The sequence below is a fragment of the Sphingomonas sp. LC-1 genome (genome assembly GCF_025371035.1).
GTDB classification, from domain to species: domain Bacteria; phylum Pseudomonadota; class Alphaproteobacteria; order Sphingomonadales; family Sphingomonadaceae; genus Sphingomonas; species Sphingomonas sanguinis_E.
This window is the reverse complement of sequence record NZ_JANZXB010000005.1, coordinates 57,672-115,342: the sequence shown is the minus strand read 5'-3', so window position 1 is coordinate 115,342 and position 57,671 is coordinate 57,672. Positions and strand designations below refer to the sequence as shown.

The following is a 57,671-nucleotide window of genomic DNA, read 5'->3' as shown; positions in this document are numbered from 1 at the left end:
TCGCCCGTGAACTCGGCATAGGGCGTCTCCCCGAACACGACGATCGCCGCATCCGGCCTGGCGGTATAACGGCCATCGGCCGCCAGGGTCGCCTTGCCGCCGCCTGCTCGCACCGCGTCGTCGATGCCGGACCAGATGGATTGTCCGTTGGGGAAATTCGCGTTCGTCACGCCCGTACCCTGCCAGGTGATCGACCAGCCACCGGCCTGCTGACCGATATTGTCGGCACCGCGCCCCGCCACCAGAATATTCGCGCCGGGTTTCAGGGGAAGAAGGCCGCCATTGTTCTTCAACAGGACCAGTGACTCCCGCACCGCCTGACGTGCAATCGCGCGATGCTCGGGCGCGCCGATCAGCTTGAACTGGCCGCTGATCGGACGCGACGACGGACGACCGGCATCAAAGGATCCCGCCAGCATCTTCACCCGCAAGATGCGCCGCACCGCATCGTCCAGCCGCGCGGCAGGGATCGTGCCGTCCTTGGCCTCGCGCAGGGTGTTGGCGTAAAGCTGCTTCCAACCGGGCCCGGAATACATGAACATGTCGAGCCCGGCATTGATCGCCACGGCGCAATCCTCGTTGCTGCAACCCGGCACCTGGCCATGGGCATTCCAGTCGCCGATGGTGAAGCCGTCAAAGCCCAGCCGATCCTTGAGCACACCGGTCAACAGGCTTTTGTTGCCCGTCATCTTGGTACCGTTCCAACTCGAAAAACTGGGCATCACCGTCAATGCGCCCGCGACGAGACCGCTGCGATAGCCCGCGGCATGGACGTCGCGCAGCACCTCTTCCGAAACGCGCGTATCTCCCTGATCGCGGCCACCCGTTCCGCCATCGCCCAAGAAATGCTTGATCGACGAGATGACATGGCCTGGCTTCATGAAGTCGCCACCGACCCGGCCCTGAATCCCCTCGACCATCTGTCCGGCATAGGCCTCGACGATGGCCGGGTCCTCCGAATAGCTTTCATATGTCCGGCCCCAGCGATCGTCCTGCACCACCGCAACGGTGGGCGCGAAGCTCCAGTCGATGCCGGTCGCGGCCGTCTCTGCCGCCGTCGCCGCGCCGATCCGGCGGATGAGTTCGGGGTCGCGCGCCGCGCCCAAGCCGATATTGTGCGGGAACAGCGTCGCACCGACGATATTGTTCGCGCCGTGAACCGCATCGGTGCCCCAGATTAGCGGCACCTTGGGGCGGCCATCGCTCCGCTTCATCGCGGCATCCCAAAAGGCATCGAACAGCTTCAACCATTCGGGCGCCGGTGCGAATTCGTCATTGTTCGGGGCGGAATTCCCGCCGTTCAGGATCGAACCGAGCTTGTAGGTTTCCAGATCCTTGGGCGTGATCGAGGCAATGTCGACCTGGATCAATTGGCCGACCTTGTCCTCGACACTCATCTGCGACAGGATCTTGTCGACGCGTGCCTCGACCCTGGGATCGCGGTGCCGCTTGAGCGGCAATTGGGGCCACAGCTCGGGATGGGCTACGGCACTGGCGTCGGGTGTGGGCGCCAGATCCTGCTGTGCGATCGCGCCGCTGCTCAGGGCGGTTGCGGCCACGATCATGGCCAGGCTGCGGGTAAACGCCATCGTCACATCTCTCCTGTTCGTTTTCCCAGCCGTGCCGGTTTCATGACGAAACTGTCAATAACACTTATCCGAATTCGCAAGGCCGGACTTGTCCCGTATGATCGCCCATTGGCGAGACGCTTTTTCGTTGCGCCGGTTCACGAGCAAGCTAGCTATCCCATTCCGCGATAGGGCATTTGCCGCCCCGACCAGGAGAGACGATGCTTCGCGCCTTCATCCCCGCCGCCCTGTTGCTGCTCACGGCGTCGCCTTACGTGCTTCCCGCTCGAACGGGCTCGTCACAAGTGATCCGTTCCTTGGGCGCGCGGGCGTCGACCGGGAGGCCGTTGCCTCTCCACGTCGGCGGACGCGTGGTCCATTTAAAGGGCTATGTCCGGCAATGGCCCGGTACCTATTGGGAAGCGGCTTTTCGCGGTCCGGCCGTAGACCTCAGTATCGGAGCAGGGGCCGTCTCGCTTCGGATCAGGGTCGATGGCGACGCGCCCCTTTCGCTCGTCCGTCCCACTCCGGGCGTTTATCGCGTGGCCGCCCATGGGCCCGGCAAGCATCGCATCCGCGTCGATGTGGTAAGCGAGAGCCAAGCCGGTCCGACCGCATTCCATGGCATATTCGCGCCACGGGGTACGACGCCCCTCCCCGCCCCGCAGCCACGAATGCGGCAGATCGAGTTCATCGGGGATTCGCACACGGTCGGTTATGGAAACACGTCGTCGACGCGAGTGTGCAGCCAGGATGCCATCTGGCAGACGACCAATACGTTGCTCGGACTGGCTGGCGTCACCGCAGCGCATTATGACGCCGATTATCAGGTCAATGCGATCTCGGGGCGCGGTGTCGTCCGCAACTATGGAGGCTTCGCCGCCCCGACGCTGCCTCAAGCCTATCCCTTTGCCCTGCTAAACTCCCAAATCTTGGCAGCACGGCCGGATTGGCATCCGCAGATCATCGTCATCGCTCTGGGCACCAACGATTTTTCAACACCGCTGAAGACTGGGGAACGCTGGCCCGATCGCGAGGCGCTCCATCGGGATTTCGAAGGGCGGTATGTCGCGTTCGTGCAGACGCTCCGCCAGAAGAATCCGAACGCCTATTTTATCCTTTGGGCGACCGATCTGGCTGATGGCGAAATTGCGCAAGAAGTCTCCAAGGTCGTCCAGCGACTGAGCGACAGCGGAGAAAAACGGGTCCGTTTCGTTCCCGTGAACGGCCTGTCCTTCCAGGGATGCGACGCGCATCCCGACGCCAAGGACGACCGCGCCATCGCCGAAGCGATCGCTCATGCCATCGATAGCGTCCCCGGCATCTGGACTCGGTGATGCGATAGACAGGGCGGTTCGCAAATGGCCGCGACCCGCCCTAGCCTGCCATGGCACCCGATTTGTCGAGTTGGCGGCGACCGATCAGCAGTCCCCCTTCCAAGCGCACGCACAGAGCCGCGTAATAGTCGGCAAGAAATCCGTCGTCGTCGCCATCATCGGCCAGCCCCGCCTTGCGTCGGATCGTTGCCGCCACCGTGTTGCGGGACAGGGCATCACCGTTCCGGATCACATCCTCCAGCGCATGCAACTCATATACGCCGTACAGCGCAAGCGCGGCGTCTGAAAATACACGCCGCGGGCGATCCGCGCTCACGGTCAGGTCTGCGGCAAGGTTCTGCTTGACCGTCTGAACCACCCAGGTGCCGGCCACCATGTCGCCGATCCGCAGCCGCTCTCGATTGAACAAAGGGAATAGCAGGAAGATACCCGTCCATGACAATGCGAAGATGGTCAGGAACGCGTCCGCCGTGCCCGTCGCCGTCTGCTGCGCCAGAAAGGATAGCGGCAGGAACACCTCGATCTCGCGCATCGCGTTGCGCGCGAGCACCGCGCCTCCGGTCAATCGCGCGCCATCACGAGCGATGACCCGCAAACCCATCAGGCGCTTGCCCGGCGTGGCGCCGCGACCACTCATCTCGAACAGCACGAACCAGCCGTTGCGCAGGCAGAACGCACCGATCAGCCACAATATGGCGGCAAGATCGGCACGGGTCGCCAGACCGAAGGCGAACAAGGCGATCGTCGCCACGATCAGCACGACAAGCATCAGGACGATGTCGATCAGAAATGCGGCGGCCCGCGCCCCTGCGCTCCCGAGTTCCAGTTGCAGATCGACGCCTTCCGGCGTGACGAAACCGCGTCGCAGGGTAAAGGCCGCCTTACTCCGGCGAGCGAAGCGCATGCCGCCTCCCGATGCCGTAATAATAGACCAGCCAAGCCCCCAGTGCGGCCAGGCCGATACCGACCCGCAAACCATCGCTCGTCACCACCTGCCGACCAATCCCTTCCAGGATCGCCGCGACCGCCAGCATCAGCACGACGCCCATGACGGCGATGGCGGATGTCCGGCCCGCCACGACCAGCGCGTCCATGCGGGTGCGTCGTCCCGGAAAGGCGATCGCGGTGCCGATCCGCATCCCGGCCGCTCCGGAGATCATGATCGCGAACAACTCCGTGGTCCCGTGGATCGCCAGCCATGCCAAGAAGTTCGGGCTTAGCCCCTTGTCCGCAAACACGGCGATCATCGCGCCCAGCGTCAGCCCGTTATAGAGAACCAGCAGCGCGGTCGGCACGACAAAGGCAAAGCCCAGCGCGAACGCGAAGATCGCGATCTGGGCGTTATGGCCGAACAGGAAGCTGGCGAAAATGCCCAGTCCGCTCTCCTGACTGCCGTACAAGCTCTGCCGCAGCGTCGCCGCCGAAGCGCCGGGATCGCGTCCCCCGGCCAGCGCTTCCGGAATGAACCCATAGAACCAGCTTGGATCGGCGCGAACCAGCGCATAGGCGGCGAGCGCGCCCGCCAAGGTCAGGAAGGCCATCACCAGCGTCTCGCGCCAAAGCGATGCGACCGCTTTCGGCCAACCCTGCGTGAAAAAACGCGCCAGATCGTGCCATGGCGAGTCCGATACGCCGTAAAGCTGGAAATAGGCGCGCGCGCAAAGCTGCTCGAGATAGGCGATCAACGCTCGGTCGAGAGACGTTTCGCGCGCGACCGACAGCGATGACAGGGTGATACGATACAGCAAGGGCAACGCGAGCAGATCATCCTCGGACAAAACCCGGACGGATCGCTTTTCGATCCGTCGAAGCAGCATATCCAACCGTGTCCAGTCGGCCTCATGCGCCGCGCGAAAGCGGCTGGCATTGACCAGCGGCGGGGCGGCATCGACGAACGCACTCACAACAGGCTCCTGCGTTTGAGATCGACATAGCCTTCGACCAGTCGCTCGGCCACCTGATCATGGGGGCTTTCGATGACATGCACCCCCAGGTGCCGAAGGCGCAGCAGCACCAGCCGCCGATCGCGAAGCAATGCTCCCGCGGTGACGGCACGCGTCACATCGGCGGGCGTGACCGGCGCCGCATCGACAAAAGCTTCCAGTTCGTCGTCACGCAGGACGACGACCAGCACCAGATGCGTCTTAAGCAGGCGGGCCACAGCGCGGACCAGGAAATCGGCGGAGGTCGCGTCGGTGAATTCGGTGAACAGCACGATCATGGATCGCCGCGTCAGCCGTCCGGCCAGCGTTGTCAGGGCGAAGGTGTAATTGGATTCGTCCCCGCTATAGTCGATCTGCGCCGCCAGATGCTGAAGCTGGGGAAAGGCTTTTGCACCACCGATAAAGCCGCTGCCGACGCGTGGGCAAGAGTCGAAGGCGTGGAGCGCGACACGGTCGCCAAGCTTGAGGGCCAGCCAACCGGTCAGCAGCGCCGCCGAAATGGCACGGTCGATGCGCGGGATGCCGCCGACGGGTTCGGACATTTGCCGCCCCGCATCGATCACGAACACGATCTGGCTGTTGCGCTCGGTGCGATATTCCTTGGCGTAGAGCTTGCGGTGGCGTGCCGACTGTTTCCAGTCGATCGCACGTCGGTCCATGCCGGTTCTAAACTCGACCAATGCGTCGAAATCGGTGCCGTCCCCCCGATCGCTCTGAGCGAGTAGCCCCTGGACCGCATGACGCCGAAACACCTCCGCGCCTCGTTCTCGCACCGTCTCCACATCGGGAAGGATCGGCAGCAGACGTTCGTCATCGATCCGCTTTTGCCGCCATACCAGTCCCAGCGGTCCGGCCCAGCGTAGCCATATCGTATCGAACCGTGCCGTGCCCCGCCGCCGGGGTATGATCATGATCGCCGCATTCGCCCTGCCGTCTTCGATCATGAGGCTGACCGGAGTATCGTCGGCAAGGGCTATCAAAGGATCGTTCGACAGGGCCAGTTGCGCCGTCCTTCGCACAGACGGGCCGACGATCGTCACCGCCGCCGTGATCGTCAGTGGAACGCCGACCGATGCCGAACCGGGCAACGCCAGGCGGGCGTCCGCGGCTGCACGGCCAAGCCATGCATCCGCCAAGACAAGTACGAGCACCGCGCCGGGCCAGCCAAGCCCCGCAAACCAGGTCGTCGGAAACAGCACGGCAACCAGCAACGTGATGGGAGCCCCGATCACCGCCGCCAGTACCGCCATGCGGGTGGGATAGATCAACGCGGCGCCTCGATCGTCTCCATGATCTGCGCGACGACATCCTCGATCGCGCGCCCGCCAATCTCGGCCGCCGGTGACAGGATCAAGCGATGACGGAGCAGCGCGGGTGCCAGCGTCTTCACATCGTCCGGAATGACGAAATCGCGTCCGTCGAGTGCGGCCCGCGCCCGCGCCGCTCCCGCCAGCATCGCACCCGCACGCGGCGAGGCACCGCTCTCCAGATCCGCCACGCCGCGCGTTCCGCGGATCAGCGCGACGATATAATCGATCACCTCATCGACCAGCCGGACACCAGCAACGGTTTCCACCGCCGCGTCGATCGTCGCCGCGTCGGCCTTGGCCTCGACTCCCCATTCAGCGGGCGACATGGCGGCTTGGCGGGCGCCGTGGCACGCGACGATCCGGCGCTCTTCATCGGACGTGGGATAGGGCACGATCTGCTTGAACAGGAAACGGTCGAGCTGCGCCTCGGGCAGCGGATAGACGCCCTGCTGCTCGATCGGGTTCTGGGTGGCGACCACGGTAAAACGGCGGCTCAGCGCCAGGCTCTCGCCATCGATGGTCACGGTGCGCTCCTGCATCGCTTCCAGCAAGGCGGCTTGGGTCTTTGGCGAGGTGCGGTTGATCTCGTCGGCCAACAGCAATTCGGTGAAGATCGGCCCACGGGTCAGCGTAAATGTCGAGCTTTGGAAGTTGAACAGATTGGCGCCGATGATGTCCCCCGGCATCAGATCCGGCGTGAACTGGATGCGCCCGAACCCCAGCCCCAAGGTCTGCGCGAAACTATGCGCCAGCAGCGTCTTGGCGGTGCCCGGCGGCCCTTCCAGCAGGACATGTCCCCCGGCGAACAATGCGACCAGCAGCAGGTCGATGGTGGCGTCATGGCCGACCACCGCCTTGCCGATCTCGGCACGGATCGCCTGCCCCAGCGCCTGAACCTCTTCCACCGTCACCGTGTCTTCTCCTGTTGCCATTGGTGCAGCGCCTGCGCGCCGGCGAGCATGTCGTCGCGGTGCCGGGCCCGCGTCGCCTCTGCGGCGAGGGTCGTGAACGTCGTCGATCCCGGCAGGCGATCGAGATAGCGATCCGCCTCCTCGTCGGTCAGTCGTGCCGGCACCCCGAAGATCGCCCTTGCCCTCTCGCGGACCAGCGCGGCGTATCGCGAACCCAGCCCGCCCTCTCGACCCGCCTTGCGGACGATCATCGCGCTGTTGTCGATCAGCGCCGTCTTGCCGAAAGCGATGGCCCGATCGGCGTGCCGTGCCGATCCGAAGCGGAACAGGGCCTGCCACCCGATGAGCGCCAGCGCGACGACCAGGGCCAGTGTCATCGCCAGGAAGGGCGGCTCGACGGCGAGTTTCAACGGGGTTCGCCCACGGCCCAGGCCGTTCAACGTCACGTCGAACGCTACACCCGTTGAGCCGTTGTCCGCGACGAAGTCGAACAGGTCGAGCGCAGCCCGCGCCCGATCGAGCGTCCGAATGCCGTGATTGTTGAGCAGATCGGGATCGGCGAGAATATAGACATTCTGGTCCTTCACCTTCCCCAGCACGATCCCCCCGGCATCGTAGGTCACGAGGGGCGTCAAGGCCGCCGACGACATGACCTGGAGCGGGCGCGGGGCAGCGACATTCATCGACGCCGGCGCCCATCGTACCGCGTGGAGCGCCCGCCCCCGGCTCCGACGCCGGGTCACGGTGATGTCGGTTGCCGGTGCCAGGATACTGGCCGGATCGGACCTTGGCAGCAGGCCGCTGGCATCGACCCAGCCTTTGACCTCGTCATCGGCTTGCGTCGCCCATTTGGGGAGGACGATCAGGGTCGCTCGGCCATGCCGGGCCATCATGAATTTGGTCATGTCCACGTGACCGTGATCGGGCGTGGCGACGACGAGGTCGTCCGTCATCCATCCACCTTCCGCCCGAATGATCCGCGGCTTGTGGCCGGTCGCCTCGGCCAGGCCGAAAATCCCGGCGAAGCCGGTTGCGGCGTTGGACAGGGCGTGGGTTCCGCCGTTCTGCCCGGATCGCAAATCCGGGGCATAGGCCCCCAGCAGCATCGACCCGGCAAAGCCCAGAATGCCGATGACCAGCAGCAGTGTCACCGTCAGCGGCGCAAACAAATGCTCGGCCGCTTTCTCCCCGCTGCGGGAATGGCGGCGCAAAATCCGCCCGCTCATGCGCGCCACCGTTGCGGCAATACCAGTTCGGTATAGGCAGCCCGCGCGGCGTCCCAGTCGGCCTGTTCGACGGGCCGTCCTCCGAAAAGGCTGCGCTCGACCAGTCCCGCAATGCGCGCAAAGAGCGGCCGGACCGAGACGGGCAACAGCGAAGCCGACGCCAATTCGCGGCTGGTCAGCGAAGGCCGTCGCAGTGCGGGGCGGCGGCGCCCGATGTCGTCGATGGAATGAAACAACAGATAATGGATCGCCTCGGCAAATCGCCCGTCTGCGGCGAGCCGGTCTGCCGCACTGAGCCAGGCCCGGGCGGGTTCTTCGCCAGGCGTCCATGGATCGCCTTCCATGTCGGCAATGTCTTCGGGCCCCCGCCGCCGGACCGGCCATCGCCACTCGCCCAACCTGACCCGTTCGACGACCATCCAGATCAGGGCAGCCGCCAAGGCGACGATCACAATCCAAAGCAGGATACGCGCATAAGGGGCATCGGGCATCAGGTTCGTCAGCCAGCGCAGGAAACGTCCGATCGGCCGGAAAAGGTCGACAAGCCAACGCCCCAGCGACTTCAGCCATCCGGGAGGCTCGGGTGGCGTGGGTGCCGCCGTCAAATGGAACTGGATCGACGGATCGGCACGCAGACGAGCATGCGCTGCGGCGAGTTGATCCGCCACAACCGCCGTGTCCTTTGCTGTCGCCGCGATGATCCCCCTCCATCCACGCTGCAATGCCCCGTGGCGGACTGTAGCCGGACCGATTGCAGACGCCAATCCGCTATTCCTGTTTTACATGTCGTCGATCAGGCTGGACAGAGTGGCATCGACTTGACACGATCCTCGGCAAGCATGCTGAGGGGGGAAGCAACATGGCCAGCCAGGCGATCACGCAAACGCGTCATGGACTATCGGTTGGCGCGGTATTCGGACGCAGTATCAATGTGATCAAGGCCAATCCCGTGGCTACGCTGGGCGTGACCTTCGTCCTCGTCGCCTTGCCGCAATTCGGAACCCAGGCACTCCTTGGGAGGGCATCTTTTGCGCGCGAGCTTCAGGATGGGGCTTATCTATTGTTCGGGACCTATGGTCTCGTCGTTGGCTTGCTATGGCTCGTCGCCAGCGGCGCGCTGGTTCATGCAGCGGTCGCGCATGACCAAGGCCGACCCGCGACACTTGGCGAAGTGCTGACCTTGGGCGCTCGTCGCGCATTGCCCTTGTTCGCGGTCAATACCCTGTTCTTCTTCGGCATATGGCTGGGCGCGCTCTTTCTGCTGGTCCCCGGCATCATCTTGGCCGTGATGTGGTCGGTCAGCCTGCCGGCCGTCGTCGCGGAACGAACGGGGGTATTCGGCGCTTTTGGTCGGAGTCGAAGCCTGACCCAGGGTGCACGTTGGCCGATATTCGGCATCGGCCTGCTGGCATGTGCCATCTATCTGGTTGTTTCGGTGGTGATCGGTGCCGCGACCGTGGCGGGTTACGGCAGCTTTGGGGCGCTGACCGGCGGAGGCGCGGTACGGGTTGCCACGACGCCCTCGCTCATGGTCGAGCTGCTGCAATCGATCGTGACGACCGTCATGCTGACATGGTTCACGCTGGTCGGCGCCTCGCTGTTCATCGAATTGCGTCATTGGAAAGACGGCCCCGACGTCGATCGGCTCACCGAGATTTTTGCCTGACGGTGCTTTCCATCGGCTGCATCGCCCATTGCGGCTGATGGCAGGCGGTAGCGGCAGCACTGAACGTCCTCGACTGTTTCAGCGCGGAGTTGCCACCGTGCCGCCATTCATGCGACGGCGCCCCCGTGACGGAAAGAGCGCATATCTTGGTCGATGCGGACGCCTGCCCGGTAAAGGACGAGGTTTATCGCGTCGCTTACCGGCTGGCGGTGCCGGTGACGGTGGTCAGCAACGCGCACCTGCGCATTCCGGACCATCCGCTGATCGCGCGCGTGGTCGTCGGCGACGGTTTCGATGCCGCGGACGACTGGATCGCCGACCACGCGGATGGCGGGACGGTGGTGGTGACGGCTGACATCCTGTTGGCCGATCGATGCCTCAAGGCAGGCGCAGCGGTGATCGCGCCGAACGGCAAGCCGTTCACGACCAGCTCGATCGGCAATGCCGTTGCGGTACGGGCGATCATGAACGACCTGCGGGCCGGAGGTGATCGGATCGGCGGGCCACCGCCATTCGCAAAGGAGGATCGATCCCGCTTCCTGTCGGCATTGGATGCTGCTTTGATGAAAATCATTCGAAACCACCAATGACCGCCCCTTGATCTGTTCGGCGGGGGCCGATTACGGCGGGGATCATGAGATCATACCCCCGCGCCCTGAGCCGCCTTGTCCTTTCCATGTCCGTGCCTTTGCTCGCACTTTGCCCGGCCCATGCTACGACACGGTCGGATAACGGGCCGCGTTCCGCAGCCCTCAAGCCGGTCGCGCCGAATGACACGATCATTCCGCTGCCGTTGACGCCAATCGTTCCCGCCGGACAAAGGCTGTGCGCATCGCGGACCCCTTCCGGCCTGGGCTATTCCATCTTGCGGCCAGCGAACGGCCCCAAGCCCTCGGCAGACGACACGGTGCTCGTCAATTATATCGGCTATCTTAGCGCGACGGGAACAGTCTTCGACCAATCCATGCAGTCCCCCATGCCGGTCGGCGGCGTCATCCCCGGCTTTTCGGAAGGGTTGCAGCTGATAGGTCGCGGCGGCGTGGTACGCCTCTGCGTTCCCTCTGCACTGGGTTATGGCGCACAGGCCTCTGGACCCATTCCAGCCAACTCCGACCTGATCTTCCAAATCGAAATGTTGGATTTCAAGACCGCCGCCGAGATTGCCGAAATGCGGCGGGCCGGAATGCCACAATCGACTACACCGCCAACCCAGCCATGAGATCCGCAAAGGGTGTCGGCGCGTTGATCGGCGATCAAATGCCTTTAACTCATCTAAAAGCCTCAAATCGGACCTAATGTAGGTTATTTTCGAGTGACATAGCCGTAATAAAGCGTTACCGAAAAGACACTCTGCATCACCATTTTAACCCACCTGTCGATGACGCGGTTGTCATCGCGGCTCCATGCGCGTTTTGGTCAAACATAAACCAAAACCCACAGGGAGTTCTTATGAAGCGGATGGCATTCGCCCATGGCGCGGCCGCATTGGCTATTGCGGTTTCCGGCCTTTCCGGTGCGGCTCAGGCGCAGGAAACGGCGCCTGCAACGACGCAGGGCGACAGCAACCTGCCGGGCCAGGACGCACAGCCTGGCGCGGTAGAGGACAGCAGCAATGCGGGGCAGACCGGCGATGTCGTCGTCACCGGCTCGCGTATTCGCCGCCAGGATTTCTCGACGCCCAGTCCGATCGTGACGCTCGACGCCAAAACGTTCGAGGCCCAGGGCACGACGAACGCCACGGACTTCCTCCGCGCTTACCCTGCGCTGGTGGGCTCGGCCGGTTCGTCCAACAACTCGGGTGATCGTGCGGGCATCGGTGAAACCGGCCTGAACACACTCGACTTGCGCAATTTGGGGCGTCAGCGCACCCTGACCCTGGTCGATGGACGTCGGCACGTCTCGGGCATTCCCGGCGAACAGTCGGTCGACATCAACACGATTCCGACCGACCTGATCGAGGGCGTCGACATCCTGACCGGTGGCGCCTCGGCGATCTACGGCGCAGACGGTGTCTCGGGCGTGGTCAATTTCCGTCTGAAGCAGAATTTCCAGGGGCTGACCGTTCGCGGTCAGGCCGGGATTTCCGATCGGGGCGATGCGGGACAGCGTCTGATCGCAGTCACGGCCGGGCGGAATTTTTCGGACGGTCGCGGCAATGTCGCGCTCGCTTATCAATATTCTATGGACGACCGCTTGCAGGCCAAGCAGCGTACCCAGTTCGGTCAGTCTAATTTCCCCGTCTTCGTCCGGAACACCAATGGCACGGTGCCCGCGCGCGTGCCGATCACCGATGCCCGCTATTATGGCAGTTCGCCTGACGGCGCCGTTGACGTGGACGGCGACGGCGTGCCCGATTTCACCGGCACCGGTGCGGTCTATGACAATGGCGTCGCCTATCCCGGCGGCTATTCGGTCGGCGGATCGAGCACGCCGGTCGCGCGCTATCTGAACGATTTGCAGCCGCGGATCGAACGGCATCTCGCCAATTTCCTGGGCCATTACGACATCAGCGACACCGTCACCCTGTTCGGTGAGGCGAAGTATGCGACCACCAAGTCCTTCTCGCTGGCACAACCGACTTTCGACTATAACATCCTGATCGAGGGCGATAACCCCTACCTCCCCGCCAATATCCGGTCGGCAATCGACCCGTCCATCGGCGGGGTGCTGGTCAGCCGCGACAATTTCGATCTGGGCATGAACGGCAATGGCCAGCGCGGCGAGAACATCAAGCGCGACACCTATCGCACGGTGATCGGCCTGCGCGGCGATCTGGAAGACAAGACGCATTACGAAGTGTCTTATGTCTTCGGGCGTACCGATGTGCGTAGCCAATACACGAACGACATCTATTCGGACCGCTTCTTCGCGGCGCTCGACGCTGTGCGTGATCCTGCCACCGGACAGATCACCTGCCGCGCCAACCTGGATCCGAACTGGACGCCGAACCAGCCCTATTCGAGCGGGCGCACCGTTTTGCCGCGGACGACGTTCCAGCCGGGTCAGTGCCGTCCGATCAACATTCTGGGCGAAGGATTGTCCGATCCGTCGGGCATCGCCTTCATCCTGGCGCCGACCACGGACCGTTCGCGCATCGAGCAGCATGTCGTTTCGGCCTCGGTCAGCGGCGATTTCGAAAAGTTCTTCACCTTGCCCGGCGGCCCGCTGGCCTATGCTTTCGGCGCCGAATACCGCAAGGAGATCAGCAGCTTCACGCCCGATCCCATCGAGCAGCAGGGCCTGACCTTCACCAATGCACTCAGCGTGACGCGCGGATCGTTCGACGTCAAGGAAGTCTTTGCCGAACTGAACGCCCCGATCGCCAAGAACATGCGCTTCGCGCATGACCTGGAACTGGGCGCAGCCATCCGCGTGTCGGATTACTCGACGATCGGCCGCGCCACGACGTGGAAGGTCGACGGCATGTATGCGCCGATCCGCGACATCACGTTCCGCGGGACCTACTCGGTCGCCATCCGCGCGCCCAATATCAGCGAGCTGTTCGGCGGCCGGTCGCAAACCTTCGCCTTCTTCACCGAGGATCCCTGCATCCCGGCCAATACCGGCAACGGCACCCAGTATCGCGCCGCAAATTGCCGCACGCTGCTGCAGGGCCTGGGCGCGGACCCGGCGACCTATAATGATAATCGGTCGTTCAACATTTCCGGCACGGCGGGCGGCAACCCGTTGCTTCGCGAGGAAGAGGCCAATACCTGGACGGCAGGCGTCGTTCTGTCGCCGCGCTTCCTGCCAGGCCTGACTCTGTCGGCCGACTGGTATGACATCCGCCTGAAGAACGCGATCAATACGGTCACGCCGATCCAGCTGGCCCAGCTCTGCGTCGACTCCCCGACGCTGAACAACCAGTTCTGCGGCGCGATCACGCGCCAAAATGGTCCCGGCAGCGGTGTTGCGCAGGCGGGCAATGTCACCGGCTTCAGCGTCGCGCCCCAGAACGTCGCGTCGTTCCAGACGGCGGGCCTGGACTTCAACCTGAACTGGCGTCTGCCGACTGCCAATCTGGGTCTGTTCAACCTGCAGGTGAATGGCAACTATCTCGACAAGCTGTTGTTCATTGGCGTGCCGGGCGCCCCTGTGACCGATTATCGCGGAACGATCTTCTCGGTCGCGCCGAAATATCAGGTAACGTCGAATCTTTCCTGGACCAAGGGTGCAGTGACCCTCAACTATGGGCTACAGTGGTTCGACAAGACCCTGCGCTACACCCGCGAAACCTCGGGAAGCAACCCCGACTTCGTGGCGGCGGAGTATTACTACATCAAGCCGCGCTGGCAGCATAACATCTATGCCAGCGTCGATGCGACCGATCGGTTCCAATTCTATGGCGGTGTCAGCAATCTGTTCGATCAGTTGCCCGACTATGGTCAGACCATCCAACCGACGACGGCCGTGGGCCGCTTCATGTTCGTCGGGGCGCGGGTGAAGATGTAACAATGCCTGTCGATCGGGCCCTGTCGTCGACGATGGGGTCCGATCGATCCATCGATTGAGCCATGAACGCGAAAGGCGTTCGCCCACGAAGCTCAATGCGTATTTGACTGGGGCAACGATCCGTATCCGGCCCGCCATTTGTGAACCTCGGGCGCAATAACCGCCGACGACGAGCACATCCCAGCATCCAATCATAACCCGTGTATCCGGGGTCGATTCCCGCAGACATCGGCTTATCGACTTGACGCCATCAAAAATCGTCCGGTTTTGAACGGAGTGTCCAAGGCCGTCACACCAGTCTCTGGTGACCCGCCAGAAAAACGCTCTCTCATAACATGTTAGCCTTTTTTCGAGTGGGCGGTGACATTTGTCGCAATGAGACAGAAGTCGCCCCCCTCGCGCATACCGCTGCGCGTCCCGTCAGGAGCCCGCGCATGAACAGCTTCGCCTTCACCGCCTTCTATCGGTCCCTGACACGCCACAAGCTCTTTGCTGCGCTCAACATCGGGGGGCTTGCCGTCGGGATCGCGGTGTTTTTCGTCCTCGCCCTCTATGTCCGCTTCGAGACCAGCTTCGAAAAGTGGCTGCCGCACCATGACGGGATATATCTCGTCCAGACCGACTAGAAACGCGCCGATGGTCCGTTCGCCGGAACCTATCCGTTTACCATGGGAGGGTTGCTCGACGAATTGCGGCAGGACTTTCCCGACCTGGTCGGCACCCGCATCATGGGCGGCGCTAATATGGACGGCAAGGACGGGGGCAGCATAGTCCGCAACGGCATCGCGACATTCGATGACATAGCGCAAGTCGATGCAAGCTTCCTGCAGGTGTTCGACCTGCCATGGGTCGCGGGCGACAAGGCAAGCGCGCTGGCAGACCCGACAAGCGTGATCATCAGCCAGTCCGCGGCGCGGAAATATTTCGGTTATGCCAATCCGATCGGCGAGACGATGACGCTGGCACTCGACAAGACCGCGCCGCACCGGGTCACGGGCGTGTTCAGGGATTTGCCCAAGACGACCGACTTCCGGTTCACCATTCTGGCTCGGCTGCCCACCAGCGACCTGGGCGATTGGTGGGATCATTGGGGCAGCACTTCCCTCAAGACCTATCTCCGCTTTCCTGACGAAGCCGCTGCCGAGGCATTCCAACAGAAAATACCCGGCTTCGTCGCCCGGCATGGCGCACGGGACTTGGGAGAAGACGTGGCGACGCGCATCGGCCTGCCGCTCCTTGCCTTGACCAAGGCGCATCTCCAACCGGCCGGTCAGGAAAGCGCGAGCCGCAAGCTGACCATCGTCACGCTGGGATTGGTCGGCGTGCTGACCCTGCTGATTGCGGTCGTCAATTACGTGAACCTCGCAAGTGCTCGGGCCGGGCTTCGGGCCCGCGAAGTCGCCATGCGCAAGGTTCTGGGCGCCGACCGTGCCACGCTGGTCCGCCAGTTCCTGAGCGAAGCGGTGTTGGCCGTGGCAGTGGCGGCGCTGCTTGGGCTGATGCTGGCGGAGGTCGGACTGCCTTTGGTCAATGCGGCCGGCGGCCTGTCCCTGACGATGCCCTATGCTGTCGTTGTGCCGGTGCTGTTGCTGCTTTCGATCGGCGTCGGCATTCTTGCTGGCTCTTATCCGGCCGTATTGTTGTCCCGCTTTCCGGTCGCGGCGGTGCTTGCCTCTGCGCGTGCGCCGGGTGGTGGGCGAGCAGGGGCCAGGGTACGCGAAGCGCTGGTCGTGGCTCAGTTCGCATTGGTGATCGCTTTTCTGATCGGCACGGCCGTCCTCGTCGCGCAGACGCGCCATGTCCGTCAGGCCGATCTGGGGTTTCGGCGCGAAGGGCTGCTAGTGGCCCCATGGCTGGGTTATGTCGATTCGGCCAAGCATCTCGCTCTGATCGACGCCTTCCGGGCGGTGCCGGGCGTGTCGATGGTGACGACATCCGATACTGGTGTGGGCGATGTCGGGAATAACAATTCCGACAATCTCCTTCTGTCCGGTCGGCCGGGCCCCGGGCCAGCCGCTCGGGGCATCCGCATAGGGTCGGACTTCTTCCGCCTGTTCGGTGCGAAGGCCATTGCTGGTCGCCTTCTCGACGACGCCCATCGCCTGGACGATAGAAAGAATGCCGAAAAGGACGTGGCGGTCAACATCGTCATATCGCGCAAGGCGGTTTCGGCCCTCGGCTTTTATTCGCCGGAAGAGGCGATCGGCAAGACCATCGTCCAACCCCGGCCGATGACGATTGTCGGCGTGATCGACGATCTGCGCTTCTTCTCGCCGCACATACCCGCAACCCCGGTCTACTACACCTACACCCACGGCATCGTAAGTTATCCCGTGGCGACGATGCGCTTCACCGGCGATCCTCGGCGCATAAGGGACGCGGTGCGCGCCGCCTGGGTCAGGATTGCGCCCGAAGCGCCGTTTCGCGCGGATACGGGGGAGCAGTTGCTCCAGACTTTTTATGAAGAGGATGACCGGGCGACCCGGCTCTTCGGCATCGGCGCAGGGTTGGCGGTGCTGATCGGTTGCATCGGTCTTTGGGGCCTCGCCTCCTTCAACACGCAGCGCCGGGTCAAGGAGATCGGCATCAGGAAGACGCTGGGGGCGTCCACGTCAGACATCGTCAAACTGCTCGTCGGACAGTTCCTGCGCCCGGTTCTGATCGCGAATGCCATCGCATGGCCCTTGGCCTTCTTTGCGATGCGCACCTGGCTGGCCGGTTTTGACGACCGTATCGCCCTGTCCCCGCTCTATTTCGTGGGAGCTTCCGTGCTGGCGCTCGTCATCGCAGTGTTAACCGTCCTCGGTCAGGCGTGGCGCGCCAGCCGCGCGGCTCCCGCCTCGGCGCTGCGCCATGATTAGACTGTGTAGGGATACGTGCATGGCTATGGGTGACGATTGAAACGCAAGGCGGATGCGGAAGTGAGAGGGTCACAGGGCTGACGCTGATCGCCTACGTCGCTTGGCGCCCGGCGTCGGCCGACTGATACCCGGCGGGCGCAACCGCAAGGACTTTCCCGAAGGCGATTATTATCGAACCGTCGGGGGCGATCCGGCGGTCATCCCCCCTCCCGCGCGCGGGATCAGCGATGGCGAGCGAGATGGCGATGGATCGTGCTGCGATGAACTCCCAATTGCCGCGCCGCCGCCGAGACATTGCCGCCATGCGCCGCCAGCGCGGCTTCTATCGCCTCGGCGCGCTCATCGGCGAGCGGGCGCGCCGTCATCGTCAGCTCCGCCCCGCCACCCCGTGCTTCGCTGTCCCACCCCCCGATCAGCGTCGCTCCATTGGTCAGGCGCAGAGGTCCGCGCCCCGCCTGCCCGCGCACATCCACCAGATCGCTGAGCGGTGTCTCATCGAGCGCTTCCCAGCTTCTACCGACCAGCGACAATCCCCGGCGATTGGCGGCGACCAGCCGATCGTCGCGGAACACCAAAATCCCCTCGCGCGCCGTGCCCAGCATCGCTGCATCGTCGTGCATCCGAAGCACGCGGCAATCCGCAAAGCCGGAGCGGAACAGGCGGTGCTCGATCTGGTCGACCGCCAGCCGGATCAGCCCCAGCGCATGGCCATGGCCGCTGGCGGAAGGCCCCGAAATGTCGAGTGCGCCGACGATCGCGCCGCGCGGATCGAGGATTGGCGTTGCCGCACAGCTGAGCACCGCATGTTCGGCGAAGAAATGCTCCGCGCCGTGCACGGCGATCGGGCGACGCTCGGCTATGGCCGTACCGATCGCGTTGGTGCCGGTGCTCGCCTCGGTCCACGACACGCCGGGACGCAAGGCGACCTGGGCCGCTCGCGAAAGGAAGCCCGTATCGCCGATCGTATCCAGGATCATGCCATCCGCATCGGCCAGGATCACGACGCTACTGGTGTCGCGCGCCTCCCCTGCCAGCATCTCGAGTTCCGGGCGGCATAATCGGCGCAGCCGCTCGCGTCGCTGGCGCAGGGCATTGAGTTCGCCCTCGCTCAGCGGTCCGTCATCCTGCCGCCGCCCCTGCCGCAGGCCCATGTCCGTACAGCGCAGCCACGAGCGCAGGACCGGCTGGCGCACGCTTTCCAGGGGCAGAAGCCCCTCGTCGAAATAGGCTCGACGTCCTTGCTCTATCCCGGCGCCGTCCATCGCCGCATCCTCTCCATTGTCGCAAGTTGCGACACCGCCGCGTTTCGCGTCGCGCCGTGCGACACATGCTACGCTTCATGCGCCGAAAGTCCACCGCCATGCCGCCGCTTCGGCGCGGATCGGCTTGCCCCGAACGGCGTGCAGGCAGAGCTTGGTATTATAACAGACCAAGGAGAGGTTGCATGACGATCCAGGAAGCTATCAAGGCGCGCACCGCGCCGTTCAAGCAGCGCTACGCCAATTTCATCGGAGGGCGCTGGGTCGATCCAGTCGACGGGCGCTGGTTCGACAATCGATCGCCGATCGACGGTCAGCTCATCTGTCAGATCGCGCGCAGCCAGGCCGCCGACATCGAACTGGCGCTCGACGCCGCGCACAAGGCCAAGGACGGATGGGGCCGCACCAGTGTCGCCGAACGCGCATTGATCCTTCATCGCATCGCCGACCGTATGGAGGAAAATCTCGCTCTGCTCGCCACTGCGGAGACCTGGGACAATGGCAAGCCAATCCGCGAGACGACCGCCGCCGATCTCCCGCTCGCGATCGATCATTTTCGCTACTTCGCAGGCTGCATCCGCGCGCAGGAGGGCGGGATTTCGGAGATCGACCACGACACTGTCGCCTATCATTTCCACGAGCCGCTGGGCGTAGTGGGGCAGATCATCCCGTGGAACTTCCCGCTGCTGATGGCCTGCTGGAAACTCGCGCCGGCCTTGGCGGCGGGCAATTGCGTGGTGCTGAAACCCGCCGAGCAGACCCCCGCCTCGATCATGGTGCTGGCCGAGCTGATCGCCGACCTGCTTCCCGAAGGTGTGCTCAACATCGTCAACGGCTATGGCGTGGAGGCGGGCAAGCCGCTCGCGCAGAACCCGCGCATCGCCAAGATCGCCTTTACCGGCGAGACGACGACCGGGCAGCTCATCATGTCCTATGCTTCCGAAAACCTGATCCCGGTGACGCTGGAACTGGGCGGCAAGAGCCCCAACATCTTCTTTGCGGATGTCGCGGCGGCCGACGATGATTATCTCGACAAGGCGATTGAGGGCTTCGCCATGTTTGCGCTTAATCAGGGCGAGGTCTGCACCTGCCCCAGCCGCGCGCTGGTCCACGAATCCATCTATGACCGCTTCATGGAAAAGGCGGTCGCGCGGGTCGAGGCGATGATCCAGGGCGATCCGCTCGACCCCGCCACCATGGTCGGCGCACAGGCCTCGCAGGAGCAGATGGACAAGATCCTCGGCTATCTCGACATCGGCCGCGACGAGGGCGCCACGGTGCTGACCGGCGGGGAGCGAAACCGGCCGGCGGGGCTGGAAGGCTATTATGTCAGGCCGACCGTTCTCAGCGGCAACAATAGGATGCGGGTGTTCCAAGAGGAAATTTTCGGCCCCGTCGTGTCGGTCGCGACCTTCAAGGACGATGAAGAGGCGCTGCGCATCGCCAACGACACGCTCTATGGCTTGGGTGCGGGCGTGTGGACCCGCGACGGCACCCGCGCCTATCGCATGGGCCGCGCCATCCAGGCAGGGCGGGTGTGGACCAACTGCTACCACACCTATCCTGCTCATGCGGCGTTCGGTGGCTATAAGCGTTCCGGTATTGGGCGGGAGACGCATCGCATGATGCTCGACCATTATCAGCAGACCAAGAATCTGCTGGTCAGTTATTCGGCCAAGAAGCTCGGCTTCTTTTGATCCCCGTCAAAGCGGGGACGGTCGATCGTGCCCATCCCCGCTTCATCATCATCCGAGAGGAGAAAATCCATGGCCAAGACCATGAAGGCAGCCGTCGTCCGCCAATTCGGCGCTCCGCTGACCATTGACGAAGTTCCGGTACCCGAAGTCAGCGACGGCATGATCCAGGTCGCGATCCAGGCCTCGGGCGTCTGCCACACCGATTTGCACGCTGCCGAGGGCGACTGGCCGGTCAAGCCCAACCCGCCCTTCATTCCGGGGCATGAGGGCGTCGGCTATGTCTCTGCGGTCGGCAGGGGCGTGAAACACGTCAAGGAAGGCGACCGGGTCGGCGTGCCCTGGCTCTACACCGCCTGCGGCCACTGCGTGCATTGCCTGGGCGGATGGGAGACATTGTGCGAAAGCCAGCTCAACACCGGCTATTCGGTCAATGGAGGCTTTGCCGATTATGTCATCGCCGATCCGAATTTCGTCGGCCATCTGCCCGGCAATATCGGCTTCACCGAGATCGCACCCGTGCTGTGCGCCGGGGTGACAGTCTATAAGGGGCTGAAGATGACCGACACCAAGCCGGGCGACACGGTCGTCATCTCGGGCATCGGCGGTCTTGGCCATATGGCGGTGCAATATGCCGTTGCGATGGGCCTGAACGTCGCAGCGGTCGATGTCGACGACGCAAAGCTCGACCTCGCGCGGCGACTGGGCGCGAAGGTGACCGTCAATGCCCGCACCGAGCCGGACCCGGCCGCGGCGATCAAGCGCGAGACCGGCGGAGGGGCGCAGGGCGCGCTCGTCACCGCAGTTAGCGAACGCGCCTTCGCCCAGGCCGTCGGCATGATGGCGCGCGGCGGCACGGTGGCGCTCAACGGCTTGCCGCCGGGAGACTTCCCGCTGAACATCTTCGGGCTGGTGCTGAACGGCATCACGGTGCGTGGATCGATCGTCGGCACCCGGCTCGATCTACAGGAATCGCTCGATTTCGCGGCGGACGGCAAGGTGAGAGCGACCGTTTCCACCGCGCCGCTAACCCAGGTCAATCAGGTGTTCGACCGGATGCGGCAAGGACAGATTGAAGGCCGCGTCGTCCTCGACCTTGCAGCCTGACAGATGGCGGGCGGAGGCTTCGGCCCCGCCCGCATCATGGAGTGACAATGACCGATCGTATCGCTTGTGCCGCCCTGCGTTCCCGTATCACCGATGCCGATACCGCCGCCGCGCTGATCCGCCACGGCGAAACCCTGGCGACGAGCGGCTTTACCGGCTCCGGCTATCCCAAGGCCGTTCCGCAGGCGCTGGCACGGCGCATGGCGGAGGATCATGCGGCCGGGCGGCCCTTTCGCGTCAATCTGTGGACCGGGGCCTCGACCGGGCCCGAACTGGACGGAGCACTGGCGGCGGTCGACGGGATCGCCCAGCGTCTGCCGTATAGCGGCGATCCGGTCGCCCGCGAGAAGATCAATCGCGGTGAGATCGACTATCTCGACATGCACCTCAGCCAGGTCGCACCCATGGCATGGGAAGGGGTGCTGGGTCCGCTCGACACCGCGATTATCGAGGTGACGGGTATCCGCGCGGACGGATCGCTGATCCCTTCCTCGTCGGTCGGCAACAACAAGACCTGGGCGGACCGCGCCACGCGCGTGATCCTGGAGGTCAATCGCTGGCAGGATTCGGCGCTGGAGGGAATGCACGACATCTACTACGGCACTCGCCTGCCCCCCGATCGTGTGCCGATCCCGCTGGTTCGGCCGGATGACCGGATCGGCACCCCCTATCTTGCCTGCGACCCGGACAAGATCGTCGCCATCGTCGAAACCGATGCCCCCGACCGCAACCTGCCCTTCGCCGCGCCCGACGCCACGGCCCAAGCGATCGCGGGGCATATCATCGAGTTTCTGCGGCATGAGGTCGCGCGCGGACGGCTGCCCGCCGGCTTGCTTCCCATCCAGTCGGGCGTCGGCAATATCGCCAATGCGGTGCTGTCCGGGCTGATCGACACGCCGTTCGAGCCGATGACCGCCTATACCGAGGTGATCCAGGACGGCATGCTCGACCTGCTCGACGCAGGCAAGCTGCGCATGGCCTCCGCCACCGCCTTTTCGCTCAGCCCGCAGGCGGCGGCGCGGCTCAACGCCGACATGGCGAGCTACCGCGACCGCATGATCCTGCGCCCTCAGGAGATCAGCAACCATCCCGAACTGGTCCGGCGCCTGGGATGCATCGCGATGAACGGGCTGATCGAAGCCGACATCTATGGCAATGTCAATTCGACGCTGGTCATGGGCTCGCGCATCCAGAACGGCATCGGCGGATCGGGCGATTTCGCGCGCAACGCCTATGTCTCGATCTTCATGACGCCGTCCACCGCCAAGGGCGGCAAGATTTCCGCCATCGTGCCGCAGGCCTCGCATGTCGATCATATCATGCAGGACGTGCAGGTGATCGTGACCGAACAGGGCCTGGCCGATCTGCGCGGCCTCAGCCCGCGTCAGCGTGCCCGGATGGTGATCGAACGCTGCGCCCATCCCGACTACCGGCCTCTGCTGCAGGATTACGCCGCGCGGGCGGAAGGCGGCAGCTATGGCCTGCATGCCCCCTCGCTGCCTGGTGAGGCCCTGTCCTGGCATCGGCGCTTCATGGAGACGGGAACGATGCAGCCGTCTTGACGCGGGTCAATGTCATGCGCGCCGAACAGGCGCATGGTCGGGACCATTCAGGAGGACATCGTGATGATCGCCGACACCGAATTGCTGGTCACCCATAAGGACGTTCGGCTGCATGTCCGGCGTGCGCGCACAGAAGACAAGGCCCCGCTGGCCGGCTTCTTCGCGCGGGTCTCGCCCGAGGATCTGCGCTTCCGCTTCCTGACCAGCGTACGCGAGGTCAGTCACGAGCGGCTGTCCGGCATGATCCATGCCGATAATGCGACGACGGAGAGCCTCATCGCCTTTTCCGAGGATGGCTCGATCCTCGGCGCCGCGATGCTGGCCGGCGACAAGACGGGCAGCGTCGCCGAGGCGGCGATCGCGATCCGGCACGACATGAAGCAGATGGGCATCGGCTGGACGCTGCTCGACCTGCTCGTGGAACGAGCCCGACGCCGGGGATACCGCACGATCGAAGCCATCGAGGATCGCGAAAACAGGTCCGCCATTCTGATCGAACGGGAAATGGGCTTCGATCTCCATCCCGTGGAAGGCGACCCGACCCTGGTCCGTCTTAGCAGGACGCTCGGTTGACGGGGGTGCGCTGATGTCAGCGCATGCATCGCGGTCGAGCGGAGAAAGGCGCATGGACCTGACGCGCGCCGCCAACCATGAAGTCGCCGCCCCGCCCTTCGAACGCAAATTCGGGCGCGAACCCCTGCCCCCCGGCCATCCGGACGCGTTGATCAACGACGTGATCTACGACCGGATGATCGATCCGGACTGGTCCCGTCTGGCGCGGACCTTTGTCGACAAGCATACCGCCAAGGCGGAAGCGCGGCGCGTTTTCCCCGCGCTGCGGGTCCCTGAAACGCGGGCCGTGATACCGATCACGGCGGTGCGCTCCCCCGAACATCTGTTCGAAATGCTGCGCCCGTTCCTTGGGACCGATGCCATCGCCAAGCCGACCCATGCCAGCGGTGGGGTCACCTTTCTGCGCGATCTGACCGATCCGGCCGAACTGCGCCCGCTCTATGACTTGGCCTCGGTCGATTACGCACCGATCCTGCGCGAGATGCAATATTGGCAATTGCCGCGTCAGATCATCGTCGAGGCGATGATACCGACGACCGTCCCCGGACCGCCCGACGATTACAAATTCCACTGCATTCATGGCCGCCCCCACCTTTGCCAGATCGATCATGGGCGGTTTGGAGAGCCGTGGAGCCGCCTGTTCCGCGTGCCCGACTTCGAACCGATGGACGAGGATGACGGGCTCCGTTCCCCTAGCGGTTTTGTTCTGGCAGCTCGCGAACGGCTGGAGGCCATGACCGCTGCCGCACACGCATTGTCGGTGCCATTCGCGTTCGTCCGCGTCGATCTCTATGATGGGCGTGACGGGATCTATTTCGGCGAACTGACCTTCACCCCCGCCGCGTCGCTTGGCATCGCGCCCTCGTCCCAAGGAGTGCACCGGCCAACCGCGACGCATAAAATCTATAGCGATACCCTGATGCAGGCGCTCGGGGCAGGCAGGCCGACCATCAAATCGAACACCTGAGCAGCCCTAAATCACCGGCAGAGAGCGGGGCGATCACGGATATGCCCCACCCCCCGCTTCCCTCTCGTTCAGGCAGCGCTGCGTCCTCGCGCCAGTTCCGCAGCGGTCGTCATAGTGGTCTCGGCCAAGATAGGCTTCAGGCGGCGATAGGTTGCCAAGGCCTGTCCGACGACCTGGTCCATGTTATAGTAGCGATAGGTCGCCAGCCGACCGACGAAGCTGACATGCGGCTCCGCCAGGGCCAGTGCCTCGTAGCGTTTGTAAAGCGCCTGGTTTTCGTCGCGAGGGATTGGGTAATAGGGGTCGCCGGTCGCACTTGGATATTCATAGGTCAGGCTGGTCTGCGGCGCGACCTGTCCGGTCAGATGCTTATATTCGGTGATCCGGGTATAGGGCACCGCCTCGTCGGGGAAGTTGACCACGGCAACCGGCTGATGCTGTTCCTCGTCCAGCGTCCGATGCTCGAACCGAAGCGAACGATAGGGCAAATGGCCATAACGATAGCCGAAATATTCATCGATCGGCCCGGTAAAGACCAGATGATCGTGTGGATAGGCTTCCCGAACATCGGCATAATCGACACCCAGGAGCAGATCGATATTGGGGTGATCCAGCATCGCCTGGAACATCCGCGTAAATCCACGCACGGGCATCGCCTGATAGCGGTCGCTGAAATAGCGATCGTCGGTACCGCTGCGGGTCGGCACGCGCGCGGTCACCGACTTGTCGAGCTCCGACGGGTCCATGCCCCATTGCTTGCGGGTATAGCCGCGAAAGAAGGTCTCGTAGAGTTCGCGCCCTACCCTCGACACCACCACATCGGCGGAGGTGCGGATCGGATCGACCGGCTCGGCACGCGATGCCAGGAACGCCTCGACCTCCGCATCGCTGGACAGTTCCAGGCCATAGAGTGCGTTCAGCGTCGTGCGGTTGATCGGCATCGGCACCAGCTTGCCATCGACATCGGCCAGGACGCGATGTTCATAGGGCCGCCAATCGGTGAAGCGCGAGAGATAGTCGAATATCTCGCTCGAATTGGTGTGGAAGATATGCGGGCCGTAGCGGTGGACCAATATACCCGCCGCGTCGTGATGATCATAGGCATTGCCCGCGATATGCGATCGCCGGTCGACCACCAGCACCCGCTTCCCTCCGTCGGCGGCCAGCCGCTCCGCCATGACCGCCCCGGCAAAGCCCGCGCCCACCACCATCACGTCATATCGATCGCGCAGAGGGGGCCAGGTGACCGGCGACACGATGGGCTCGTGCCGGGTGCGCCCCGCCATCTCCGCCTCGATCAGGGCAGTCATCTCGAGCGCCGTGCTGCTCCACGATCCCCCGGAAAGTTGCGCATCCGCCTTGTCGCGCCAGCCATGCCCGGCGTCGCGTAGCGCCATCCCCGCCTCGCAGGCCGCGACGAAGGCGGCGGGCGTGTCGGCAATCGCCACGCCCGCCAATTCGCCATAATGACGCACCACATCAGTAATCGGCGTCGAGACGACCGGGCACCCGGCCGCAAGATATTCCGGCGTCTTGGTCGGGCTGATGAACCGCGTCGCCTCATTGATGGCGAAGGGCATCAGCGCGACATCCCAACCCGCCATATAGTCCGGCAGCGCCGCATAGGGACGCCCGCCCAGATAATGGATATTGGCGCGGCGCGGCAGATCGGCCTCGTCGATCTTCACCACGGGACCGATGACGACCAGCGACCATTCCGGATGCGCATCCGCCAGCGCCCCCAGCAGATCGAGGTCCATCCGCTCGTCTACCACGCCTGCAAAGCCCAACCTTGGCCGGGGCAGTTCCGTCTGGTCGGCGGGTTCGGCCACGCGGCCCCGTGCCCGGCCGAAATGCGCTGCGTCGATGCTGGAGGGAAAGGCGTGGACGTTCGAATGGCGCCGCCGCTTCGCCTCGTACAGGCTTGTCCCGCCCGTGAAGACCAGATCCGCCCGCTCGATCAGCCGTTGCTCGCGCTCCAGCAACTCAGGCGGCGCTCCCTTGAACGCCGAGAGTTCGTCCATGCAATCATAAACGATGCAAGCCGCCGGAACATGGTCCGAGAAGGGCAGCATCATCGGCGTGTAGTACCATCGAATGAGCGGACCCGTGACGCCTGCCATCTCGGCATCCAGCAAGGCCGTCAGCGCCTCGTCCTCGCATCCTCGCAAGGCCTCGTCGAGTAGCGGCGTCAGCACGACGACACCGCTGTCCGGACAGATATGACGGCGCAGTTCGGGAGGTCCCTGGCGGTACTCCGGCTCCTCCCAGAACAGGACGTCCTGCGTCATGGCGAAGCGCGTCATCAGATGCTGCGGCCTTTGAAAGACGAAGCCCCAGCGGAGATGGCTAAAGCAGATCAGCGTCGATCGCGGGCGGCGGTGATACAAGGCGGAGCTCTTGGCGGCGGTCGACGGCTGGGTGATCACGGAGGCTCCCTTTTCATCGCTGTTACAAAGAGGAAACAACCTGCCGCTTCGCCAAGTTCCTGCTAAGTTACTGTCTTACAATGCAAATCAATGTGTTGGTGGGAACGCCGTTCATCTCGGTCCGTTGGATTGACGGGAGATGCCGATGGATGGCCTGCAATTCTGGGGCGGCGTGGAATGCACCGTCAATCGCACTGCGGCGGGCTATAGCGATCAAATTCGCCTAAGCGGACATCACGGCCGACTTGCCGATCTCGACCTGTTCGCCTCGCTGGGGATGACGGCGATCCGCTATCCCGTTTTGTGGGAACGGGTGATGCCGGACGGACGCACGCCCGACTGGTCATGGACCGATGAGAGGCTTGGGCGATTGCGCGACCTTGGCATTCGGCCCATCGCAGGGCTGGTCCATCACGGCAGCGGTCCGCCGCATACGCATCTGCTGGACGATGGTTTTGCCACCGGGCTGGGCGACTATGCTGCAAAGGTCGTCGAGCGTTATCCATGGATAGAGAGCTGGACGCCGGTCAACGAACCCCTGACGACGGCGCGCTTTTCGGGCCTTTACGGCCATTGGTATCCGCACGCTCGGGATGAAGCGGCCTTCTGGCTCGCGCTGCTCAACCAGATCGATGGCACGCGGGCCGCCATGCGGGCGATCCGGCAGGTCAATCCGGCGGCCAAGCTGATCCAGACCGACGATCTGGGCCGTACCTATGCCACCGTTCTACTGGGCGAACAGGCGGCGTTCGACAATCTCCGTCGCTGGGCGGGATGGGATTTGCTGTTCGGGCGCATCACGCCGCATCATCCCCTGTGGACCCGGATCGCAAGCTTCGGCTTTGCCGAGCGGTTGCGTCGGATCGCGGACGATCCCTGCCCGCCCGACATCGTCGGCGTGAACCATTATCTGACCAGCGACCGCTTCCTCGATCACCGATTGCAACGTTATCCGACGCATACCCATGGCGGCAATGCCCGACGTGTCTATGCGGATGTGGAGGCCGTGCGCGTTCTCGATCCACCGCCGCCCGGGCTTGCCGGTGCTTTGCAGGAAGCATGGGACCGTTACGGAACCCCCTTGGCCGTGACCGAGGTGCACAATGGCTGCACCCGCGAGGAACAATTGCGCTGGGCGGCGGAGGCCTGGGACAAATGCTTGACCGTGCGAAACGACGGCGTCGATATCCGTGCGGTCACGGCATGGTCGCTTCTGGGTTCGCACGGATGGGATACATTGCTGACCAAACCCGGCCGCTATGAGCCAGGGGTGTTCGACGTGTCGGACGGGACTCCACGGCCGACCGCTCTCGCGCGATTGTGGAGCGGCTTGGCGGCCGGCGCGGCGCGACATCCGGTCGCGATGGCACCCGGCTGGTGGCGGAGGTCCGAGCGGCTAGTCTATCCCGCCCTGCCCCATCCGATCAAAGCGCCGCTTCCATCCGAACACCAGCATGACCGGCCGTTGCTCATATGGTGCCGTGATGCGAGCGCCGCCGATATATGGGCCGGGATTTGCGCAAGGCGGGGCATCAGCCACCGTGTCGTCGGAGCACTTTCAGCGGACGCGATGGGCCTCCCCGCCATTGCGGCACTGCCGGATCATCTTCGTCCATGGGGCTTAATCCATATCGGCGAAGCCCCCGACGACGAGGCAGAGACCGTCGCAAGCCTCTGTGAGGCAATGGACATAGCATCCCTCCGCCTGAGCAACGCCAGCCAAGTCGCGGATGACTTCGTCTCGATTGATCCGGTATCGCCCCAACGCCATTCGATCGCGACCGTCACGGACACTTCGGGGTTCGTAAACGCTTTGCTCGACCTGCTGATAGACGGCATATATGATGTGCCCCGATTTGAAGCAGGGGATCGCGCAGTTCTTCCTTATGACGGTAGTGCAACTACCATATACTCGCCCTGCGGTATCGCTCCTGCGAAAACCGTTGAGATACCATCCCGTCCTCCGATCAATCTTGCGGCCGCCGAGGGCGTATCGTGCTCACGCGGGGACTGATGAGCGCGATACCGCACAGCACCACCCCAGCGCCCGCTGAGCGATCGCGGCTCCAGGTAATCAAATTGTCCCGCAGCAGAATGAGCCGCGGCTGGTCTGCTTGCACGCTGGGCGACAAGCCCGTAAAAAAGTTCGATCACCGTACCCCGCAGCAAGGCTGATCGATATCAACGACGATCTGTCGGCCGAAGATTAACGATAATCGTACTTGTATCCACGAAAGCGTCGGTACGAATTGGGCTTGGGGGGATATGATCGAAGAAAATCTGCTGGTCAGGCTTCTTCCCCGGCAGCGCTATGGCGTTGCCCTGCGCTACGCCGCCAGCGCGCTGATCGTGTTGTTGACCGCGCTCCTACGCCATTCGCTGGAAGGAACGCTGCACAATTTTCCCGTCCTGCTCTTCTATCCCGCCGTGTTCCTGTGTGCACTTGTCTTCGATCGCGGGTCGGGCTTCTTCGCCACGATCCTCAGTGTACTGATCGCCGCCTATCTCTTCGTCGAGCCCCGCTTCTCGCTATGGATCGGCCGCGAGGATGCGATGGCGCTCGGCATTTTTATGCTGATCTGCTTCACCATGTCGGCGACGACGGAGGCGTTGCGCCAGACGATCGAACGCCTGGAAGAGAGCGAACGCGCAAAGGCACTGCTTTTGCAGGAAATGGCGCACCGTACCAAGAACGATCTCGCTATCATCAGTTCGGCGATCCAGTTGCAAAGCCGGGCATCGTCCCATGCCGAGGTTCGTGCCGCACTCGATGCCGCCAATGCGCGTGTCATGGTCGTCGCCCGCGCGCAGGAGCGGCTGCGCGGGGATAACGACGGTGGACGCGTCGACCTTGCGGACTATGTTCCGACCCTGTGCCAGGGATTGGGCGATCTGTTGCGCGATGTCCGGCCGATCGCGGTGCGGGTCGCGTGCGATCCGATCGAGGTTCCCAGCGATGTGGCGATCCATGTCGGCCTGATCGTCAACGAACTGGTCACCAACAGCCTGAAATACGCCTATCCGGGCGAGCGCGGTGGGGTCATCCAGGTCGTCGTCACGCGCGCTGCGTCAGGCATGGTCGTCACGGTCGCCGATGATGGGGTCGGATGCCCGCATGGCATCGAGCCGGGGTTGGGTTCCAAGCTCGTACGCCTCCTTGCCAAGCAATTGGGCGGCAATATGCAGATCGAACCGGTCGATAAAGGCTATTGCACCCGCGTCACGCTCGGCGAAGAAAGGGTTTAACAAGGCCTTTCGGACGGACATGCGATCTCGCTCATGGCTCCATGCAATCCCGTCACAGTCACGAAATCGGCTGGCGAGGCAGGCAGCGACGGCGCCCCGAGTGACCATTTCAGGCCCTCAGGGCACCGCGCCGTGCCGCAGTTTCAGGACGCGAGCAGCGGCACCGCATCCGCCACCGTACCTTCAGCCCCATAGTCCGGCGGAATGTCGAAGTCTTTGCGGGCAAGTCCGCGCGATGCCGCTGTGCCGCGTGGCAGGCCAGACCGGTCCGAATAATCGCGATCGGCGTTCGGGTCGCGCTTGTGCACGGCTTGCACCCCCTTGAACGCGACGATGTCGAGCAGCGTGATCCCCGCGACCAGGGCGGTGGCGATCGCGGCGTTCCGCCATTTGGGGTTGTCGCGATTTAACCCGGTCGCGAGCGTCGCGATGTCGAGCGCGTCGCCGCCGATCCGCGCGGCGAGTCCGATCGGCTTGTCGATCGACAAGGTCGGGACGGCGCTGGCTAGTTCGCGAGCACCATAGGCGCGGACCAATCCCTCCTTGTCATCCAACCCGAGACTGCGAGCTATCCGACCGGGCGCGACGAGTTCCGCAATGCCGAGCCCGACCGAGAACCACCCCAGCGCCCTGGCGAGCCGGTCAGCGCCCTTGAGTGAACTCGGTCCCTTGCGTTCGACCTTCGGGTCGCCCTCCGAACGGGCGATACCGGTGAAGATGGTGAGTGGCATGGATGCCTCCTTCAGGGTTGGAGCATGACCTTGACGCACCCGTCCGCCTTGTCGCGGAAGGTCGCGTACATTTCAGGTCCCTTGGACAGGTCGACCTTGTGCGTGATGACGAAGGAGGGATCGATCTGCCCATCCTCGATCCGGCGGAGGAGATCGCCGGTCCAGCGTGGGACATGCGCTTGCGCCATCCGAAAGGTCAGTCCCTTGTTCATCGCCTGCCCCATCGGGATCTTGTCGACCAGTCCCAGATAGACACCGATGATCGAGATTACCCCGCCTGGACGGCAGACATAGATCATCTCACGCAGGACGTGGGGACGGTCATTCTCCGCCATCAGCATCTGCTTGGCGCGGTCCAGCACCGTATCGGGCTGCCCGAAATTGACGTGGCTCTCCGTGCCGACCGCGTCGATGCACTTGTGCGGCCCCTTGCCGCCTGTCAGCTCGTTGAGCCTTTCGACGACGCTTTCCTCCGCGAAGTTGATCGTGACCGCTCCTGCCGCGGCCGCCATGGACAGACGCTCGGGCAGATGATCGATCGCCACCACCTGTTCGGCCCCCAGCAGGATCGCCGAACGGATCGTCATCTGGCCGACCGGGCCGCAGCCCCAGACCGCTACCGTATCGCCTGGCTGAATGTCGGCCTGCACCGCCGCCTGCCAACCGGTGGGCAGGATGTCCGACAGGAACAACAGCTTCTCGTCATCGATCCCGCCTGGCACCTTGATGTGCGTCGTGTCCGCGAAAGGAACCCGCAGATATTCGGCCTGGCCGCCGGGATAGCCGCCGGTCAAGTGCGTATAACCGAACAGCCCGGCGGTCGCATGACCGAACGCCTTGTCGCCCAGTTCCTTCTTCCGGTTCGTCCGTTCGCAGACGGAGAAATTGCCGCGTCGGCACTGATCGCATTCGCCGCACTGAATGGTGAAGGGGATAACGACACGGTCGCCTTTCTTCAGCGATCCCTTGGCGGCACTGCCGACCTCGACCACTTCGCCCATCGTTTCATGACCCATGATATCGCCGGGCAGCATCGCGGGGACGAGATTGTGGAATAGATGCAGGTCGGACCCACAGATTGCACAACTCGTAACCTTGATTATGGCATCGCGGGGATGTTCGATCGCAGGGTCGGACACCGTGTCGTATCGGATGTCCTCCTTGCCGTGCCAGACCAGCGCCTTCATGCCACTCTCCTCGGTTGCGTGGCGTGGAGATACGCACTGGCCAGCCCTTGTCCCATCCGGGCGATCCCTAGGGAACTATACCCGGTCGCAGGCGCTTGCCGCCTTTGTCGGCAAATTCAAAGAAAGCCGGCCTTATGGATGATTGCGCACCGGTTTTCGCGACAGGGGTCGACGATCCGCCGCTGGGTTCGGGCGAGACGCTGGCCGGACAGGTGCGTTTTCTCGAAGCGAATCTGTCGTCAATTCCCGACTATGTCTATGCCTTCGACCGGCGGCGACGCTTTGCCTATGCCAATCCGGCGATGCTTGCGCTCTTGGGACTGACCGTGGAAGAAATGCTCGGCAAGTCGTTTGAGGACTTGAATTATCCGGCGGATCTGGCGGCATTGCTCAACGGCCATATCGATCAGATCTTTGCCGATGGCGCAACGATCCAGAACGAGGTCTTCTTCCGCAGCCCGACCGGCCAGGCCGCCTATTTCTCCTATCTGTGGGGACCCGTTTGGGGGCCCGACGGGTCGGTAGAACTGGTCATCGGCGTTTCGCGCGATACCAGCGAGCGGCGGGCCTTCGAAGAAGCACTCCGCACAAGCGAGGCGCGACTGCGCGCGGCGACCGAACTTGTCGGGATCGGCATCTATGCCTGGGATCCGCGCACCGGCGCACTCGAGTGGGATGAGAGACTCCGTGCCATGTGGGGACTGTCGCCGGACACACCGGTCGACGAAACCATATTCGAGCAAGGCATTCACCCCGACGACCGGGAGCGGGTCCGCGCGGCCATTGCGGCCTGTGTCGATCCGGCAGGCGACGGCAGCTATTCTGTGGAATATCGGGTGATCGGCCGTGACGACGGCGTCCTGCGCCATATCGTAACATGGGGCCGGACGACGTTCGAGAACGGCCATCCCATTGGTTTCATCGGCGCGGCTGCCGATGTAACAGATCGACGTCATGCCGAAGCGGCCATTCGGGCGAGCGAGGCACAGTTCAGCAGCTTTGCGGCGCATAGCAGCAATCTTCTGTGGATCAGCGATCCCGTGACAGGGACGATTCTGTATCGCAGTGCCGCGTTCGAGCGGATTTGGGGAATACCCCAGGAACAGGCGGCCCACTCCATCGAGCAATGGCTGCACTATGTGCATCCCGAAGACCGATTGCAGGTCGAACACGCGCTCGCGACGGTCAAGTCCGGCGAGGCGGCGCAATATGAATACCGCATCATCCGCCCCGGAGACGGGTCCGTCCGCCGCTTGCGCGATACGAGCTTCCCCATCCTCGACGACAATGGTGCGATCGCGCGCATCGGCGGGATCACGGAAGACGTCACCCAGGAAGAAATCGGTCAGGTCTATATCGTCAGCACCAAGGCACTGGATGCCAGGCGTCTGGCGGGCATGGTGCGGACAATGGGGTATCGCGCGAGGACGTTCGAAAGCGCGACCACCTTTCTCGATATCGCCGCGCTCCTCACCCCTGGCTGTGTGCTGGTCGATGTCCGCAAGGCCAAGGCCGATGGATTGTCCGTTCCGCGCGAACTGAAAGCGCGGGCCATCGCGCTACCGAGCGTGGTGCTGGACACGCCCGGAACCGATCTCATGTCGGCCATCGCTGCGATGAAGGCGGGCGCGAGCGACTATGTCGTCGTGGAAGATGAAACATCGGTGCCCGCCGGCCTGTCGAGCGCGATCGCGGAATGTCTCGCCGCCGTCCGACCGGTCTCACGCGATGAAACCGCGAGTGCTCGCGTGACACGTCTCACGCCACGCGAGCGGGAAGTCTTGCAAGCCCTGGTCGAGGGCAACACGAACAAGGAAACCGGCAAGAAACTCGGCATCAGTCCGCGTACCGTCGAGCTGCACCGAGCCCAGGTCATGAACCGGCTGGATGCCGGAAATCTGGCCGAACTTATCCAGATTGCACTGGCGGCGGGCCTAGCACGGCCCGGCGAAGGCAGCGGGACGCGGAAGCCTACCTAGGGATGCTACGGGTGCCGACGCATGGCTGACGTCACCAAATTGTCATGACGACATGAGGGTTTGACCGATGCTCCAAACGTACTCCACGACACATTATCGCCAATCGCCGCCTCCTGACCAACCCGAGCGCGAACCCTTTGTCGATTTCCCGAATTCCTCCCGTCCGGTACACCCCGCGACGGCAACGGTCCGAATGGTACTGGGCGACCGGGTCACGGCTGAAGAGTGTCAGGCGCTCGCCAGGGCGGTGATGGCAATCGTACCAGTGAGGAACGGATCGACCATATCCGCTGCTTTCGGCGGAGACCGTCATCTCCACCTCATCGTCGAGGGGTGGGCCTATCGTGCGCATGGCCTGCACGATGGCGTGCGACAGATCACCGACATACTGGTGGCTGGCGACATGTGCGACTGGGTGCCGCCCGCAGCGAACGAGGATATTCGCGCCTGCGGTCCGGTGCGCGTCGCGGTGCTGCGCCGGACGGTCGACAACGATGACAGGCCATCCTTCCATCGTCACCGGGAACGAACGATGGTCGACGACATGCGGCGGCTCCGCGCGCAGTTGACCAGCCTGGGCCGACGCAATGCGCGGGAGCGTGTCGCCTATCATCTGGCCGACGTGCATGATCGATCGAACAAGGCGGGGCTTGCGAAGGACGGCGCCTTCGCCTGCCCCCTCACCCAGGAACAACTGGCTGATCTGCTCGGCCTGACACCGGTCCACGTCAACCGCGTCCTTCAAGGCCTTCGCCGCGACGGATTGCTGGTGTGCGGCAGACGGCGGATCACGCTGCCCGACCTGGAACGACTCCATGCCGTCGCCGGGTGGGGCGCAGACGTGGTCGAGGCCGACGCGGCAATGGGCGCGCGCCCGATCCTCCTCCCGCCTCGATAGGACGTCCCCCGCCCCTCCATCGACAAAAAGCCGAGGTCTAAGATGAGCATTGCGGAAGCCGAAACCGATCAGGCCGTTACCGCCTCCGTCACGGTCGGCGAGCCCGCGGCCGAACTTCGATCGCTATGGCTGCAACCCCGGACCCAGGCCCGCATATGGGCGCATATCGCCACCGTCACCCCGCTAGACGATCGGACAGCCGATTGGACTGTGCCTGGCGTCACCGGCGGCGAATATCGATGGCGGACCACCATGGCGGACGAGGCCTCCGACAGCCTGCGCTGGACGACGCAGGAGGGGGCGGACGTGCCCAATATCGGCGTGCTGACCTTCCGTCCCGCGCCGGGTGACCGGGGCACCGAACTCCATCTGGACGTTCGCTTCGATCCGCCGGGTGGCGCCGTCGGCCAGGTCTTGGCCAAGCTGTTTCACATCGCCCCGCACGAGATCGTGCGCACGGCCCTCTACCGCTTTCGCGCACTGGCGCTGACCGGCGAGATCCCCACCACCGTTCCGCAGCCCGCCGCCCGCAACGGCGGCACCGACCGCTAAGGAGAAATCATCATGCGCGCACTGTGCTGGAATGGCGTCAACGACCTTCGCGTGGAAACGGTCAACGATCCGACGATCCTCAACCCCAATGACGTGATCCTCAAGGTCAGGCTGTCCACGACCTGCGGTTCGGATCTGCACCTGATCGACGGGCTGATCCCCACGATGCGCGAAGGCGACGTGCTGGGGCATGAGTTCATGGGCGAGATCGTCGATACGGGCTCGGAGGTCACCAAAGTGGCGAAGGGCGACCGCGTCGTCGTACCGTCCTTCATCTCCTGCGGACGATGCTGGTATTGTCAGCATGACCTCTATTCGCTCTGCGACACGACCCATCCCAAACCGGAATTGCAGGAACCGCTGCTCGGCTATCCGACCGCCGGCATCTATGCCTATTCGCACGCGTTCGGCGGTTATGCCGGTGCGCATGCGGAATATGTCCGCGTCCCCTTTGCCAATACCGACTGTTTCAAGGTGCCCGACGGCGTGTCGGACGAGACTGCGCTGTTCATCTCGGACGCGGCGCCGACGGGTTTCATGGGTGCGGACTTCTGCGACATCCAGCCGGGCGACGTCATCGCCGTCTGGGGTTGTGGCGGCGTCGGCCTGATGGCGCAGCAGAGCGCAATGGTGTTGGGGGCCGAACGGGTTATCGCCATCGACCGCTATCCCGAACGTCTGGCGCAGGCCGAGGCGTTCGGCGCGATCCCACTCGACTATACCAAGGTCGATGTGATCGAGGCGCTCAAGGAGCTGACCGGTGGCAGGGGTCCCGATGCCTGTATCGACGCAGTCGGCATGGAAGCGGGCGGCACCGGCCTCCAGCACGCCTATGACCGGGTCAAGCAGGCGCTCTATCTCGAAACCGATCGAGGTACGGCGCTTCGCCAGGCGATGCTGGCGGTTCGCAAGGGGGGCATCCTGTCCATTCTCGGCGTGTACGGCCTGATGGACAAATTTCCGCTGGGCTTGCTGATGAACAAGGGTGTGACCGTCCGTACCGCGCAGCAGCATGGGCAAGCCTATGTCCCGCGCCTGCTCGATCATGCCCAGCGCGGCGAATTGACGCCGGCCTCTCTGGCGACCCACCGCTTCTCGCTGGAGGACGCACCGAAGGGGTATCACATGTTCAAGCACAAGGAGGACGGTTGCCTGCGGGCAGTATTCGCTCCTTGAACAAGGGCGGTTCCGCCTCGTGCGGGTAATCGTCGCGATATTTCTGCTGCCCGAGCCGTATCGCGCTATGGCTCCAGCAATTGCCGCGCACAGCCCTGGACATGATCGGCGAGCAGCCCGAAAGCCGCGCCCATGGGCGATTGCCGCCGCCAGGCGATCGCGATCGACCGATGAACGCGCCAGCCCTCGACCGGCAACAGCTTCAGACCGGTAGCCCCACCGATCTGCGACCGAAGATAGAGGCCCGGCAAAAGCGCGAAGCCAAGGCCGCTCGCGACCATCTGGTGCAAGCTTTCCAGGCTGGTGCCGTAATAGTCCGGCGCGATCGTCATGCCATATCGCTCGGCGACTTCGGCGGCCTGTCGCGCAAGATGATGGCGTGGGTCCAGGGTCAGCAGCGGAATGCCCGCCAACGCCTCATGCGCGGTCTGTACGCCAAGGTCGATCGGATGATCGAGCGCCGCCACCAGGTGCAATGGTTCGCGGAAGAGCGGCTCGATCGTTAGGTCCTCCCCGGTCATGGGCAACGGTCCGAGCACCACGTCGATATTGCCGCGCGACAGCTCCAGCACCTGTTCGTCGGGTATCCCCTCGCGCACATGCAACCGTAGCTGCGGTGCCATGCGGTGCAGTTCGGCGATGATAGGGGATAGAAGATACGGCCCGAGCGTGGGCGTCGTCCCCAGTCGCAAGGTCCCTGTCAGCTTGTCCGAGGCACCCGCCGCCAGTGCAGCGATGTCACTGGCATCGCTCAACATCCGTCGCGCCGTCGCCACGATACTGCGCCCGACGGGCGTCAGCATCGCCCCCGTCGCGCTGCGCTCGAGCAGCTTGGTGCCGAGCCGTTCCTCGAGCGTGCGGACCTGTTGGCTGAGCGTTGGTTGCGACACATGGGCGACCCGTGCCGCCAGCGCGAACGATCCCGTATCCGCGATCGTGACCAGATATTCGAGTTGACGCAGAGTGGGCATATCTTGCCATAGCCATTTTCTATGGGCCCGCCATCAACATTCCGATTGGCCACATGACGCATTTGTCATTATCCTGGCATCACATGGATTAAGCCGGAACGTACCTTTTATAAAGATCCAGCAACAGTCCGGCAAAAAACGGCCATTATCGGCGCGCTCATCGTGTGAAGGGGGATTGTCTTGGCGACGGAGCGATTGGGATTTCGCGATGCGGCGGGCTGGCTGTCGCAGATCATAGGCCCAGATGCCGCCTATGTCAGGCTCGGCATCGTCTATACCATTGCGATCAGTCTGTTAGCACTTGCCACCCCCATTTCGGTTCAGTTGCTGATCAACAGCGTCGCCAACACCGCGATGCCTGCGCCTTTATGGGCGCTGTCCGGGGTCTTGCTGCTCCTCTTGTTGATGGTGGCCGCGCTGAGCGCGCTTCGAGTCTGGATCATGGCGGCGTTCGAACGGCGCCTGTTTTCGCGCGTCGTGGCCGAGGTGACCCTTCGCGCGGTCCATGCGCAGGATCCGTTCTTTGCCGACGGCAATCGCGGCGATCTGTTCAATCGTTATTTCGACCTGGTCGTCGTTCAGAAGTCGGTGCCCAGCCTGGTCATCGGCGGCTTCACCATCGTGCTGCAAGCCGTGATCGGGTTGACGATCACCAGCTTCTATCACCCCGTCTTTCTAGCCTTCAACGTCGTGCTGGTCGCAGCGCTTTTGCTGGTTTGGCTGTTGTGGCGGCGCGGTGCGATCAGCGGTGCCGTGGCGCTGAGCCATGCCAAGCACAATGCGGCCCGCTGGCTGGAAAGCGTCGGCGGATCGAACGGCTTCTACAAGTCGCTTCGCCATCTCGACTTCGCCATGGTCCGGTCGGAGGCGATGACCGCCAGCTATGTCGATACCCATCGCCGGTACTTTCGATATCAGTTCGCACAGACGGTGGCCTTCCTGCTGATCTACGCCTTTGCGAGCGCCGGTTTGCTGCTGCTCGGCGGCATGTTGATCCTCCGGGGGCAATTGTCGCTCGGCCAATTGGTCGCAGCGGAGTTGATCCTTTCGGGGGTCTTTTACGGCATTTCGCAACTCGGCCTGTATCTCGACACCTTCTACGATCTGGCGGCCAGCTCCGAGGAGCTATCGTTGCTGTTCGCCATTCCCCAGGAGCCGAAGGTGCGCGGTGAGAGCGGCCCACGCGACGGATCGGTCAAGCTGACCGACGTCGTCTTCAACGACGCGCGCTACACCCTGACCCTCGCGGCTGGAGAGCAGCTTGTGACGGTCGCCGAACCCGGCGCCGAACGCCGATTGGCGATGTTGCTGAAGCGTCATGCCGTGCCCGACCGCGGCCTGGTCCGGATCGGGGGCACCGATCTGGGGTCGTTCGACATGTATCATCTGCGGTCGGACGTTACCGTGCTCGATCGATCGACGATCGTCGAGGTCACGATCCGCGAATATCTGCGGCTTGCGTCTGGGGACATTGGCGAAGGCGCGATGGAAGCGCTGGCAATGGTGGGGCTGGAACGCCGCCTTGCCAGCCTGCCCCAGGGATTGGACACGCCGCTCGGTTCGACCGGTTATCCGCTCAGCGTGGGCGAGACCATGGCCCTGAAGCTGGCCAATGCGCTTCTGGTCCGCCCCAAATTGCTTCTCCTGGGCCAGCTTTTCGACCTGTTGCCACCCGAGCGGCTGTCGGCGGCTCTGCGGCATCTCAAGGCGCACGGCACGACGGTATTGCTCTGTACCGGCCGCCCCGAGGATCTGGAGTTGGATGGATATCTCTATCTGGGCCTGACCGAGCAGCGCCGCTTCGAGCACCTGGCCGATCTTCGGTCCGCCATCAGCCAGGAGGACGCCAATGTCGCATCTGCCTGAGCATCTCGCCCATTTCCGCACGCTTGGGTCGCTGCGTCCGCCACGGGTCACCGTCGCCATCGCCTGGATGCTGGCGGTGGGTATCGCGGCGGCGATCTTCATTCTGTTCTTCGTGCCGTGGCTGCAAACCGCGCAAGGCCGAGGACAGGTCGTCTCGCTCGATCCACAGGATCGGGCACAGGACGTGACCGCACTGGTGCCGGGGCGGGTCGAGCGCTGGTATGTCCATGACGGCCAGCATGTGAAGCGCGGTGACCCGATCGCCCGCATTGTCGACCTCGACCCCAATTTGCTGTCCCGCCTCGCCGCCGAGCGCGCGCAGGTGCAGGCGGAGATCGCCTCGGTTCGCCAGTCCCAATCGGTCGCCTCGATCGATGTCAATCGCACGCGCCAGCTATTTTCCGAAGGATTGGCGTCGCGGCGCGATTATGAGCAGGCACAGATCAAGGTCGCGGACTCGGGGGCCAAGCTGGCGGAGTCCCGCGCCAAGCTGAACCGGATAGAGGTCCAGCTCAATCGCCAGTCGGCCCAGTTGGTTCGTGCCCCGCGCGATGGTCGTATCCAGAACCTCAACGCCGCGGCGGGCGGCGCGCTGGTGTCGGCCGGCACCGCGCTGGCGGTGGTCGCGCCCGAACAGGTCGAGCGGGCGGTCGAGTTGCTGATCGACGGCCGTGACGTGCCACTGCTGCGACCGGGGCGCCCGGTTCGGCTGGAGTTCGAAGGCTGGCCCGCGATCCAGTTCAGTGGCTGGCCATCGGTCGCCTATGGCTTTTTCGATGGCCGGGTTCGCACGATCGATCCCAATGCCAATGCACAAGGGCTGTTCCGCATCCTCGTCGAACCGGTGCCGGGCAAGCCCGCCTGGCCCGCACGCCGCTTCGTCCGGCTGGGCGGCAAGGTACAGGGTTGGGTGCAAGGCGAGACCGTCACGGTCGGCTATGAGCTGTGGCGCCAACTCAACGACTTCCCCTTGGAATTTGGCCAAACCGCGACCGATAAGGGCGCGGACAAGGACGACGACAAGAAGATCGCGGCCAAGGCAGGCAAGCTGAAATGATCCGGCCGCTTCTGCTCCTGTCGGCGCTGATCGTTCCGCCAGCCATTGCCCTCCCCGCGACGGCGCAGCGGATTGAGGCGAACCCCGCCCCCGCGTCGGTGCCCACGACGAGTCCGCTGACCCTGGACGAGGTGCTGCGCGCCTCTGCCCGCGCGGCCCCGCAGATCGTCGAGGCGCTCGCCAAGATACGCGCCGCAGAGGGGCGCGCCATCACCGCCAACGGCGCGTTCGACACGGTGTTCGATGCCGAGGGCCGCTCGCGTACTTTGGGCTATTATGACGGGACCATCGCCTCGGCCCGCGCCACCCGTCCGCTGACCGACAATGGCGGTTACGTCTATGGCAATTATCGCGTCAGCCGGGGTGGCTTCCCGGTCTATGAGGACGAGAACTACACCAACCGCCTCGGCGAGGTGAAGGTCGGCGCGCTCTATTCGCTGCTCCGCGATCGCTTGATCGACGAGCGCCGGACGCGGCGTACATTGGCCTCCGGCGACATCGACATCGCGCAATTCGAGCGTCAGGCCGTGGCGATCGGCGTACAGCGGCGCGCGATCGACGCCTATCAGAACTGGGTCGCGGCGGGCCTGCGACTGCGTGCCTATCGCGACCTTCTGTCGCTGTCGGAAAGCCGTCGCGGCGGCCTTGCCCGCCAGGTACAGCTTGGCGCGCGGCCCGACATTTTGCTCGCCGAGAACGACCAGAATCTCGTTCGCCGCCGCGCCTTGGTGGTTCGGGCTGAGGGTGATTTCCAAGCAGCGGCCAATGCGCTCTCCCTGTATTTCCGCGATGCCGCCGGTGATCCTTTGCTGGTCGGGCCGGAGCGCCTGCCCCCTGACGCCAATGCACTGGCCGGCGTCGCCGCCGCTGCCCGAAACGATTTCGAACGGCGACGCCCCGACCTCCAGATGCTGCTGACCCGTATCGATCAGGGGGCCGCCCGTCTCGCTTTGGCGCAGAACGATCTCCGCCCCCGGCTCGACCTGCGCGGCGAGGTGGGCAAGGACGTCGGGCCCGTGGGGCTTGGCGGTTCCTCGCGGACGCCCCTGGAGGCGGCGGTCGGCTTCCGCTTTTCGATGCCGCTTCAGAACCGGGCGGCAAAAGGGCGGATCGTTGAAGCGCAGGCCGAAATGGACGCACTGTCGGCGCGCAGCCGTTTTCTGCGCGATCAGATCACGGTCGAAGTCGAGGGGATCACGATCGGCGTGGGCGCGGCCGAGAAGCTGGCTTCGATCGCGGAGCAGGAACGCCAGCTTGCCGAACGGCTCGCCGCTGCCGAGCGGCGACGGTTCGAGCTGGGGTCGAGCGATTTCTTTCTGGTCAACCAGCGCGAGGAGACGGCGAACGACGCGCGGGTCCGCCTGATCGACGCTCAGGCCCGGATCGCGGCCGCCCGCGCCGAACTCGCCGCCGCTACCGCCGATCGGGTGGCTTTGGGGCTGGAATAGCTGACGGGCGAAGTAGGTTTGGTTCCGGGTCTGGCGGCATGGCTTGTCGATCTCCAGCCCCGAGACTCACCGATTTCACCCCTTATCCGGCTGCTCCGCCAAGGGCGATATGGGCACAGAGATGGTGCACCGCAGGCCATCAGCTTCCATCGCGAACCGACGCAAGGCCCTCGTCGAACCGAGCATCTTCGAGCAGGCCGTTGCGAAGCGCTTGGTAACGCTCCTGCCGGTTGCCGTCACGCCGTCGGGACTGCTGCGGCAAAGAGACGGCAATCCGCGCGTTTGGTGCCCGACAGTTTGCCATCGTTCCGCAACGAATAGGCGGTCCGCTCGCGAACATTGAAGGCCATGACCCGCCTGATTTGCGGCGTGCCGAGCATTGAGGTGATCATGCCCACGGGAGCGAGAGGTCGGTAATTGTACACGATCTCGACGACCATCACGGCAGTGTCCTTCGACGCGGCAATCTGATTACCGGCTTTCCCCATTCCGTCGATAGCAGACGCCCCCTCGACGGCCCCATGATCGTCATTGGTGGTGTCGTCCAGATTGGTGACGGCCATGCCGGCGCCGTCCAGCGGACCACCCAGTGACGAGACCACCGTCAACGCCCCCGCGCAGCGTTGCCACCTGATCCATTGCCGATAGCCCTCCGGATTGCTGGTGGATACCGGCCCCTTGCCGTTGGTCCCCGTGGTCGACGTGCGCTGCTCCAGATCGGAAAGGATGATGCGGCCGTTGGTGGCGAGGGACAGCGGCTCCCCCATCTTCATCGCGCCAATCATGATCTCGGCTATATCCGCTTCGTCGATGGTCGTCCGCACCCGTCCCGCATTGTCGGCAACCGCCATCGCGATCTGCGAGATGCGCAAATTCGCAACGACATAGTTTCCCAGCTCGACGCCCCCCAAACCGAGCAGGAGGACCAATGGTGCCGCAATCGCGAACTCGATCAGGGCCACGCCCCGCCGCTGGCCTGCAAGGGCCCGCAGATGCTTCCCAAACGCCCTCAATTGCATATCGTCACGGGTTCGGCTTGGGAGGCATAGGGCTGGTTCTTCAGCATCGTCGTCGCGGTCAATTTCGTGACGGCGCTCCACCCCATCAGCTTGCTCATGGGCACGATCTCGGGATAGGTCACGGTAGCGGTGTAAAGCACCACGTCGTCCGAACCCCCGGTCCCTGCCCTCCCGGCATCCGCATCCCATATGCCGTTGCCGTTTATGTCGGTGAAGCAGTCACCGCTATTATAGGTCCCCAGCGGTACCGTGTCGGTGGTGATGGGCTCGGCCTTGGACACCTGCTGGAACTTGCCGTAGCTGGTGGGTACGACGATGACCGTCGCAGTCTTTGCGATCCCCGAAACGCTGTCCTTGACCATGGCCGTCAATTGCGCGCTCGTGGTGTTCGGTCCCACGGTGACCCGCCGGGCCGCACGGTCCAGAGCATCCTGCACCTGGATCGCGACATATTGCCGGTAACCCAGGTCGAACAGACCGCACATGATCGCAATGGCGGGCAAAGCGACGATGGCGAACTCCACGACCGAGGCGCCGCGCCTGTCCGATAGCAGGAAAGCGAGTCGGGGCACCTGCAGCCTCGTCATTGCGTAAGCCTCAGCGCCCCGATGTTCTTGCCGATCTCGACGAAGCGCGCCATCAATGCCGCCTGGTCCGAGGAGGTCGATGCCTGGCTGGGCGTGCTCGCGCAATTCGTCAGCGAAGCGTCGAGCGCGGTGTCAAAGCCGATCACCCACACCGAATATCCCATGGACTTCGCCTGCGAGCACAATAGGTTGAAGCGCTGCTGGTGGCGGGCGAGCTGGTCCGTCTGGTTGGACCACCCGCCACCCGGCGTCACCCTAGCATCCAGTTGCTCGATGCCATAAGATGAATAAAGATAGGAATAGCCGGTAGCAAATGTTCCGTCGGTCATGAAGATGATGTACTTCTTGACCGGCATCGTGTTGTACGTATCGGGATTGGCCGGACCGAATATGCCCCCGGAAGACGCCCAGCGCGCACCCCACATCATCCCGTTGTCGTGATAGGTGCCGCCGTCCGGAATTAGCGTGTCGAGATAGTTTTTGAGATCGCCTTTGGTCCAAACCTGCATAGCAGCCGCGGCCGTCGGGCATGCGACCTGTGGTTTGTACGGATCATTGGAAAGCTCTTGATACTTATAACTCAAATACTCGATGTCCGGCCAATAGGGCTTCCACTTGGTGGCCTCGGTGCTCGGTATCAGATTGATGTTGAGATCGGTCGCGCCCGCAGGAATGGCTGCTTCGGTCGCACTCATACGAACGGTCTGCCGTTCCTCGATACAGCCAGCCCAGCTAACCCTCTTCGACGTAGTATTGGTGGGCGTAACGCCCGACGAATTTGCCGTTCCGATCAGCGGCCCCACGTCGACGGTCGCGCCGGAGACATAGTTTGAGGTGTCGAACGATCGGGGTGCATAGTTGAAATAGGTGCAGCGACCCTGCCAGAAATTGTAGTTACCATTAAGCTGGGAACAGCTGGATGAGCTTCGATTGTCCGTCACGACCTCCCGGGACTGATAAGTCCAAGGACCGGAAAGCATGTAGTTCGGGTTGGCCGCTCGGATCGCCTTTCCGACATTCACGGCGCTGGAATAGGGCACCACGCCATATCGCAGGCGCATGCCGGACGCGGTCAATTGCGTCTGGATCGGTGCCAGCTGGTCGTACAGGGCCAGCACGGCGGCACGCAATGCCTGGATCTTGGTCGATGTATCGCTGGGAGTCGCCTTGTCCGCCATCGACCCGGTCGTGTCCAGCACGAAGACGATGTCGGTATTCACAAAGTCCTGCGATGCGTTGCAACTGACCTTTACCGGCAGTTCGGTGAAGCCGAATATTCGCATGATCGATGTCGGAACGGTGGTGGCGGCGTCGATCACGACCGTCGTCTTCGATGTCGTCGTGCTGCTGATGGACGGGGTGAACGGCTTCGAGCCGTACAAGCCCTGCCTGTAGTTGAAGTTGAAGAACTTGGTTGCCTCCGCCCGCACCGTGTCATCAACCGCACCGGCCGTCATGGCACGGCGCCCCGCGAGCACGCCTGCGTCGCAGGCGATCTGCATCTGCTTACGGGTCACATAGCCCGTGCCGAGGTCGATCGCCGAACCGACGAGCGCCACCAACGGAATGAGCGAGAACACCCACAACGCCATCACATTGCCGCGACGATCCCCAGCGAGCCTAGCGAGCAAACCAGCCATCGCGGGCACCAAGCGGCCATTCGCCAAAACCCATCGGCTGGAGAAGGGGTGGTGAGCCATGCCGACGACTTCACCGACGAAATGTAAAGGGACAGTTTACGAGACGGCCAGAAACCGATTTTTGCTGATTTGGATCAACAATATAGTTCGCTTTTATACTGGCTGCTGCGGCAGCTAGCCGCACGATGGCCAATAGGCGCCTGCTCAACCGAGGTCGTCACGAGCGACACCCGAATGGAATATCAGCGATGCCATGCGCGTCACAACCAGAGGGAATATGGCCGCAGGAATGACGAGGTAGCGATCATAGGACGGTCGGACTCAAAAAAGCGACGTCAGCAGACAAGGCAAGCCGTCGACATTCACACCATTGCTCCCCCTGCAGGTGACCGTACCGGAATTGGCGTACCGATCCCCTGTTCGGCACGGAACCACCCCGCTCCGCGCGAACGTCGGCCCGGCCTAGGACGGCGGAGGCTCCGCTGCATCCGGTGCGGCCTTGGGCAGGTCCACCTTGATCTCCACCCGTCTGTTCTTGACGCGACCTTCCAGATCGTCCGATCCGTCGAGCTTGCGATTGGGCGCAATCGGCCGCGCCTCGCCTATCGCGATGACGGTGATCCGGTCGGCGGCAACGCCCTTCTTGACCAGATAGTCACGCGCTGCCTCTGCGCGGCGACGCGAAGCGGTCAGGTTCGCGGCGTCGGACCCGGCCGAGTCGCTATGTCCCCAAATCGTGATCGGCCCGCCCAGTGCCAGGACGGGATCGGCAACCAGCGTGTCGAGCATGGCGATGCCCGCCTGATCGGGTTGTGCGCCCTTGGCCGGAAAAGGAATAGTCAGTTCGACCGGCCCGGCGGGCGGGGTCGGCGTGGGCGATGGCGCGATTTCCGGCCGGATGATCGACTTCTTCGCCTCCTCCTGCTCCTGCGCTGCCGCATCGTTGCCGGGCACCGTCGCATTGTCTGCCGTCCCGGCATTGGCGGGAGTCTCGGCCGTGTCGTTCGCGGCGGGTTCAACCCGTGGCTGGCAGGCGGTCATGCCGAGGCCGATCATGGCCGTCGCCACGACGCGCACGGCCCGGCCGTTCCATATCGATCTCGTCATGCGACACCCTCTCCGGTTGGTGTGACTTGATTAGCGTCAGGATCGCCGTGACGCGAGGGTCCATAGGACACGACGACGTCGCCATTTTGTGGCGAGGGCCTGGCGGCATGAGTGAAGAAACGGATGCGACCGTCCTTGCGCAGCACGAACAGCATGTCGGCCTCATCCGGGAGGATCGATCGGGCATGGTCGAAGTTGAACTGCTCGCTGATCCGCGTCTTGCGGAAGGTCCAGCCTGCCGCCTCGCGCTGCAGGATTTCCTCGACCCCGTGCCCGGCGGTGAACATCGCCCGTCCGCGCAGCGCTTCCGGCAGGCTGCGATGATCCTCGTCATCCCCGCTTCCGCCAAGCTGGTAGACGGAATCGCGCCCGATATCATGCGCAAATTCATTACAGACCAGCGCGTTGTAAGCCTCGTTCTCGGTCGTCGCAGCCAGCACCTGAAACTGAGTGAGGTCGAGCCGTTCTTCGGTCGTCTCGGCCAGGATTTCGCCATGATAGGTCTCGATTCCGGCCTGTCGTGGGCCGGAGAGTCTTTGCCAACTGGTATCCGCAATCGTCACCGGCAGTCCCAGCGACTGAATCTGCTTCGCCAGCGAGATGCTCCAAGGCGTGCTACCGACGATCAGCAGCCCTTTCTCCGTCGCCCCAGTGACCTTCAGCCAGCGCGCGACATAGCGGATGCTGAAGCCATGGGCGATGATCGTCGCCACCACCACCGCGAAGGATAGGGTGACGAGGATATTGCCGTTGCCATAGCCTAGCTGGTCCAGCCGCAGCGCGAACAGCCCCGATACGGCGACCGCTACGACGCCACGCGGTGCGATCCAAGCGACCAATAGTCGTTCGTTCCAAGGAATCTTGCTGAAGGCCAAGGCGATCAGCACGGTCGCTGGACGCACCAGGAACAACAGTGCGAACAGAAACGCGGCAAAGCGCCATTCGAACAGGCGCAGCACCTCGAAATCCAGCGAGGCTGACAGCAAGACGAACACGCCGGAGATCAGCAAGACCGTCACATTCTCCTTGAACGGATGAATGTCGCGCAACGAGTCTAGCCGCATATTGGCCACCGCCACCCCCATCACGGTCACGGCAAGCAGCCCGGTTTCCTGCTGGATCAGATTGGACAGTACGAACGTGCCGATCACCGCGACCAGCAATACGGGGGCCTTGAGATATTCGGGCACATGGCCACGCGGAAACGCCCAGGCGATCGCGCGCGCCATGCCATAACCGATCAGCCCCGACACCACCGCCGCGCCCAGCAACGCGGTGACCACGGACAGCAGCGTGCCGCCCTCGTCGACACGGCGCAGATATTCGTAGGTGATGACGGCACAGAGCGCCCCGAATGGATCGTTGACGATGGCTTCCCATTTGAGGATCGCACGCGGGCGCTGTGCGATGTTGCTTTGACGGAGCAGAGGGATGACGACGGTCGGCCCGGTCACCACCAGGATACCGGCGAACAGGATCGCAACAGGCCACACGAGCCCCGCCACATAATAGCAAGCCAGCGTACCCAGTACCCAGCCCAGCGGAATGCCGATCATCATCAGGCGCGTCACGGCACCTTCGGTTTTGCGCAACTCGCGGAAATTGAGGCTCAATCCGCCCTCGAACAGGATGAGCGCAACCGCCACCGAGATCATGGGTTCCAGCAGGCTGCCGAACGTATGCTCAGGGATGATCAGGCCGGTGATCGGCCCGGCAATGACGCCTGCGGCCAGCATCAGCGCGATGGCCGGCCATCCCGTCCGCCATGCAATCCACTGTGCTCCTATCCCCAGAATACCAATCAGCGCGAAGACGAGAGCTTGTTGTTCCATATAGGCGACTTAACCTCTGGAGCCGGTAAAGGTAACCTCTGGCGTCTTTTTGGGGATTTGGTGTTTGAGCTGCCCCCTTCTGATTGAACCGCGCCGGGTTTGTCGGAAGCCCCGGCTCCTGAGAGGAAGGGGCTATGACGAGCAAGACGACCAACACGGTTTCGCCTGAGGTGCGCGCACGGTGCGGGTGGTGCTGGACCATGAGAAGGATCACCCATCGCGTTGGTCCACTGTCAGCGATAAGGCGGCACGGTGTCCGCTCGTGCGCCGCCGCCGAACATGCTATCGGTGTCGGACTTTACCTCCGCCTTTGCCAAGGCAGGGTCTATGTCGCGACTTGGGCAGGGCCCGCCTAGGTGGCGTTCGTCATCGACTCCTACACTCGCCGGATCATTGGCTGGCGCGCCAGCCGGAGCGCACATGCCGGCTTTGTCCTGGATGCGCTCGAGCAGGCGCTACGTGACCGATGGCCGATACGGGGCGGCGACCTCTTAGTGGTGCCCATCACCGTACGCCGTGCGTTGGGGCTTCAAGGAGCGATAACACCATGGCTATCAAGGCAATCCTATTTGACATCGACGGCACCCTCGTGGACAGCAACGACTATCACGTCGATGCTTGGCAGGCCGTGTTCAACCGGATCGGCGCGACATTCGATGATCAGACGGTACACGACCAGATCGGCAAGGGCACCGACATGTTGGTGCCGACGCTGCTCCCGGACACGAACGAGGCCGAGCAGGAGAGGATGGGCAACGAGCACGGCAGGATATTCAAGTCGAAGTACCTGGAACAGGTGGTGCCCTTCGCTTCGGCAAGGGACTTACTCATGAAAGTCAAAAATAGCGGCCGTCAGGTCGTCCTGGCGTCCTCCGCGTCATCGGAAGAGCTCGAGCATTACGTCGGGCTGATGGATGCCAGTGATATCGTCGACGTCTCGACCACTTCGGACGACGTCGAAAGAACCAAGCCTGCCCCCGACATCTTTTCGACCGCTCTCAAGAAGCTGTCGTCGCTCGATGCCAGCGAGGTGATCGTCGTAGGCGACACGCCGTACGACATCGAAGCGGCCGCCAGATGCGGCATCGCAGCCGTCGGCGTCCGATCGGGCAAGTTCAACGACGAGGTTCTACGGGGTGCCGGCGCTGTGGCGCTGTACGATAACGTCGCTGCCCTGCTGGCCGATTTTGAGGATTCGCCGTTGAACGGCTGAAAATCGGTGCTGGACACGTCATCGGGGGCAAGGACGGTGTCCCTGATCTTGGGCCGGATTGACCCACAATCGGCCATTCGGACGGCCCGCTGTGCATCCGGAAAAACGCTGTTCGTTTATCTGCATGATGGCTGCTTTCGGAACGTACGGTTCTTGACTTACTTTGAAGGTCAGATGGGAAATGATAGCTGCTCAACAGAGCGGACCCGCTCGCCCATTTGATTTGGCGGAGCCAACTTTCGCTATTGCGGCTGCGGATTCAAAGCCGAGCGTGATGCGCAGTCCTGGTCGGGTACTGACGATATCCAGCGACGCATCAAGGCGCGACGCCGCAGAACGGACGATGGCGAGACCGAGGCCGCTCCCCTCGCTGTCGCGCGCGCTTGAAAGACGCGTGAAGCGCTCGCCCAGACGAGCAAGTTCGGCATCGGGCAGACCGGGCCCGTCATCAGCTACGACGATCCTAGCGGCCTCCCCTTCTTCGCATGAAATGGTCAGCATCACCTGGCCACCGCGACGATTATAACGGATCGCATTGTCGATCAGGTTGGAAAGGATTTCGAATATCAGCGTACGGTGGCTGGCAATCGCGATGTCAGCGGGCGCATCGAGATGAATTTCCACCCCCGCTTCGATCGCCTGCGCGATCCGGCGGTTGATGACGACGACCGCCACCTCGCGCAGGTCGACCCGCTCGCGTGGTGGTGCGATGCCCGCCTCTTCCGCCCGGGCCAAGGCCAGCAACTGCGTCACCAGATGCTCCAGCCGATCGGCGGCGTCGGCGATCTCGCCCAGCGCGGTCGGGCTGCCACGTCGGGCCAGCGCCACCTGCACCTTCAGCACCGCAAGCGGTGTGCGCATCTGGTGTGAGGCATCGGCGGTAAAGCGCCGCATGCCCGCCGTCGCGCTGTCCAGCCGGGCGAGCAGATGGTCGAACGCATCGGCGAGCGGACGAAGCTCGACCGGCAGCGGCCCGGTGTCGAGTGGCGACAAATCGGGCGTCGCGCGTGTATCCCTCGCCGCAACCGTCTCGCGCAGCCCCGCGAGCGGCCGCAGGCTCCAGGCCAGCGCCGGGCGGATCAGCAGCATGGCGACGCCCACCAGCAGCAATTCACCCAGCACCAGCGCAATCACCAGCCGCCGTTGCAGCGCGCGGCGACCATCGAGCGTCTCGGCCACCTGCACGATGACCGGCGCGTCGATCCGCGGCAAGGCGCGGCGCACTTCGGCGATGCGAATATCCTGATCCCGGTAGCGGGCGAAACGGAAGCGCGGCGTGTCCAGCGCCAGTTCGGCAATATTCGGCGCGGAGAGGTCGGAATAGCCGGTCAGCAGACGACCGCCCACCGCGATCCGGTAATAGACGTTATCCCGCTCGCTATTCTCCAGCATGCCGAAGGCGGCGGCAGGCAGGTCCAGCGTTACCTCGCCGCGCTCGACCTGCACCGTCTCGGCCACCGCACCCAGCGCGCCGCCGAGCACGCGGTCGTTAGTGCGGCGGACGACATCGGCGATCAGCGTCGCTCCCGCCACCCCCAGCAGCACCGCGATCGCCAGCATCGGCGCAAGCATCGCCGCGAACAGCCGGGTGCGCAGCGCCAGTGCGCCGCCACGCGGAGACTTAATGGGCATCGAGCATATAGCCGACGCCGCGCACGGTGCGGATCGCCGGGCCATCGGGGGCCAGCTTGCCGCGCAGCCGCGTGATGTTCACCTCGATGGCATTGGGCCCGACCGGCTCGTCATAGCCGAACACTTCCGATTGCAGTGTCTCGCGCGGCACAATCTGCCCAGCGCGGGTCGCCAGCGCGTCGAGCACCGCCCATTCCCGACGACGCAGGTCGAGCATCCGCTCACCCACCCGCGCCGCGCCCCGCGAACGGTCGAGGATTAGCGCGCCGACGACCAACTCGGGCGTGGGGTCGCCGCCGCGCCGCCGCCCCAATGCGCGGATGCGGGCCTCCAGTTCCTCCGGCGCGAAGGGCTTGCGGAGATAATCGTCCGCCCCCAGGTCAAGCCCGCGCACCCGGTCGTCCAGCGCATCGCGCGCGGTCAGCATCATCACCGGCACCCGGTTGCCCCGACGCCGCAGCGTCTGGAGCACCGCAAAGCCGTCGATGTCGGGTAGCCCTACGTCCAGGACGACGAGCGCATAGGCTTCGTCCGCCGCGACCATCAACGCGTCCTCGCCGGTCGCGACATGATCGACCGCATGGCCCGCCGCGCGCAGCAGCGCGACGATCCCGCGCGCCAGCGCCGCATCGTCCTCGACGATCAGAATCCGCATGACGCGGACCTTCCGTGAAAGGCGGATGACAGCTTGGCGGGATAATCCATGGCATTGAGCTTACCCGAACTCAGAGGCGGGAAGCGAGAGGACCTGAACGATGCGAATGGTAATTCTATCGATGCTGATGCTGGGTGCCGTCGTGCCCGCTCGTACCGATGCGCAGCGCCCGGCCGGTTATCCCCGCTCCTATGACGCATTGGTCGCCAATGCGCGCGGCGAGCGCATGGTGCGCGTTTATGGCAATGCCGACACCGCCGCGATGCAGCCGCTGATCGCGGCGTTCCGCCGCACCTATCCCGGCGTCCGGGTTCGCTATGACGATCTGGAATCGAGCATCATCTACGACCGAGTCGTCGCCGAGGCGCGAGGCAAGGCACCAGGGGCCGATGTCGTCTGGTCGTCGGCGATGGACCTCCAGGCCAAGCTGATCAACGACGGCTATGCGCAAGCCTATCTCAGCCCCGAAAAGCCCGCACTCCCCGCCACGGCGGTGTGGAAGAATATGGGTTACGGCGTCACCGCCGAGCCGGTCGCCTTCGTCGCCAATCGCTGCCTGATCCCCGCCGGACAGGTGCCGCGCACCCACGAGGCGTTCGAGCACTTGCTCCGCACCCGTCGCGGGGCGCTGACGGGCAAGGTCGCGACCTATGATCCCGCCCGGTCCAATGTCGGTTATCTTTACCTGACCGAGGATCATGCGATCACCCGCGACACCCGCTCGCTGGTGCAGGCGATCGCGGCGACCCGGCCGATGCTGTCGCGCACCACCGAGCCGATGCTGGACGCGGTGTCGGCGGGGCGGATCGCCATCGCGTACAATGTCGTCGGCCCCTACGCACTGACCCGTGCGATGCGCGACCCGAACATCCGGGTGGTCTTCCCGCGCGACTATACGATCGTCGCCTCGCGCGTCGCCTTCATCGCCCGCGATGCCCGGCACCCGGCGGCGGCGCGGCTCTTCCTGGACTTCCTGCTGTCGCGCACCGGCCAGACGCTGCTCGCCCGGCGATGGCTGCTGCCGGTGCGCGCCGATGTCCGTGCGCCGCGACTGTCCGCCGAACAGCAGCGCCCGATCCGCGTCGGGCCGCAGCTTCTCGTCAATCTCGACACGATCAAGCGCCGCCGCTTCCTGGCCGACTGGCGCGCCACTCTCGTTCAAGAGGCCCCCAAATGATGACCCCGATCCGAACCGCCACCGCGCTGGTCGCCCTATTGGGCGCCACCCCCGCGCTCGCCCAGACGCCGAGCAACGACGACCTCGCCGCGCTGGTCCGCCAGCAGGCCGCCGAGATCGCGACCCTGCGCGCCCGGCTCGACCGGCTGGAGGGTACGACCGCCGCCGCGCCCGCTCCGGTTGCCGCTCCTGCCCCGACCACCCCGCCCGCGCCGCAACTGGCGCAAAGCGACACGATCGGCCGCGATACCGTCACCCGCCCCTTCGCGCCGCAGCTGGTACCCCCCGGCCCCGCCGAACGCGACGTCGCGCAGGCGCGGCAGGCCAATGCGGCAGGGGTCACCACCGAATGGGGTGCGGGCCTGCCCGTCTTCCACTCGGCGGACGGTATCTATACCTTCAAGCCGCGCGGCCGCATCCTGACCGATGTCAGCTCGACCTTCGGATCGCGCTATGACGGGCGCAACATCACGACGACGGGTATGCGTGCACTGCGCCTGGGTCTGGAAGGCGGGGTCGGCACCCATTTCTTCTATCAGTTCGAGTCCGACTTTTCGGAGAATGAAGTCGATATCGTCACCGCCTTTATCGGCTGGCGCAACCGCATCCGGCCGGGCCTGGATTACGACCTGCGTGCCGGGCATCTGTTCAACGATCGCGGGTTCGAGGGCTCGACGGGATCGGACTCGACGCCGTTCATGGAGCGCACCGTCGTCTCCACGGCGATCATCCCGCAACGCGGCTTCTACGGCGTCGGCATTATGCCGCGCCTGTTCTGGAAGACCGGCCACGCCTCGCTGACGCTGACCGGCGACCGGATCGATGGCAACCAGGGCGGCAATGACAGCCGCACGGTGCTGGGGCGCGCGCACTGGAACCCGGTCAAGAGCGACCATTCGGTCCTGCATGTCGGCCTATGGGGTTTCGACGAGGCGCTGTCCGCCAGCGCGACCACGCTGACCCGCAACACGGTGATCGGCGGCCGCTTCAACGGCGCGTTGCGCGTGTCGACCGGCGCGCTGCTGGGCGGGCGCAGCACCACCGGTTACGGCGCGGAGCTGGGCGGCTATGTCGGCCCGGTCTGGGTCATGGCCGAGGCGGGCGAGCGCCGCGCGCGCCTAACTGGCGGCCGTGCCGATTTCCTCAGCAAGGCGTGGAGCCTATCGGGCGGCTGGTTCGTCACCGGCGACCTGCCCCCCTATAATCCGCGTCTCGGCAGCTTCGGCCAGCCGCGTGTCCTGAAGCCGATCTTCGAGGGCGGACCGGGCGCGATCGAGCTGACCGCGCGCTACGAAAATCTCGACTATACCAGCCTCTTGACCGGCGGGCGCGGCTGGGCCGCGACGGCAGGCGTGAACTGGTATCTCAACAGCTTCACCCGGCTCCAGTTCAACTGGGTCCATTGGGACACCGACAATCGCGCAGGGACCTATACCGGCCCCGACAGCGGCGAGACCATCGGCACCCGTCTCGCCGTGACCTTCTAAACACCCCCTTCTCCTCTCACGGAGCATCCTTTGATGGATCTTGCCCTGCTTGGCTTCCTGATGGTCGCCACCTTCATGACGCTCATTATGACAAAGCGGATGACCCCGCTCGTCGCGCTGATCGTCGTGCCCACCGCCTTCGCGCTGATCGCCGGTTTCGCCTCGGGCCTAGGCGACATGATGATCGACGGCATCAAGAACCTGGCGCCGACCGGCGTCATGCTGCTGTTCGCAATCCTGTTCTTTTCGATCATGACCGATACCGGGCTGTTCGATCCGCTGGTCAACCGGCTGTTGCGCGTGGTGCACGGCGATCCGATGGCGATCCTGATCGGCACGGTCGTGCTGTGCGCGATCGTCAGCCTGGATGGCGACGGGTCGACGACCTACATCATCACCATCGCCGCGCTGCTGCCGCTGTACAAGCGGTACGACATGAACCGGCTATATCTATGTTGCCTGCTCATGAGCACCAGCGGCATCATGAACCTGACGCCCTGGGGCGGTCCAACCGCCCGCGCCGCCAGCGCGCTGAAACTCGATCCCGCGACGCTGTTCCTGCCGCTGATCCCCGGCATGATCGCTGGCCTCGCCTTCCTGATAGGCCTGGCGATCTGGTTCGGTCGCAAGGAACGCCGCCGCATCGGCCATGTGAAGTCCAACGAGCCGACCGCCTTCACCGGCATGGCCGTGTCGCAATTCCCAGAGGCGCGCCGTCCGCACCTGCGTTGGTTCAACGGGGCGCTGACGCTGGCGCTGATCGCCGGTCTGGTCTCGGGTATCCTGCCGCTGTCGGTGCTGATGATGCTGGCCTTTGCGATCGCGATGATCGTCAACTATCCTCAGGTCGCGGAGCAGAAGGAGCGGATCGCCGCCCATGCGGGCAACGTCCTGTCGGTCGTCTCGCTGATCTTCGCCGCCGGTATCTTTACCGGTATCCTGTCGGGCACCGGCATGGTCGAGGCGATGAGCAAGGAAGTCGTCGGCTTCATCCCGCCCGTCCTGGGGCCGTACATGGCGCCGATCACCGCGCTGCTCAGCCTGCCCTTCACCTTCTTCATCTCCAACGACGCCTTCTACTTCGGGATGCTGCCGATCCTGGCCGAGGCGGGCGCGCATTACGGCGTGTCGCCGATGGCGATCGCCCGCGCCTCGCTGATGGGCCAGCCGGTCCATCTGCTCAGCCCACTGGTGCCGTCGACCTATCTTTTAGTCAGCCTAGCGGGTATCGATCTGGCGGATCACCAGCGCTTCACGCTGGTCCCCGCCGCCGTGGTGTGCATGGTCATGACGCTGGTCGGGATGGCGGTCCTTGCCTTCCCGCTGATGGGCTGATCCGATGGAGACGCTCTGGCAGCATATAGTCGCCGACTTTTCCGCCATCGGCTCTCCTGCCGCGCTTGCCGCCTTCGTGCAGGTCGTGATGATCGACGTCCTGCTGGCCGCCGACAATGCCATCGTCGTCGGCGCGCTGGCGGCGGGGCTGCCGCCGGCGATGCGGCGCAAGGTGATCCTGGTCGGCGTCCTCGCTGCGCTCGTTTTGCGCATCGGTTTTGCACTGGTCGTGACGCAGTTGCTTCAGATCGTCGGACTGGTGCTGGCGGGAGGATTGCTGCTGGTCTGGGTCGCCTGGAAGATGTGGCGCGAAATGCGCGGCGGGACGGGCGACGAGGACTCCGACACCGAACCGGCCCCGCGCCGCTTCTGGGCCGCCGCCTGGGCGGTTGCGGTGGCCGACATCTCGATGAGCCTCGACAATGTGCTTGCGGTGGCAGGCGCGGCGCGCGCCCATCCCGGCATCCTCGCCATCGGCCTGATCCTGTCGGTCGCCTTGATGGGCCTCGCCGCCAATGTGCTGGCGCGGGTGATCGAGCGTTATCGCTGGCTTGCCTATGTCGGTCTACTCGTCATCCTGTGGGTCGCGGCCAAGATGATTTGGGAGGGCCTGAACGACCCGGCACGCGGCGTCCTGATCCTGTTCGCCTGACGCTTTCACCCCACTTCACTCTTGGAGGACACAGCTATGATCCGCAACGCGCCACCCCTCGTCCTGCTGCCAGCCATGGGGTGCGACGGACAGCTCTGGGCCCGACAGATCGTCGACCTCAGCGACATCACCCATCCGATGCTGGGGGACCTTACCGTCGACGATACGCTTGAGGCGATGGCGGCGCGTGTGCTGGCGCATGCACCGCCGCGCTTCGCGGTCGCCGGGGTCAGCCTGGGCGGCTATGTCGCGCTGGAGATCATCCGCCAAGCCCCCGATCGGGTGCAGCGGGTGGCACTGTTCGGTACCCGCGCGTCGATGCGTATGCGCCCGCGCACCGTCGCCGAGCAGGGACTGCTCGCCACCGCGCCCCATGCCGACCCGACACTGACCCCAATCGTCAGCGGCCCCGTCCAGACGATGGCCGAGCGCGTCGGCACAGCCGTCTTCGAGCGCCAGCAGCGCGCCATGCTGGCCCGGCCGGATATCAGCGCCGCTATCACCGCAGTACGCGTGCCAACGCTGGTGGCAGTCGGCGAACATGACCGCATCTGCCTGCCGTCCGACGCACGCGACTTATCCGACCATATTGCCGGTTCGCACTTCCACGAGATCCGCAACTGCGGCCATCTGGCCCCGCTCGAACGCCCCGGCGAGGTCACCCAACTCTTGCGGGACTGGCTGCAAACCTGAAAGATAAGAATGGGGAATGTGCGTTCTGCGGCCCCACATGCGGTGGCGCGCTGCAAACCAATTTGGATGCAGACACATTTTTGGTCGTTCAGCCCCCATTATCGGCACACCGGTTCCGGACGTCCGCACACACTTGTGTGCAAGTATGTTCAGAGATGAGGAATATCTTACCCTGCGGTCCGACTTGGGGCTGCATGCCGATATGGGCTCGCGGTAAGGCGTCGCGGTTGTCACCCTTTGACGAGCTTCTCGCCGAACCATGCGACGATATAGTCGATCAATGCCGGCTGGAACCATGGGCCGTCGCCATGCCCGGCACCGTCCACCACCACATAGTCGACCTCCGCCTCACGCTCTCGCAAGGCCGCAGCCATTTGCTCGCTCTGCACTGGCGAGACAAGATCGTCGGCGCTGCCGTGCATCAGCAACAGCGGGGGCTTTGTCCCCGACAGATGGCCGACCGGGCTGGCCCCCAGGGCCTTGACCGGATCGCTGCCGATCGTCGCACCAGCGAAATCGCCGAACGCGACACCGTGAACTAGCAGCGCCTCAGTCGAGGCTGTCGAGGCATGGACCTGACCAACCGTCTCGGAAAATCCCGCGCCGATGTTTCGCAGGTCGGAAATGCCATAGAGGGACACCGCCGCCTGCACCGCAGCTGATGTA

Annotated in this window: 47 protein-coding genes and 1 pseudogene (2 of these 48 cut by a window edge); 28 read left to right on the top strand and 20 right to left on the bottom strand. The window is 64.0% G+C overall.

Annotated elements, in window-relative coordinates:
* On the bottom strand, nt 1–1,589 hold the 5' portion of the coding sequence (locus NZL82_RS09170) for an exo 1,3/1,4-beta-D-glucan glucohydrolase (RefSeq protein WP_261269603.1). The gene continues 889 nt to the left of window position 1, outside the view; the window shows 1,589 of its 2,478 coding nt (coding positions 1–1,589); the start codon lies at nt 1,587–1,589; its stop codon lies off the left edge, out of view.
* Nucleotides 1,590–1,939: 350 nt separating this feature from the next.
* Here NZL82_RS09170 and NZL82_RS09165 point away from each other — a divergent pair, with 350 nt between their 5' ends.
* Complete coding sequence (locus NZL82_RS09165; protein WP_261269453.1) at nt 1,940–2,905, top strand: SGNH/GDSL hydrolase family protein; 966 nt, start codon at nt 1,940–1,942, stop codon at nt 2,903–2,905.
* Between the two features lie 40 nt (nt 2,906–2,945).
* On the opposite strand, the gene NZL82_RS09160 is transcribed toward NZL82_RS09165, so the two are convergent.
* The 6 genes from NZL82_RS09160 to NZL82_RS09135 are packed head-to-tail and all read right to left on the bottom strand — an operon-like array spanning nt 2,946 to nt 8,963.
* Nucleotides 2,946–3,809 (bottom strand): RDD family protein, encoded by an 864-nt coding sequence (locus tag NZL82_RS09160; RefSeq protein ID WP_261269452.1) that lies wholly within the window; start codon nt 3,807–3,809, stop codon nt 2,946–2,948.
* On the bottom strand, nt 3,787–4,809 hold the full coding sequence (locus NZL82_RS09155; protein ID WP_261269451.1) for a stage II sporulation protein M: 1,023 nt from the start codon (nt 4,807–4,809) through the stop codon (nt 3,787–3,789). Before NZL82_RS09155 ends, NZL82_RS09160 begins: the two co-directional genes overlap by 23 nt.
* On the bottom strand, nt 4,806–6,116 hold the full coding sequence (locus NZL82_RS09150; RefSeq protein WP_261269450.1) for a DUF58 domain-containing protein: 1,311 nt from the start codon (nt 6,114–6,116) through the stop codon (nt 4,806–4,808). Before NZL82_RS09150 ends, NZL82_RS09155 begins: the two co-directional genes overlap by 4 nt.
* A complete protein-coding gene (locus NZL82_RS09145; protein ID WP_261269602.1) occupies nt 6,113–7,069 on the bottom strand; it encodes a MoxR family ATPase in 957 nt (318 codons plus the stop codon). Before NZL82_RS09145 ends, NZL82_RS09150 begins: the two co-directional genes overlap by 4 nt.
* A complete protein-coding gene (locus tag NZL82_RS09140) occupies nt 7,066–8,295 on the bottom strand; it encodes a hypothetical protein (RefSeq protein ID WP_261269449.1) in 1,230 nt (409 codons plus the stop codon). The genes NZL82_RS09145 and NZL82_RS09140 overlap by 4 nt, the downstream gene beginning before the upstream one ends.
* Nucleotides 8,292–8,963 (bottom strand): DUF4129 domain-containing protein, encoded by a 672-nt coding sequence (locus NZL82_RS09135; protein WP_261269448.1) that lies wholly within the window; start codon nt 8,961–8,963, stop codon nt 8,292–8,294. The genes NZL82_RS09140 and NZL82_RS09135 overlap by 4 nt, the downstream gene beginning before the upstream one ends.
* Nucleotides 8,964–9,154: 191 nt before the next feature.
* Between NZL82_RS09135 and NZL82_RS09130 the strand changes: the two genes are divergently transcribed.
* The 6 genes from NZL82_RS09130 to NZL82_RS09110 all read left to right on the top strand — a co-directional run bounded on the left by NZL82_RS09130 (nt 9,155) and on the right by NZL82_RS09110 (nt 17,274).
* Entirely contained in the window at nt 9,155–9,961 is an 807-nt protein-coding gene (locus tag NZL82_RS09130) for a hypothetical protein (protein WP_261269447.1), read from the top strand.
* 143 nt (nt 9,962–10,104) lie between these two features.
* Complete coding sequence (locus NZL82_RS09125) at nt 10,105–10,551, top strand: YaiI/YqxD family protein (RefSeq protein WP_405051361.1); 447 nt, start codon at nt 10,105–10,107, stop codon at nt 10,549–10,551.
* Between the two features lie 86 nt (nt 10,552–10,637).
* A complete protein-coding gene (locus tag NZL82_RS09120) occupies nt 10,638–11,180 on the top strand; it encodes an FKBP-type peptidyl-prolyl cis-trans isomerase (RefSeq protein ID WP_261269445.1) in 543 nt (180 codons plus the stop codon).
* 230 nt (nt 11,181–11,410) lie between these two features.
* A complete protein-coding gene (locus NZL82_RS09115; protein ID WP_261269444.1) occupies nt 11,411–14,413 on the top strand; it encodes a TonB-dependent siderophore receptor in 3,003 nt (1,000 codons plus the stop codon).
* A 434-nt stretch (nt 14,414–14,847) separates the two neighbouring features.
* Complete coding sequence (locus NZL82_RS19780; RefSeq protein WP_314732880.1) at nt 14,848–15,039, top strand: hypothetical protein; 192 nt, start codon at nt 14,848–14,850, stop codon at nt 15,037–15,039.
* 42 nt (nt 15,040–15,081) lie between these two features.
* On the top strand, nt 15,082–17,274 hold the full coding sequence (locus tag NZL82_RS09110) for an FtsX-like permease family protein (RefSeq protein WP_314732879.1): 2,193 nt from the start codon (nt 15,082–15,084) through the stop codon (nt 17,272–17,274).
* Nucleotides 17,275–17,495: 221 nt separating this feature from the next.
* On the opposite strand, the gene NZL82_RS09105 is transcribed toward NZL82_RS09110, so the two are convergent.
* Nucleotides 17,496–18,536 (bottom strand): sigma-54-dependent Fis family transcriptional regulator, encoded by a 1,041-nt coding sequence (locus NZL82_RS09105; RefSeq protein WP_261269443.1) that lies wholly within the window; start codon nt 18,534–18,536, stop codon nt 17,496–17,498.
* A gap of 182 nt (nt 18,537–18,718) precedes the next feature.
* Between NZL82_RS09105 and adh the strand changes: the two genes are divergently transcribed.
* From adh to NZL82_RS09080, 5 genes are all read left to right on the top strand, one after another.
* Nucleotides 18,719–20,230 carry an aldehyde dehydrogenase gene (gene adh, locus NZL82_RS09100; protein ID WP_261269442.1) on the top strand — a complete coding sequence of 504 codons (1,512 nt, stop codon included), beginning with the start codon at nt 18,719–18,721 and terminating at the stop codon, nt 20,228–20,230.
* Between the two features lie 69 nt (nt 20,231–20,299).
* Nucleotides 20,300–21,334 carry a zinc-dependent alcohol dehydrogenase gene (locus NZL82_RS09095; protein WP_261269441.1) on the top strand — a complete coding sequence of 345 codons (1,035 nt, stop codon included), beginning with the start codon at nt 20,300–20,302 and terminating at the stop codon, nt 21,332–21,334.
* 47 nt (nt 21,335–21,381) lie between these two features.
* Nucleotides 21,382–22,896, top strand: coding sequence for an acetyl-CoA hydrolase/transferase family protein (locus NZL82_RS09090; RefSeq protein WP_261269440.1), 1,515 nt, complete (start codon nt 21,382–21,384; stop codon nt 22,894–22,896).
* Between the two features lie 33 nt (nt 22,897–22,929).
* The gene (locus tag NZL82_RS09085; protein WP_261269439.1) at nt 22,930–23,469 is read left to right on the top strand and encodes a GNAT family N-acetyltransferase; all 540 of its coding nucleotides are present in this window, start codon (nt 22,930–22,932) and stop codon (nt 23,467–23,469) included.
* A gap of 52 nt (nt 23,470–23,521) precedes the next feature.
* A complete protein-coding gene (locus tag NZL82_RS09080; RefSeq protein WP_261269438.1) occupies nt 23,522–24,436 on the top strand; it encodes an ATP-grasp fold amidoligase family protein in 915 nt (304 codons plus the stop codon).
* A 68-nt stretch (nt 24,437–24,504) separates the two neighbouring features.
* Here the strand turns inward: NZL82_RS09080 and glf are convergent, their stop codons facing one another.
* Complete coding sequence (glf, locus tag NZL82_RS09075) at nt 24,505–26,865, bottom strand: UDP-galactopyranose mutase (protein ID WP_261269437.1); 2,361 nt, start codon at nt 26,863–26,865, stop codon at nt 24,505–24,507.
* A gap of 139 nt (nt 26,866–27,004) precedes the next feature.
* On the opposite strand from glf, the gene NZL82_RS09070 reads away from it, so the two are divergent.
* Nucleotides 27,005–28,879, top strand: a complete 1,875-nt coding sequence (locus NZL82_RS09070; protein WP_261269436.1) for a family 1 glycosylhydrolase — start codon at nt 27,005–27,007, stop codon at nt 28,877–28,879.
* Between the two features lie 251 nt (nt 28,880–29,130).
* Nucleotides 29,131–30,111 carry a sensor histidine kinase gene (locus tag NZL82_RS09065; RefSeq protein ID WP_261269435.1) on the top strand — a complete coding sequence of 327 codons (981 nt, stop codon included), beginning with the start codon at nt 29,131–29,133 and terminating at the stop codon, nt 30,109–30,111.
* A gap of 143 nt (nt 30,112–30,254) precedes the next feature.
* On the opposite strand, the gene NZL82_RS09060 is transcribed toward NZL82_RS09065, so the two are convergent.
* Nucleotides 30,255–30,842: a hypothetical protein gene (locus NZL82_RS09060; protein WP_261269434.1), complete on the bottom strand. Its 588-nt coding sequence runs from the start codon at nt 30,840–30,842 to the stop codon at nt 30,255–30,257.
* An 11-nt stretch (nt 30,843–30,853) separates the two neighbouring features.
* Nucleotides 30,854–32,029, bottom strand: coding sequence for a zinc-dependent alcohol dehydrogenase (locus NZL82_RS09055; RefSeq protein ID WP_261269433.1), 1,176 nt, complete (start codon nt 32,027–32,029; stop codon nt 30,854–30,856).
* A 134-nt stretch (nt 32,030–32,163) separates the two neighbouring features.
* Between NZL82_RS09055 and NZL82_RS09050 the strand changes: the two genes are divergently transcribed.
* The 4 genes from NZL82_RS09050 (at nt 32,164) to NZL82_RS09035 (ending at nt 36,634) form a co-directional block, all read left to right on the top strand.
* The gene (locus tag NZL82_RS09050; RefSeq protein WP_261269432.1) at nt 32,164–34,008 is read left to right on the top strand and encodes a PAS domain-containing protein; all 1,845 of its coding nucleotides are present in this window, start codon (nt 32,164–32,166) and stop codon (nt 34,006–34,008) included.
* A gap of 250 nt (nt 34,009–34,258) precedes the next feature.
* Nucleotides 34,259–34,906, top strand: a complete 648-nt coding sequence (locus NZL82_RS09045; RefSeq protein ID WP_261269431.1) for a Crp/Fnr family transcriptional regulator — start codon at nt 34,259–34,261, stop codon at nt 34,904–34,906.
* Between the two features lie 42 nt (nt 34,907–34,948).
* Nucleotides 34,949–35,458, top strand: coding sequence for an SRPBCC family protein (locus NZL82_RS09040; protein WP_261269430.1), 510 nt, complete (start codon nt 34,949–34,951; stop codon nt 35,456–35,458).
* Between the two features lie 12 nt (nt 35,459–35,470).
* Nucleotides 35,471–36,634: a zinc-dependent alcohol dehydrogenase gene (locus tag NZL82_RS09035; protein ID WP_261269429.1), complete on the top strand. Its 1,164-nt coding sequence runs from the start codon at nt 35,471–35,473 to the stop codon at nt 36,632–36,634.
* Between the two features lie 65 nt (nt 36,635–36,699).
* Here the strand turns inward: NZL82_RS09035 and NZL82_RS09030 are convergent, their stop codons facing one another.
* A complete protein-coding gene (locus NZL82_RS09030) occupies nt 36,700–37,605 on the bottom strand; it encodes a LysR family transcriptional regulator (RefSeq protein ID WP_261269428.1) in 906 nt (301 codons plus the stop codon).
* Nucleotides 37,606–37,785: 180 nt separating this feature from the next.
* Between NZL82_RS09030 and NZL82_RS09025 the strand changes: the two genes are divergently transcribed.
* From NZL82_RS09025 to NZL82_RS09015, 3 genes are read left to right on the top strand one after another with little or no spacing between them, the layout of a single operon-like run.
* On the top strand, nt 37,786–39,471 hold the full coding sequence (locus NZL82_RS09025) for an ABC transporter ATP-binding protein (RefSeq protein WP_261269427.1): 1,686 nt from the start codon (nt 37,786–37,788) through the stop codon (nt 39,469–39,471).
* Nucleotides 39,455–40,528: an efflux RND transporter periplasmic adaptor subunit gene (locus tag NZL82_RS09020; RefSeq protein ID WP_261269426.1), complete on the top strand. Its 1,074-nt coding sequence runs from the start codon at nt 39,455–39,457 to the stop codon at nt 40,526–40,528. Before NZL82_RS09025 ends, NZL82_RS09020 begins: the two co-directional genes overlap by 17 nt.
* Nucleotides 40,525–41,976: a TolC family protein gene (locus NZL82_RS09015; RefSeq protein ID WP_261269425.1), complete on the top strand. Its 1,452-nt coding sequence runs from the start codon at nt 40,525–40,527 to the stop codon at nt 41,974–41,976. Before NZL82_RS09020 ends, NZL82_RS09015 begins: the two co-directional genes overlap by 4 nt.
* A 236-nt stretch (nt 41,977–42,212) precedes the next feature.
* On the opposite strand, the gene NZL82_RS09010 is transcribed toward NZL82_RS09015, so the two are convergent.
* From NZL82_RS09010 to NZL82_RS08990, 5 genes are all read right to left on the bottom strand, one after another.
* Complete coding sequence (locus NZL82_RS09010) at nt 42,213–42,938, bottom strand: TadE/TadG family type IV pilus assembly protein (RefSeq protein ID WP_261269424.1); 726 nt, start codon at nt 42,936–42,938, stop codon at nt 42,213–42,215.
* A 47-nt stretch (nt 42,939–42,985) separates the two neighbouring features.
* The gene (locus tag NZL82_RS09005) at nt 42,986–43,582 is read right to left on the bottom strand and encodes a TadE/TadG family type IV pilus assembly protein (RefSeq protein WP_261269423.1); all 597 of its coding nucleotides are present in this window, start codon (nt 43,580–43,582) and stop codon (nt 42,986–42,988) included.
* On the bottom strand, nt 43,579–45,222 hold the full coding sequence (locus NZL82_RS09000) for a pilus assembly protein (RefSeq protein ID WP_261269422.1): 1,644 nt from the start codon (nt 45,220–45,222) through the stop codon (nt 43,579–43,581). Before NZL82_RS09000 ends, NZL82_RS09005 begins: the two co-directional genes overlap by 4 nt.
* Nucleotides 45,223–45,684: 462 nt before the next feature.
* Nucleotides 45,685–46,329: an OmpA family protein gene (locus tag NZL82_RS08995; RefSeq protein ID WP_261269421.1), complete on the bottom strand. Its 645-nt coding sequence runs from the start codon at nt 46,327–46,329 to the stop codon at nt 45,685–45,687.
* Nucleotides 46,326–48,161, bottom strand: coding sequence for a sodium:proton antiporter (locus NZL82_RS08990; RefSeq protein WP_261269420.1), 1,836 nt, complete (start codon nt 48,159–48,161; stop codon nt 46,326–46,328). Before NZL82_RS08990 ends, NZL82_RS08995 begins: the two co-directional genes overlap by 4 nt.
* 261 nt (nt 48,162–48,422) lie before the next feature.
* Here NZL82_RS08990 and NZL82_RS08985 point away from each other — a divergent pair.
* Nucleotides 48,423–48,655 (top strand): annotated as a pseudogene (locus NZL82_RS08985) (DDE-type integrase/transposase/recombinase); the annotation flags it as partial.
* A 53-nt stretch (nt 48,656–48,708) separates the two neighbouring features.
* On the top strand, nt 48,709–49,374 hold the full coding sequence (locus NZL82_RS08980; protein ID WP_261269601.1) for an HAD family hydrolase: 666 nt from the start codon (nt 48,709–48,711) through the stop codon (nt 49,372–49,374).
* Nucleotides 49,375–49,566: 192 nt separating this feature from the next.
* Here NZL82_RS08980 and NZL82_RS08975 read toward each other — a convergent pair whose 3' ends face one another.
* Both NZL82_RS08975 and NZL82_RS08970 read right to left on the bottom strand, forming a co-directional pair.
* The gene (locus NZL82_RS08975; RefSeq protein ID WP_261269419.1) at nt 49,567–51,006 is read right to left on the bottom strand and encodes a sensor histidine kinase; all 1,440 of its coding nucleotides are present in this window, start codon (nt 51,004–51,006) and stop codon (nt 49,567–49,569) included.
* On the bottom strand, nt 50,996–51,661 hold the full coding sequence (locus NZL82_RS08970) for a response regulator transcription factor (RefSeq protein ID WP_261269418.1): 666 nt from the start codon (nt 51,659–51,661) through the stop codon (nt 50,996–50,998). Before NZL82_RS08970 ends, NZL82_RS08975 begins: the two co-directional genes overlap by 11 nt.
* 100 nt (nt 51,662–51,761) lie before the next feature.
* On the opposite strand from NZL82_RS08970, the gene NZL82_RS08965 reads away from it, so the two are divergent.
* From NZL82_RS08965 to NZL82_RS08945, 5 genes are read left to right on the top strand one after another with little or no spacing between them, the layout of a single operon-like run.
* A complete protein-coding gene (locus NZL82_RS08965) occupies nt 51,762–52,838 on the top strand; it encodes an ABC transporter substrate-binding protein (RefSeq protein WP_261269417.1) in 1,077 nt (358 codons plus the stop codon).
* Nucleotides 52,835–54,325: an OprO/OprP family phosphate-selective porin gene (locus NZL82_RS08960; protein ID WP_405051355.1), complete on the top strand. Its 1,491-nt coding sequence runs from the start codon at nt 52,835–52,837 to the stop codon at nt 54,323–54,325. Before NZL82_RS08965 ends, NZL82_RS08960 begins: the two co-directional genes overlap by 4 nt.
* Before the next feature lie 33 nt (nt 54,326–54,358).
* Nucleotides 54,359–55,660 (top strand): CitMHS family transporter, encoded by a 1,302-nt coding sequence (locus NZL82_RS08955; protein ID WP_261269415.1) that lies wholly within the window; start codon nt 54,359–54,361, stop codon nt 55,658–55,660.
* A 4-nt stretch (nt 55,661–55,664) separates the two neighbouring features.
* Nucleotides 55,665–56,312: a YjbE family putative metal transport protein gene (locus NZL82_RS08950; RefSeq protein ID WP_261269414.1), complete on the top strand. Its 648-nt coding sequence runs from the start codon at nt 55,665–55,667 to the stop codon at nt 56,310–56,312.
* A 36-nt stretch (nt 56,313–56,348) separates the two neighbouring features.
* Nucleotides 56,349–57,005 carry an alpha/beta fold hydrolase gene (locus NZL82_RS08945; protein ID WP_261269413.1) on the top strand — a complete coding sequence of 219 codons (657 nt, stop codon included), beginning with the start codon at nt 56,349–56,351 and terminating at the stop codon, nt 57,003–57,005.
* A gap of 230 nt (nt 57,006–57,235) precedes the next feature.
* Here the strand turns inward: NZL82_RS08945 and NZL82_RS08940 are convergent, their stop codons facing one another.
* Nucleotides 57,236–57,671, bottom strand: partial view of an alpha/beta hydrolase gene (locus tag NZL82_RS08940; protein WP_261269412.1) — the 3' portion only. It continues 347 nt past the right edge of the window; the window shows 436 of its 783 coding nt (coding positions 348–783); the start codon falls outside the window, past its right edge; its stop codon occupies nt 57,236–57,238.

Coding starts and splice junctions, on each gene's coding strand:
- NZL82_RS08960 (WP_405051355.1), top strand. CDS start 52,835: ATGATGACCCCGATCCGAACCGCCACCGCGCTGGTCGCCCTATTGGGC.
- NZL82_RS09000 (WP_261269422.1), bottom strand. CDS start 45,222: ATGGCTGGTTTGCTCGCTAGGCTCGCTGGGGATCGTCGCGGCAATGTG.
- NZL82_RS09080 (WP_261269438.1), top strand. CDS start 23,522: ATGGACCTGACGCGCGCCGCCAACCATGAAGTCGCCGCCCCGCCCTTC.
- NZL82_RS09070 (WP_261269436.1), top strand. CDS start 27,005: ATGCCGATGGATGGCCTGCAATTCTGGGGCGGCGTGGAATGCACCGTC.
- NZL82_RS09035 (WP_261269429.1), top strand. CDS start 35,471: ATGCGCGCACTGTGCTGGAATGGCGTCAACGACCTTCGCGTGGAAACG.
- adh (WP_261269442.1), top strand. CDS start 18,719: ATGACGATCCAGGAAGCTATCAAGGCGCGCACCGCGCCGTTCAAGCAG.
- NZL82_RS09105 (WP_261269443.1), bottom strand. CDS start 18,536: ATGGACGGCGCCGGGATAGAGCAAGGACGTCGAGCCTATTTCGACGAG.
- NZL82_RS09055 (WP_261269433.1), bottom strand. CDS start 32,029: ATGAAGGCGCTGGTCTGGCACGGCAAGGAGGACATCCGATACGACACG.
- NZL82_RS08995 (WP_261269421.1), bottom strand. CDS start 46,329: ATGACGAGATCGATATGGAACGGCCGGGCCGTGCGCGTCGTGGCGACG.
- NZL82_RS09015 (WP_261269425.1), top strand. CDS start 40,525: ATGATCCGGCCGCTTCTGCTCCTGTCGGCGCTGATCGTTCCGCCAGCC.
- NZL82_RS09020 (WP_261269426.1), top strand. CDS start 39,455: ATGTCGCATCTGCCTGAGCATCTCGCCCATTTCCGCACGCTTGGGTCG.
- NZL82_RS08970 (WP_261269418.1), bottom strand. CDS start 51,661: ATGCGGATTCTGATCGTCGAGGACGATGCGGCGCTGGCGCGCGGGATC.
- NZL82_RS09130 (WP_261269447.1), top strand. CDS start 9,155: ATGGCCAGCCAGGCGATCACGCAAACGCGTCATGGACTATCGGTTGGC.
- NZL82_RS09160 (WP_261269452.1), bottom strand. CDS start 3,809: ATGCGCTTCGCTCGCCGGAGTAAGGCGGCCTTTACCCTGCGACGCGGT.
- NZL82_RS09140 (WP_261269449.1), bottom strand. CDS start 8,295: ATGAGCGGGCGGATTTTGCGCCGCCATTCCCGCAGCGGGGAGAAAGCG.
- NZL82_RS09005 (WP_261269423.1), bottom strand. CDS start 43,582: ATGACGAGGCTGCAGGTGCCCCGACTCGCTTTCCTGCTATCGGACAGG.
- NZL82_RS19780 (WP_314732880.1), top strand. CDS start 14,848: ATGAACAGCTTCGCCTTCACCGCCTTCTATCGGTCCCTGACACGCCAC.
- NZL82_RS08980 (WP_261269601.1), top strand. CDS start 48,709: ATGGCTATCAAGGCAATCCTATTTGACATCGACGGCACCCTCGTGGAC.
- NZL82_RS08945 (WP_261269413.1), top strand. CDS start 56,349: ATGATCCGCAACGCGCCACCCCTCGTCCTGCTGCCAGCCATGGGGTGC.
- NZL82_RS09085 (WP_261269439.1), top strand. CDS start 22,930: ATGGTCGGGACCATTCAGGAGGACATCGTGATGATCGCCGACACCGAA.
- NZL82_RS08975 (WP_261269419.1), bottom strand. CDS start 51,006: ATGCCCATTAAGTCTCCGCGTGGCGGCGCACTGGCGCTGCGCACCCGG.
- NZL82_RS09110 (WP_314732879.1), top strand. CDS start 15,082: ATGGGAGGGTTGCTCGACGAATTGCGGCAGGACTTTCCCGACCTGGTC.
- NZL82_RS08950 (WP_261269414.1), top strand. CDS start 55,665: ATGGAGACGCTCTGGCAGCATATAGTCGCCGACTTTTCCGCCATCGGC.
- NZL82_RS08965 (WP_261269417.1), top strand. CDS start 51,762: ATGCGAATGGTAATTCTATCGATGCTGATGCTGGGTGCCGTCGTGCCC.
- NZL82_RS09115 (WP_261269444.1), top strand. CDS start 11,411: ATGAAGCGGATGGCATTCGCCCATGGCGCGGCCGCATTGGCTATTGCG.
- NZL82_RS09065 (WP_261269435.1), top strand. CDS start 29,131: ATGATCGAAGAAAATCTGCTGGTCAGGCTTCTTCCCCGGCAGCGCTAT.
- NZL82_RS09050 (WP_261269432.1), top strand. CDS start 32,164: ATGGATGATTGCGCACCGGTTTTCGCGACAGGGGTCGACGATCCGCCG.
- NZL82_RS09090 (WP_261269440.1), top strand. CDS start 21,382: ATGACCGATCGTATCGCTTGTGCCGCCCTGCGTTCCCGTATCACCGAT.
- NZL82_RS09060 (WP_261269434.1), bottom strand. CDS start 30,842: ATGCCACTCACCATCTTCACCGGTATCGCCCGTTCGGAGGGCGACCCG.
- NZL82_RS09030 (WP_261269428.1), bottom strand. CDS start 37,605: ATGCCCACTCTGCGTCAACTCGAATATCTGGTCACGATCGCGGATACG.
- NZL82_RS09095 (WP_261269441.1), top strand. CDS start 20,300: ATGGCCAAGACCATGAAGGCAGCCGTCGTCCGCCAATTCGGCGCTCCG.
- NZL82_RS09120 (WP_261269445.1), top strand. CDS start 10,638: ATGTCCGTGCCTTTGCTCGCACTTTGCCCGGCCCATGCTACGACACGG.
- NZL82_RS09040 (WP_261269430.1), top strand. CDS start 34,949: ATGAGCATTGCGGAAGCCGAAACCGATCAGGCCGTTACCGCCTCCGTC.
- NZL82_RS09045 (WP_261269431.1), top strand. CDS start 34,259: ATGGCAATCGTACCAGTGAGGAACGGATCGACCATATCCGCTGCTTTC.
- NZL82_RS08990 (WP_261269420.1), bottom strand. CDS start 48,161: ATGGAACAACAAGCTCTCGTCTTCGCGCTGATTGGTATTCTGGGGATA.
- NZL82_RS08955 (WP_261269415.1), top strand. CDS start 54,359: ATGGATCTTGCCCTGCTTGGCTTCCTGATGGTCGCCACCTTCATGACG.